43 protein-coding genes, 2 pseudogenes and 1 riboswitch are annotated in these 49,186 nt (G+C 64.7%); of the genes and pseudogenes, 18 read left to right on the top strand and 27 right to left on the bottom strand.

Annotated features, from left to right (window positions below; genetic code table 11):
- Window positions 1–368 (top strand): annotated as a pseudogene (locus GXB81_RS15845) (phage tail protein); the annotation flags it as partial.
- Window positions 369–593: 225 nt separating this feature from the next.
- On the opposite strand, the gene GXB81_RS15840 reads toward GXB81_RS15845, so the two are convergent.
- The 7 genes from GXB81_RS15840 to GXB81_RS15810 form a co-directional block, all read right to left on the bottom strand.
- On the bottom strand, window positions 594–1,310 hold the full coding sequence (locus tag GXB81_RS15840; protein ID WP_205989721.1) for a carbonic anhydrase family protein: 717 nt from the start codon (window positions 1,308–1,310) through the stop codon (window positions 594–596).
- A gap of 189 nt (window positions 1,311–1,499) precedes the next feature.
- Window positions 1,500–2,708, bottom strand: a complete 1,209-nt coding sequence (locus GXB81_RS15835) for a DUF445 domain-containing protein (protein ID WP_205989720.1) — start codon at window positions 2,706–2,708, stop codon at window positions 1,500–1,502.
- A gap of 96 nt (window positions 2,709–2,804) precedes the next feature.
- Window positions 2,805–3,662: an EcsC family protein gene (locus GXB81_RS15830; RefSeq protein WP_205989719.1), complete on the bottom strand. Its 858-nt coding sequence runs from the start codon at window positions 3,660–3,662 to the stop codon at window positions 2,805–2,807.
- Window positions 3,659–5,791 carry a heavy metal translocating P-type ATPase gene (locus GXB81_RS15825; RefSeq protein WP_205989718.1) on the bottom strand — a complete coding sequence of 711 codons (2,133 nt, stop codon included), beginning with the start codon at window positions 5,789–5,791 and terminating at the stop codon, window positions 3,659–3,661. The genes GXB81_RS15830 and GXB81_RS15825 overlap by 4 nt, the downstream gene beginning before the upstream one ends.
- 16 nt (window positions 5,792–5,807) lie before the next feature.
- The gene (locus GXB81_RS15820; RefSeq protein WP_167050117.1) at window positions 5,808–6,521 is read right to left on the bottom strand and encodes an HMA2 domain-containing protein; all 714 of its coding nucleotides are present in this window, start codon (window positions 6,519–6,521) and stop codon (window positions 5,808–5,810) included.
- Between the two features lie 93 nt (window positions 6,522–6,614).
- On the bottom strand, window positions 6,615–7,187 hold the full coding sequence (locus GXB81_RS15815) for a DUF5132 domain-containing protein (protein WP_205989717.1): 573 nt from the start codon (window positions 7,185–7,187) through the stop codon (window positions 6,615–6,617).
- A 27-nt stretch (window positions 7,188–7,214) separates the two neighbouring features.
- Window positions 7,215–8,579 carry an amidase gene (locus GXB81_RS15810; protein WP_205989716.1) on the bottom strand — a complete coding sequence of 455 codons (1,365 nt, stop codon included), beginning with the start codon at window positions 8,577–8,579 and terminating at the stop codon, window positions 7,215–7,217.
- A gap of 416 nt (window positions 8,580–8,995) precedes the next feature.
- Here GXB81_RS15810 and GXB81_RS15805 point away from each other — a divergent pair, with 416 nt between their 5' ends.
- The 3 genes from GXB81_RS15805 (at window position 8,996) to GXB81_RS15795 (ending at window position 11,334) form a co-directional block, all read left to right on the top strand.
- Window positions 8,996–9,274 carry a hypothetical protein gene (locus GXB81_RS15805; protein WP_205989715.1) on the top strand — a complete coding sequence of 93 codons (279 nt, stop codon included), beginning with the start codon at window positions 8,996–8,998 and terminating at the stop codon, window positions 9,272–9,274.
- Window positions 9,275–9,346: 72 nt separating this feature from the next.
- Window positions 9,347–9,652, top strand: coding sequence for a hypothetical protein (locus GXB81_RS15800; protein WP_205989714.1), 306 nt, complete (start codon window positions 9,347–9,349; stop codon window positions 9,650–9,652).
- A 542-nt stretch (window positions 9,653–10,194) separates the two neighbouring features.
- Complete coding sequence (locus GXB81_RS15795; RefSeq protein WP_167050121.1) at window positions 10,195–11,334, top strand: porin; 1,140 nt, start codon at window positions 10,195–10,197, stop codon at window positions 11,332–11,334.
- Window positions 11,335–11,508: 174 nt separating this feature from the next.
- On the opposite strand, the gene GXB81_RS15790 is transcribed toward GXB81_RS15795, so the two are convergent.
- Window positions 11,509–12,591 carry a porin gene (locus GXB81_RS15790; protein ID WP_205989723.1) on the bottom strand — a complete coding sequence of 361 codons (1,083 nt, stop codon included), beginning with the start codon at window positions 12,589–12,591 and terminating at the stop codon, window positions 11,509–11,511.
- A gap of 313 nt (window positions 12,592–12,904) precedes the next feature.
- Between GXB81_RS15790 and GXB81_RS15785 the strand changes: the two genes are divergently transcribed.
- Window positions 12,905–13,285: a transposase gene (locus tag GXB81_RS15785; RefSeq protein ID WP_167284907.1), complete on the top strand. Its 381-nt coding sequence runs from the start codon at window positions 12,905–12,907 to the stop codon at window positions 13,283–13,285.
- A 341-nt stretch (window positions 13,286–13,626) separates the two neighbouring features.
- Window positions 13,627–15,261, top strand: coding sequence for an acyl-CoA synthetase (locus GXB81_RS15780; protein ID WP_205989713.1), 1,635 nt, complete (start codon window positions 13,627–13,629; stop codon window positions 15,259–15,261).
- A gap of 43 nt (window positions 15,262–15,304) precedes the next feature.
- Here GXB81_RS15780 and GXB81_RS15775 read toward each other — a convergent pair whose 3' ends face one another.
- Complete coding sequence (locus tag GXB81_RS15775) at window positions 15,305–15,940, bottom strand: LysE family transporter (RefSeq protein ID WP_167284911.1); 636 nt, start codon at window positions 15,938–15,940, stop codon at window positions 15,305–15,307.
- Window positions 15,941–16,495: 555 nt separating this feature from the next.
- On the opposite strand from GXB81_RS15775, the gene GXB81_RS15770 reads away from it, so the two are divergent.
- Window positions 16,496–16,762: an H-NS family nucleoid-associated regulatory protein gene (locus GXB81_RS15770; protein ID WP_167050129.1), complete on the top strand. Its 267-nt coding sequence runs from the start codon at window positions 16,496–16,498 to the stop codon at window positions 16,760–16,762.
- 156 nt (window positions 16,763–16,918) lie between these two features.
- On the opposite strand, the gene pcaG is transcribed toward GXB81_RS15770, so the two are convergent.
- On the bottom strand, window positions 16,919–17,506 hold the full coding sequence (gene pcaG / locus GXB81_RS15765) for a protocatechuate 3,4-dioxygenase subunit alpha (RefSeq protein WP_167050131.1): 588 nt from the start codon (window positions 17,504–17,506) through the stop codon (window positions 16,919–16,921).
- A gap of 3 nt (window positions 17,507–17,509) precedes the next feature.
- On the bottom strand, window positions 17,510–18,214 hold the full coding sequence (pcaH, locus tag GXB81_RS15760; RefSeq protein ID WP_167284912.1) for a protocatechuate 3,4-dioxygenase subunit beta: 705 nt from the start codon (window positions 18,212–18,214) through the stop codon (window positions 17,510–17,512).
- 111 nt (window positions 18,215–18,325) lie between these two features.
- On the opposite strand from pcaH, the gene pcaQ reads away from it, so the two are divergent.
- Together pcaQ and GXB81_RS15750 are read left to right on the top strand one after the other, a co-directional pair.
- The gene (pcaQ, locus tag GXB81_RS15755; RefSeq protein WP_241016393.1) at window positions 18,326–19,390 is read left to right on the top strand and encodes a pca operon transcription factor PcaQ; all 1,065 of its coding nucleotides are present in this window, start codon (window positions 18,326–18,328) and stop codon (window positions 19,388–19,390) included.
- A gap of 299 nt (window positions 19,391–19,689) precedes the next feature.
- Entirely contained in the window at window positions 19,690–20,817 is a 1,128-nt protein-coding gene (locus GXB81_RS15750) for a VOC family protein (protein ID WP_205989712.1), read from the top strand.
- A gap of 90 nt (window positions 20,818–20,907) precedes the next feature.
- Here GXB81_RS15750 and GXB81_RS15745 read toward each other — a convergent pair whose 3' ends face one another.
- The 5 genes from GXB81_RS15745 to GXB81_RS15725 form a co-directional block, all read right to left on the bottom strand.
- Window positions 20,908–21,543: an XRE family transcriptional regulator gene (locus tag GXB81_RS15745; protein WP_167050137.1), complete on the bottom strand. Its 636-nt coding sequence runs from the start codon at window positions 21,541–21,543 to the stop codon at window positions 20,908–20,910.
- A gap of 238 nt (window positions 21,544–21,781) precedes the next feature.
- Entirely contained in the window at window positions 21,782–22,603 is an 822-nt protein-coding gene (locus tag GXB81_RS15740) for an isocitrate lyase/phosphoenolpyruvate mutase family protein (RefSeq protein WP_205989711.1), read from the bottom strand.
- A 426-nt stretch (window positions 22,604–23,029) separates the two neighbouring features.
- Complete coding sequence (locus GXB81_RS15735) at window positions 23,030–23,341, bottom strand: DUF4148 domain-containing protein (protein WP_167050141.1); 312 nt, start codon at window positions 23,339–23,341, stop codon at window positions 23,030–23,032.
- 194 nt (window positions 23,342–23,535) lie between these two features.
- Window positions 23,536–24,651: an aldose epimerase family protein gene (locus GXB81_RS15730; RefSeq protein WP_205989710.1), complete on the bottom strand. Its 1,116-nt coding sequence runs from the start codon at window positions 24,649–24,651 to the stop codon at window positions 23,536–23,538.
- 31 nt (window positions 24,652–24,682) lie between these two features.
- On the bottom strand, window positions 24,683–25,906 hold the full coding sequence (locus tag GXB81_RS15725) for a DNA-binding transcriptional regulator (RefSeq protein ID WP_167050145.1): 1,224 nt from the start codon (window positions 25,904–25,906) through the stop codon (window positions 24,683–24,685).
- Window positions 25,907–26,184: 278 nt separating this feature from the next.
- Here GXB81_RS15725 and xylA point away from each other — a divergent pair, with 278 nt between their 5' ends.
- The 6 genes from xylA (at window position 26,185) to GXB81_RS15695 (ending at window position 34,720) form a co-directional block, all read left to right on the top strand.
- The gene (gene xylA, locus GXB81_RS15720) at window positions 26,185–27,507 is read left to right on the top strand and encodes a xylose isomerase (protein ID WP_167050147.1); all 1,323 of its coding nucleotides are present in this window, start codon (window positions 26,185–26,187) and stop codon (window positions 27,505–27,507) included.
- Window positions 27,508–27,701: 194 nt separating this feature from the next.
- Window positions 27,702–28,730: a D-xylose ABC transporter substrate-binding protein gene (gene xylF, locus GXB81_RS15715; protein WP_205989709.1), complete on the top strand. Its 1,029-nt coding sequence runs from the start codon at window positions 27,702–27,704 to the stop codon at window positions 28,728–28,730.
- 106 nt (window positions 28,731–28,836) lie between these two features.
- Window positions 28,837–30,396, top strand: coding sequence for a D-xylose ABC transporter ATP-binding protein (gene xylG / locus GXB81_RS15710; RefSeq protein WP_205989708.1), 1,560 nt, complete (start codon window positions 28,837–28,839; stop codon window positions 30,394–30,396).
- The gene (locus GXB81_RS15705; protein WP_205989707.1) at window positions 30,393–31,592 is read left to right on the top strand and encodes a sugar ABC transporter permease; all 1,200 of its coding nucleotides are present in this window, start codon (window positions 30,393–30,395) and stop codon (window positions 31,590–31,592) included. The genes xylG and GXB81_RS15705 overlap by 4 nt, the downstream gene beginning before the upstream one ends.
- A 351-nt stretch (window positions 31,593–31,943) precedes the next feature.
- Window positions 31,944–34,214: a molybdopterin cofactor-binding domain-containing protein gene (locus GXB81_RS15700; RefSeq protein WP_205989706.1), complete on the top strand. Its 2,271-nt coding sequence runs from the start codon at window positions 31,944–31,946 to the stop codon at window positions 34,212–34,214.
- A gap of 50 nt (window positions 34,215–34,264) precedes the next feature.
- A complete protein-coding gene (locus tag GXB81_RS15695) occupies window positions 34,265–34,720 on the top strand; it encodes a (2Fe-2S)-binding protein (protein WP_205989705.1) in 456 nt (151 codons plus the stop codon).
- 44 nt (window positions 34,721–34,764) lie between these two features.
- Here GXB81_RS15695 and GXB81_RS15690 read toward each other — a convergent pair whose 3' ends face one another.
- From GXB81_RS15690 to tssI, 4 genes are read right to left on the bottom strand one after another with little or no spacing between them, the layout of a single operon-like run.
- A complete protein-coding gene (locus tag GXB81_RS15690) occupies window positions 34,765–35,013 on the bottom strand; it encodes a PAAR domain-containing protein (RefSeq protein WP_167050555.1) in 249 nt (82 codons plus the stop codon).
- A 27-nt stretch (window positions 35,014–35,040) separates the two neighbouring features.
- A complete protein-coding gene (locus GXB81_RS15685) occupies window positions 35,041–36,204 on the bottom strand; it encodes a type VI immunity family protein (RefSeq protein ID WP_241016391.1) in 1,164 nt (387 codons plus the stop codon).
- Window positions 36,185–37,456 carry a VRR-NUC domain-containing protein gene (locus GXB81_RS15680; RefSeq protein WP_205989704.1) on the bottom strand — a complete coding sequence of 424 codons (1,272 nt, stop codon included), beginning with the start codon at window positions 37,454–37,456 and terminating at the stop codon, window positions 36,185–36,187. The genes GXB81_RS15685 and GXB81_RS15680 overlap by 20 nt, the downstream gene beginning before the upstream one ends.
- A 27-nt stretch (window positions 37,457–37,483) precedes the next feature.
- Window positions 37,484–40,207, bottom strand: coding sequence for a type VI secretion system Vgr family protein (tssI, locus tag GXB81_RS15675; RefSeq protein WP_205989703.1), 2,724 nt, complete (start codon window positions 40,205–40,207; stop codon window positions 37,484–37,486).
- A 333-nt stretch (window positions 40,208–40,540) separates the two neighbouring features.
- Here tssI and GXB81_RS15670 point away from each other — a divergent pair.
- Window positions 40,541–40,788: pseudogene (locus GXB81_RS15670) on the top strand (hypothetical protein).
- 165 nt (window positions 40,789–40,953) lie between these two features.
- On the opposite strand, the gene GXB81_RS15665 reads toward GXB81_RS15670, so the two are convergent.
- From GXB81_RS15665 to GXB81_RS15640, 6 genes are all read right to left on the bottom strand, one after another.
- Window positions 40,954–42,528 (bottom strand): efflux transporter outer membrane subunit, encoded by a 1,575-nt coding sequence (locus tag GXB81_RS15665; protein WP_205989702.1) that lies wholly within the window; start codon window positions 42,526–42,528, stop codon window positions 40,954–40,956.
- Entirely contained in the window at window positions 42,525–43,514 is a 990-nt protein-coding gene (locus GXB81_RS15660; RefSeq protein WP_205989701.1) for an HlyD family secretion protein, read from the bottom strand. The genes GXB81_RS15665 and GXB81_RS15660 overlap by 4 nt, the downstream gene beginning before the upstream one ends.
- On the bottom strand, window positions 43,511–43,720 hold the full coding sequence (locus GXB81_RS15655) for a DUF1656 domain-containing protein (RefSeq protein ID WP_167050491.1): 210 nt from the start codon (window positions 43,718–43,720) through the stop codon (window positions 43,511–43,513). Before GXB81_RS15655 ends, GXB81_RS15660 begins: the two co-directional genes overlap by 4 nt.
- Window positions 43,721–43,771: 51 nt before the next feature.
- On the bottom strand, window positions 43,772–45,874 hold the full coding sequence (locus tag GXB81_RS15650) for an FUSC family protein (RefSeq protein ID WP_167050493.1): 2,103 nt from the start codon (window positions 45,872–45,874) through the stop codon (window positions 43,772–43,774).
- Window positions 45,875–45,880: 6 nt separating this feature from the next.
- The gene (locus GXB81_RS15645; protein ID WP_205989700.1) at window positions 45,881–46,606 is read right to left on the bottom strand and encodes a MarR family transcriptional regulator; all 726 of its coding nucleotides are present in this window, start codon (window positions 46,604–46,606) and stop codon (window positions 45,881–45,883) included.
- A gap of 210 nt (window positions 46,607–46,816) precedes the next feature.
- On the bottom strand, window positions 46,817–47,446 hold the full coding sequence (locus GXB81_RS15640; protein WP_167050497.1) for a histidine phosphatase family protein: 630 nt from the start codon (window positions 47,444–47,446) through the stop codon (window positions 46,817–46,819).
- A gap of 56 nt (window positions 47,447–47,502) precedes the next feature.
- Window positions 47,503–47,646, top strand: a riboswitch (cobalamin riboswitch).
- 42 nt (window positions 47,647–47,688) lie between these two features.
- On the opposite strand from GXB81_RS15640, the gene GXB81_RS15635 reads away from it, so the two are divergent.
- Both GXB81_RS15635 and GXB81_RS15630 read left to right on the top strand, forming a co-directional pair.
- The gene (locus GXB81_RS15635) at window positions 47,689–47,910 is read left to right on the top strand and encodes a CbtB-domain containing protein (protein WP_167050499.1); all 222 of its coding nucleotides are present in this window, start codon (window positions 47,689–47,691) and stop codon (window positions 47,908–47,910) included.
- A gap of 11 nt (window positions 47,911–47,921) precedes the next feature.
- The gene (locus GXB81_RS15630) at window positions 47,922–48,662 is read left to right on the top strand and encodes a CbtA family protein (RefSeq protein ID WP_167050501.1); all 741 of its coding nucleotides are present in this window, start codon (window positions 47,922–47,924) and stop codon (window positions 48,660–48,662) included.
- A 268-nt stretch (window positions 48,663–48,930) separates the two neighbouring features.
- Here GXB81_RS15630 and GXB81_RS15625 read toward each other — a convergent pair.
- On the bottom strand, window positions 48,931–49,186 hold a 256-nt coding region (locus tag GXB81_RS15625; protein WP_205989699.1), incomplete at its 5' end, for a hypothetical protein.

Genomic DNA, 49,186 nt, shown 5'->3' with positions numbered 1-49,186 from the left:
ATGCGGCCAAGGCTGCCGAAACCCGGCACGAAGCGAAGGCCGCCGGGCATGCCGCGAACGCCAGGGAGGAAGCTCTCGCGAAGAAGCGGCACGACAAGCGCGCGACCGGCCAGAAGGATGATTCCGATGCCGATCTGCTGGCCGTGCTGGTCGCTCGCACGAAGCCCGCGAACGGCAAGGACGCCGCCGTGCATACGACGAAGGCGAAGGTGCAGACCGGCAAGCCGCTGACGCTGGCGGAACAGGTCAAGGCCTGCGGCGAGCGGGGCTTCTTCGAGGATCAGCTGTGCCGCTGGCGCGTGTGCGACGGGCATTGGGGCAAGGACCCGGTGTGCCCCGAGGCGGCGCGCGTGAGTACCGAGCATTGAGCCGCGCACCTTTGAATGACGCGCTGGCGTTGTTCAGAGGTGCATGTGTGCTCGCACGGTTCAGTGCGAGCCGCGCATCATGAGCCATGCTGCTGCCGCCGTATCCGCGGGAAGCGGCGGCGCGGCATCACGTAGATCGAGCCGGTCAAGCCGGCATCGCTGCCGCGCGCCTGGAGTCTGTTCTTGCGCGCGGCGCGTTTGTCCTGCGCGCCGATCGCCCCAGACTCACAACGTATATTTCAGCAGGGGTCGGCCGTTTAGCGGCTGCGTGTCGCGCGCATTGAACGCATAGTGCTGCCGGAACGCTTCTATGTCCGCACCCGACAGCGAGACCGGTTCGTTCAGCACGTACCATTCGACGTTTTCGGATAGCGGCGGCGTCGTCAGCGAGCCGAGATAGTGGTAGTAGCAGTTCATGCAGGCCGGCACGAGCGCAGCGGCGTCGAACGAGTCGAGCGGCACGCGAACGTCGCGCTGCGCGGCGCGCACGAGCGCGGCGAATTGTTCGTTGCTGGCCCCCTCGCGATATAGCACCGCAATTACCGCAAGCCGGCCGTCCTGCGCCTTGAATACGAAGTGCCCTTCGAGCGGATGGCGTAGGCCGTCGATCGTGTGCTCGGCCGGCGCGTGGAAATGCGCCTGCATCAACCTGAAGTGACGGCCGCGAATCGTCGCGGCGCTCTTCGCCGGCACGATCTGCACGGTGTTGCCATTATCGACGACGCTCGCGCCTTCGCCCGTCACGTGCATCACGATCGCGTCGTTCTCGTCGGGCGTGCATTCGGCCAGGGTGACGTCCTCGCCGCGGATCTCGATCGGCGACTGCGATTCGCCCGATTCGAGGTGCCATTCTTTCTGATGGCGGTAGTCGAGCGGGTCGTCCTGCGATGGCGAAGTTACCTCGGCATGTTGCGCGGGAATCGGGCGGATCGGGTTTGACATGCGATTACCTCTCGGGTCGACGATGGTGCATCGGCGCGACGGCGCTGGCCGGCGCACAAGCAAAGCAGCGGCAACGACGGCGGGGTTCGGGCGCGGTTGCCGGGCCACACCCGTTTGCATCTTGTACAACCGTAAAGACAGCGCCATGACATCCCGCGGCCGGGCGGCTGCGCGCTCGACGGGCTGGCTTCACGACAGCAGACGTTCCGCCACGAAGATGCCCAATCCGACCAGTCCGCCGATCAGCGTCCCGTTGATACGGATGAATTGCAGGTCCTTGCCGACTTGCAGTTCGAGCTTGTCGATCAGCGTCGCGGTATCCCAGCGGGCGACCACGCCCGAAATAAAGCCGCCGATCTCGCTGCGGTTCGGCACGATTGCGGTGTAGACAAGCTGCTGCGCCCAGCGATTGACCAGCACGCTGACCTCGGCATGCGTATCGAGCCACTCGCCGGCTGCCGCGAGGCCACGCGCGAGGACTTGCTGCAGCACCCCCTCGCGCGCCGCCAGTTCGACCTGCAGCCTGTCGCCGGCCTCCGTGCCCAGCCATTCGAGGTAGCCGTCCAGCACCGCGCCGTCGAGCACTTCCGCCTTGATCCGCTCGCCCTCTTCGAGCAGTTGCGGGTCGTCGGCGAGACGCGTCATCAAGCCGTCGAGCATGCCGCGGTACTGCCGGCGCCAGACATGCCCGGGGTCCTCACGCGCCGCGTCGATGGTTTTTTGCAGCTCGGCGAGGAACGCGTCCGTCACCTTGTCGTCGACCCAGCCCGGCACCCAGCGCGCGCTGCTGCCGGAGACCGCGCGGCGAATGTTGTCCTGATGCGCGTCGATGAAATCCTGCGCCCGGTCCAGTGCGGTGTCGAACGTGGCCTCATGATGTCCTCGCGCCACCAGCACCGACAGCAAGCGGCCGAGCAGCGGCGCCGCGGCAATGGAATCGATGCCTTTGCGCACGAGGCCGAGACTGTAGTCGCGCACTTCGCGACTACCCAGCGAGTCGAGCAGCAAGGGAAACAGATGCTGCAAACGGTCGGCAACCTGCGCGGCATGCTCGGGAGCGCGAATCCAGCGTGCCGCCCAGCCCGCCGCGTCAATCGCTTCGAGACGGCCCGTCACTTCCGCGGGCGTCAGGAAATTGCTCGCGACAAAGGCGCCGAAACTCTCGCCGATCCGCACCTTGTGTCTCGCGATCACCGCGGTATGCGGCAGCGGTACGCCGAATGGATGACGGAACAGCGCCACGACCGCGAACCAGTCGGCGCAGGCGCCGACCATCGCCGCTTCGGTAAACGCATGGACATAGGCGAGCCAGGGCCAGTGCATCCGCGCTATCGCGATCGAAGTCGCGACGAACAGGATCAGCATCAGAAGCAGCAAGCCGCCCGCCAGCCAGCGCATGCGTCTGAGCTCGATGCGGCGCAGGTCGACCGCGAACCGCGCCGCGGTTGCGTCGGAGCCCCTCGGCGGCTTGCTGACCATTACGCCAGGCCGAAGTCAGGACGCGCGCTTCGCCGGCAACCGGGGCGCAGGCACTTGTAAGCACTGTTGATATGCATGACGAACGGTCTCGCTGTCGTAGATGCGTTCCAGACGCCTGATCGTGAAATGTCCGCGCGCGACACGGTGAAAGTGATCCGCAAAAATGACGTTCAAGGTGGCGCCGCCCACCGCGCCGAGTACCGGCACCATGCTGGCCGCCGACATATCCGCCGCCATCAGGCCAAAACGCCCGACGATTTCGCCGACCAGCTTGGCGACGATCGGCGTCGAGGCATTGACCGCTCCCCGCTCCGAAATGAGCGCGGCCACGTCGACGGTCAGTTTCGTCAACATCAGGCGCGTGGCGTAGTAACCGGCGTTCAGTTCATTGCGTCGGCCCAGCGTATCGTGCGTGCCGAGCGCGAACACCTCGAGACAGGCGAGGCGGGTCTCGAGCCGGCTCAGATCCTCGCCTTCGGCACGCGCAATCTCGGCGATGGCGCGCAGCATCAACGCGGTGGTCAACGGCAATTCCACCGGTAGCGCCATCACCCCGAAAAAGCCGCCGATGCCACCGGCCGCGCCGATCATCAGCTTGCTCATCCATGCGCTGCCCACCGCGTCGGGGCCTTCGTCCAGCGAGTTGATCGCCAGCTCCAGGCAACGGAAAATCGCCGACTGCACGACCTCGCGCATGCGCCGGTTGAGGCCGCCCGGAAAATGCTCAACCAGCGCATTGAGCGGCTGGCCGGCATAATCGGCCAGCCGCGCGGCAAAGTGCGGATGTTCGAGCCTATCCACCGCCGCGCTCAGTTCGCGCCGATGTTGTGAGGTCATGGCGTGGCCGGTCCTGGCCGGTGCGGACGGTTTCATGAGCGGCGCAACGCGGGTCGAATGCCGTTCAGGCTGGCAACGATCGCCGAGCCGTTGCTGATGACGGCCGTGATCTCGGGGCTGACCAGCCCGCCGGGCAGGGCCAGTCCCAGGGCGACCGCGTTCATCGCCGCGACGATTCCATAGTTCTGCTTGATAAGGCCCACCGCGCCACGCGAAATCTCGATGGCCTTGATGAGCTTCCACAGCGAATCTTCCATCAGCACCACGTCGGCCGACTCGTGCGTGATATCCGCGCCGTATTTCATCGCGATGCCGACATCGGCAAAGCTGAGCGCGGGCGAATCATTGATGCCGTCGCCGACCATCGCCACGACGCGCCCTTCCCGCTGCAACTGCAAGATCACCTCGGCCTTGTCGGCGGGCATCATGTTGGCTACCTGACGGGTCAGCCCGACGCGCTCGCCCACCGCGCGCGCGACCACGGCGTTGTCGCCGGTCAGCATGATCGTGTCGCGAATGCCCATGCGGTGCAGCGTCTCGACGATGTCCCGGCTCTCCGGGCGAATCCGGTCTTCGTAGGCGATCAGCCCGGCCAGCTTGCCGTCGATCGCCACGTACAGACTCGAGCAGCCGCGCGCGTCGATCGCCGTGCGCTCGGCCGCGATGTGGTCGACGCGAATTTCGTTCTGGCGCAGGAAGCGCTCGCTGCCGACATGCATGTAATAGCCGTTGACTTGGCCTTCCACGCCGAGGCCGATCCGGTATTCGGTCTCATCGCAAGGCGGCGGCAATAGCCGCAGTTCGCGGCTTTTCTCGCGCAGCGCCTCGGCCACCGGGTGCTGCAGATGCGTTTCGGCCGCCACCGCGAGTTCGAGCAGATGCTCTGACGAAATATTCGGCATGAACGACTGCATCTGCACCACATGAGGCGTGCCGACGCTCAGCGTGCCGGTCTTGTCGAATACCACGGTATCGACTTGCGCCAGCTTTTCCATATGGCCGCCACTCTTGATCACGATGCCGGCGCGCGCGGCGTGCGTCATCGACGACAGCACGGCGGTCGGTGCCGCGACGCGAATGCCGGTGCCGAAGTCGACGATCACGAGCGACAGGAAACGGTTGAAATCGCGCGACAGCAGCGCCGTGCCGATCGCGAGGCCAAGCGTCGGCATCACGAGGCGGTCGGCGAAGCGTTCCGCGTGGTTCTGCATGCGCGTGTCGCCGATCGGCGCGGAGTCGACCAGGTGCGCGATCTGACCGGCAGTGGTTTGCGCGCCGACGCGCAGCGCGCGCAGCGTCAGTTGCCCCTCGCGCAGCATCGTGGCCGCGAATACCGCTTCGCCGGCCTTGCGCGACACCGGCAAGCCTTCGCCCGTGATCGTCTTCTGATCGATCATGCCGTGGCCGTGGGTGATTTCGCCGTCGACCGGAATCATCTCCCCCGGATAGACCACCACTGAATCGTCGACCGCGAGTTCGGTCGCCGGAACGGCGACGATTTCGCCGTCGCGCACCACCCAGGCCGTCTTGCTCTGGAATTCGAGCAGCTCGGTCACGGCGCGCTTCGAGCCGGCCGCGGTCAGATCGCGAATCCAGTCGCCAAGGCGGATCAGCCAGGTAATCACGCCGCCCGTCACCATGTTGCCCTGGCCGATCGACACCGAAATCGCCAGCGTATCGAGGAAGTCGACGTTCAGACGCTGCTCGGTACGCCAGACATGCCAGGCACGCCTGAAGATCGGGAATGCGTTGTGCAGCATCAACGGGACGTTGAGCGCGAACAGCACGGGATTCGACGAGAACGCCATGGCCAGCGACAGACTCGGCAACGCCAACGGCCAGCGCGGCCGCTCCGGCACCGTCTGACTGCGCGCGGCACCGACCGCGCGCGCGCCGCCGGTCGGATCGAGGTACTGGAGCAGTTGCCCGAGATCGGCCAGGCTGAAGCCTTCGAGCATTTCGAGCAGTGCATCGACCTCGTCGAGTTTCGCGGGCTCGTAATGAATAATCAGGCTCGCGCAATCGTATTTGATGCAGGCGTCGTCGATGAAATCCTGTTGTTTGAGCCACGACAGCGCGGATTCGGCGAGCGGGGACGGTGCGCACAGCACGGGCACGTGCAGGCGCACGCGACCGGGGATCGCGTGACGGATGGAAAATTCCATGTGGCTTCCGGTTGGCTCAGCGTGCGGCCGAAGACATCGGCGCGGCCGCTGGCGCCGCGTGCCCTTCGTGTTTCAACTCGACAAAATGATTGGCGGCGAACAACGCAAGCGTCACCCACATGGGGGTCGCCGCCTCGGCACCGATTTCGGCGAAGGTCACGACGGCCAGCCCGGCCACGAGAACGATCTTCAGATCGATGGTGTTGCCGCTCAACGACTTGATCTGGTAGTCGAGCTTCCTGATCGTGTCGACCGCCACGCGCACCGTATGGGAGCGCTCGGCCAGGAACTCGGCCTCGGCTTCGATCTTCTTCGCAATCTCGCCGATTTCATCACCGGGCAGCGCGGCGTGCACCGACATGTCGTTCTGCGCACAGTAGTGATGGAAATGCGCCTGGAATTCGCGTTCCCGCTTCAGGTCGTAATGGATCACGATGCTGCCGGTATCGTGCTTGGCCTTGACCTTGGTGATGCCGGGAATCGACATGAAGACGTTCTGGAACATCTCCAGATACGCGGGATTGTGCTTCGCGCCAGGAATACGCATGCGCACGCGTCCCGGCACCTTGTGCTCGATACGGATCACGTGCTTCTTTTTCCTGGCCGGTTCGGCGGCACGGCTCTCCTGCGCCGGCGGCGTCGGTGACGCTTCCGGCCGCGGCTGCGGATCGTTCGTTACCGCAGGCGCGGCGTCATGGTGAGCGGCACCAGAGTGGGGAACTTGACTCATGAAAGATCAACGTGGGGCAGGAGAAAGGGTGCAGTCCTTCCTGCCGGTTGGAACGGCACCCAGGCAACGTGCTGGCGCTGCAAAGCGGCGGAATCAGGCTTTGGCGGGCTCGACGGCCGGCGCGATTCCGTCCGCCGCCGCGGCTTCTTCGGCGTGCACCTCAGCCGCGATATCGCTCACGTGCTCGCGCACCTCGCCGACGGCCGAACGCGCCTTGCGACCGAACTTGTAGGCCCCGCGCACCGTGCTGTTGAACAACGGCTGTACGCGCTCGCCCAGTTTCGGCAGATACTTGGGCGCCAGAACCGCGGCCGCGCCGATCAGAATGCCCGGAATCAGGGCCGCCTCGAACAGCGCGGCGCCCACGACCACCACGCCGACGGTCGCCGCCTTCGACGTGAAATCCTCGCCGTTGCGAACCGGATGGTCTTCTTCGCCGTCAACCATGCGCGCATGCCCGGACATGGTTCCTTCTTCGTCCAAGGCAGCCCCTTCGCCGAGTTTGACTTTGTACTTGCCCATGGTTCGGTGATCCTTTTCTGCAGTTGTTTGGAGAGATCCGGCCCGTCGCCCGTTTTCGGGGCGGGTTGTTCTTTTTAATCGAACCGGGTGACTTGTCCATGACCGCCTTATTTCATATTCCTCATCGATTGATTGCAAAAGCATTTGCAATGCCGACTATGTGGTTACGGATCATCGCCCCGCAGCCTCGTTCACGAACCAGCGGGCCAGCGAAAACAGCGTGGCATCCTCGCCGGCCGCGCCGATGAACTGCAGCCCGAGCGGCAGGTTCTCGTCGCGCAGCGCCGGCAGCGTCAGCGCGGGAACGCCGAGGATCGATGCCGGCACCGCGAAGCCGGGGTTGCCTGTCGACGTGAAGCCGCGTGGCGCGGCGCCGGTCGCGCCGAGCGTCACGACGCCGTCGCAGTTCGCCATCAGCTCGGCGAACGTGTCGCGCAGCCTCGCGCGGCGCGCGAGCGCAGTCGCATAGTCGTGCTGGGTCATCGCCGTGGCATTGGCGAGGCGCCGCAGCAGCGCATGGCTAATCGCGCTCGCGTTGGTCTGTGCGTAGCCTTCGAGCGGCCAGCGCGATTCCCACGCGATGATCGACAGCGTCAGTTCCAGCAGGCCGTCTGCCAGCTCCCGTTCGAATTGTTCGACCACCTCTGCCTGCGCGCGGGTGACGACTTCCACGCCGCGTTCGCGCAGCCAGGCCGCCGCGGCATCGAGCGCCGCACGCGCGCCGGGCGTCGCCGCGCTCAAGCCCGCGGTTTCGAGCAGCACGAGGCGGCGCGGCGCGCGCGCGTCCGGCAAGCTGTCGGGGCCCATGAGACCCGCATGGCCGGGATCGCCGCCGACCCGCGAGGCGATGGCGCGAGCCGCTGCCCAGACGTCGTCGAGCGTCGTGCCGAGCAGGCCGGCGGCGCTGTGGCTCAGGTGGTCGAAGCTGCCGCTGCGGTTCAGTGCGCCATAGGTCGGCTTGAAGCCGATGCAGCCGCAATAGCTGGCCGGCCGGATCGTCGAACCCACCACCTGGCTGCCGAGGGCGAGCGGCACGAAGCCCGCGCCGACCGCCGCGGCCGATCCGGCGCTCGAACCGCCGGGTGTGCGCTGCGGATCGTGAGGGTTGGCCGTGCTCGAGAACATTTCGGTGGCCGCGAATTCGGCCGTCGAGGTCTTGCCGACGATGATCGCGCCAGCCTGGCGCAACGCCTGCACGCTGGCCGCATCGCGCCGCGTCTGCGTGCCGGTCCACATCGGCGAGCCTTGGGCGGTCGGCAGGTCCGCCGTTTCGATGATGTCCTTGACGCCGATCGCGATGCCGTCGAGCGGCGACAGCGGCTTGCCGTCGAGCCAGCGTTGCGTCGAGCGCTGCGCCTCGGCGCGCGCGCGTTCGAGGGCCAGCGCGACGAACGCGCGAACCTCGTGCTCGCGGGCGTCGAGGCGCGCGAGCCCGGTTTCCAACAGCGCGAGCGGGCTCGTCGCGCCGCTCCGGAACGCGGCGGCATGGCTGACGTAGGAAGAGGGCGGCGTATAGGCGATCAGCGGGCTCTGCATCGGCGGAAGTCCTTCGATAGGCGTTTGAGAATGGACAGCGGGACGGCGGGCGCGGCACCGGGGCGGCGGATGGGGCCGCACTGCATGGATATACCATGACAATCGACGAGCCGACGAGCTTGACCGGCCTGGAAATGCCGGCTTGCGGCGCGGGCGGCTCGTGCCGCGACAAGACAGCGTGGCGACACGGCGTGACTGGCCGGCATCGGGCCTCGGACAGTGCGCCTGAGCGAAGGCGCAGCTTCCCTGCATTCCACCCGCCGACTCCATCGCCTTCTTTGGCGGGCCAGCGCACAGAGCGGCACCTTGCGTGACGATAGTCTTGTTTCAAACGGGACGAAGAATCCGTTGCCCGGAGAATGGCATGTCGTTGGTGACAGGTCGGCTTCCACACCATATCAATAACGAGAACCATCATGCGAGCTGACCATACCGCCGCCGAGACGATCCCATCCCAGCCGTTGGCGAGCACGCCGCTCGACGGCGCCGGCGAAGACATGCCGCAACGGCCGGCGCGGGCACTGACGCGAGCCGCTTTCTGTTTTGCGTGGCTTTTCGGGCTGGAGCCGTTCCTCGCGGTATCGACGGATGACGCGCGGGGCTCGCGGCTCGATCGTCACCAGGCGTTCGGCGGTGTGTCACGGAGCAGCGCGCATCATCTTCCCGAAGACGGGGGCGCGCCCTGGCACCCGTAGCGCCGACCATAAGCCGGGAGACCGTGGAATCAGGGAAACTCCGTGTGAAAACCACGGCAGTCAGGCCGTTAAATGAAGACGGGAAGGCTTATTGACGTAGGCCATCCGCTTTCAGCACGGGTTTTGTCACGCGACGGTCGGCGTCGCAATTCACCTCCGGGCAACACCCGTGCTGAAGGCTTCTTCGTGCGCGGCACGCAAGCCTTAATCGGCACGGAAAAACCGCGAACCGAAGCCAGAATCAGAAAAACCGCCGTGAAGGCGGTTTTTTATTGGCAGCCGCGTCTGAACCGGCGGAAGCCGGGAGCATTGAGCCGCGAGGCTGAGCGGGCTTGCCTGCACGCGGCACATAGCCGATACGCAGGTATCCGCATGTAATCGTGAAATAAATGGATTGCGTCACAATCCATTCGGTAATTTCGACGTCGTGGGTCTTATCGCGAATAATGACAGCATTAACTTTGCTAAGTTCCCGGAATTAAAAAATAAATTTCGCACGCCGCCCAAAACCCTCTCTTCAATCGCCTTTTATTACAAAAAATTAGTCGGCGATATTCACGAATCGTTCCGACCCGATTACGTCACGCGTATTAAAGAGCGTTGCAAACACGCAACTTCGAAGATTGAGATGTTGAAAGTTGATTTTGGCTAAGGCAACCGAACTCCTGTCATTATTTTGCAATAAACGTCGGAAAAACAACTACTTAACGCCACCTGTCCAAACATTGTTGCGAATTTTGAAAAATCCTGTTGCGCAAACTACCTGCGTCGCTATTAGGGTGTCCACCTACACTCACGCTTCGCTTGAAGGGTGCCCCGTCGATCCGAGCGTTCGGCCGACAAGGCGGCAGCAGATGCGATGCGTCCCGCTGCCGAGGCAAGTCCTGCTCCCCGTGAAAATTTTTCGAATTGGAGTTCCCATGAAAAAGAGTCTTATCGTCGTCGCGGCTGCCGCATCGGTCGCATCGGTCGCTCACGCACAAAGCAGCGTGACCCTGTATGGTGTGCTCGACGCGGGCCTGACGTACACCAGCAACGTTGCTGGCCATTCCAAGTGGGCAGCAGGTAGCGGCGGCATCAGCCAGAGCATGTTCGGCCTGCGCGGTTCGGAAGACCTGGGCAACGGTCTGAAGGCAATCTTCACGTTGGAAAGCGGCTTCGACATCAACAACGGCAAGTTCGCCAACAACAACGGCATGTTCAACCGTCAGGCATTCGTCGGCCTGTCGAGCGCGCAATTCGGTACGGTCACGCTGGGTCGCCAGTACGACGCAGTGCAGGACTACCTCGCGCCGCTGACCGCAACGGGCAGCTGGGGCGGCACGTCGTTCGCGCATCCGTTCAACAACGACAACCTGAACACCAACGGCGGTCTGTCGGTCAACAACTCGATCAAGTACTCGAGCGCTAACTACGCAGGCTTCACGTTCGGCGGCACGTACGGCTTCTCGAACCAGGCTGGCGCATTCGCGAACAACCGCCAGTACAGCCTGGGTGCTGCATACCAGTGGCAAGGCCTGCACCTCGGTGCTGCCTACGCGCAACAGAACAACCCGAACGGCAACGGCGGCGCATCGGACGGCGTGCTGGCGAACACCTCGGGCGTTCTGGAAGGCAACTTCCGTCAGCGTCAGTTCGGCGCGGCAGCTTCGTACGGCTTCGGCCCGGCGCTGGTCGGCGTGGCCTGGACGCAATCGCGCGTCGACAACCTGGTCGGCGCAGCGGACGGTCAGCGTCAAGGCTACACCAACAACTACGAAATCAACGGCAAGTACAACCTGACCCCGGCTCTCGGCCTCGGCATCGCGTACACGTTCACCGACGCACGCGGCTACGGCGTCAACGCCGACGGTAACGACATGAAGACCCGTTACCACCAGATCGGCCTGCAGGCTGACTACTCGCTGTCGCGTCGCACCGACGTCTACGCTCAGGCCGTGTACCAGCACGCAATGGGCGATGGCGGCGTGGCTTCGATCTACAGCGGCGACAACTCGGTTCCGACGTCGTCGTCGAAGAACCAGACGGCTGCTACGGTCGGCCTGCGTCACCGCTTCTAAGCTTCCGCAGAAGCCTGTAGTTTATGCAGTAGAAAAAGGTGCCGTTCGCGGCACCTTTTTTATGTGCGCGTCGCTTGCCGATCCGGCGAGTCGACGCAAAAAACCCGGTATCCGCCACAACGGATACCGGGTTTTTTTATGCCGCGAGAGGGGCCTGCGCGGGCCCCATCCGCGTCAGAAAATCGTTCGCAGACCGAGCGCGATGCCGGTCTGGTTGTTGCGGCCCGGCAGTTCGACCGATGCGGCGCCCGACACCTTGTCGAAGTCGACGGTGCCGTACACCTCGGTGCGCTTCGACAGCGCGTACTCGGCCAACGCCACGAACGTGTAGCGATAGCCGCTGCCCAGTTCGCCGTTGCCGATTGCCGCGTTCGACATATGGTCGTAGTACGCCGCGCCCGTCAGCGTGAGCGCGCGCGTGGCCTGCCACGTGACGCCGGCGAACGGGCCGTTGTCGATGCGCCCCGAGCCCTGGACGATATCGACACCCGGCACGAGCGTCTGCTGCGCGAGCGCGCTGTCGACGAAGCCCGTGTCGTCCTTCGAATGCAGATAGCCGGCGTACAGCTTCGCCGCGCTGAACGCATAAACCGCGTTGGCATTGAAGACGGTCTGCTTGCGATTGCCGTTGTCGCTGTTTTGCTGCACGCCGGCCGCGACCGACAGCGGACCCGCCACGTACGACAGCGTGAAGCCGTACATATTGCCGGCGCCGAGATGGCCCGGCACCTGGCCCGAGAAGCCGTCCTCGCCGGTCGAGGTCGAGTTCGTGCCGAACGAGTACATCGCGGCCACCGTCAGGCCCTGGAACGTGCCGCTATATTTGACCGCGTTGTCGGCGTAGAGCCCCGCGCCGAGCGCGCCCGGCAACCACGAGTTCTCGTTGTAGTTGCCGACCGTGAGCGGGTCGTAGGTATCGCCGAGCAGATCGAACAGCGGCGTCTTCTGGCGACCGAGCGTGAGCGTGCCGTACGGGCTGCTCAGGCCCACGTACGCGTTGCGGTTGAAGATGCGATGGCTGTCCGATGCCGAGCCGTCCTGCAGGTTGATGCCGCTTTCCAGATCGAAGATCGCCTTCATGCCGTGACCCAGGTCTTCCGAGCCGCGCAGACCCCAGCGGCTATTGGTGATCGCGCCGTTCGTCATGTACAGGCGGTTGTCGTTCCGGGCATTCGAGTTCGTCAGATAGCGCACGCTGACGTCGGCGACGCCGTACAGCGTGATCGAACTTTGCGCGCAAGCCTGCTCCGACGTCATGGCGAGGGCGGCTCCGCCCACGACTGCGGCGGTCTTGAGAAAGCAGAGATGTCTCACTGGTTTTCCTGCGTGTGGATGGGTGGATTTTTTCGTTTGGACACGGCGTTCGCGGGCGGGCCGCGGCGCCGGGCGCGCCGATGATAGACCACGACTCGCATTGCACCCTTCATGCGGCGGTGCAATAACTTATTGTGTTTTTTGACAATTGCACTCGCGCGATTAACAAGAATTGACCTTTGCCCAGGCTCGGTTCGAGTAGTCTCAAAAATATTCGCTATAGATATTGTTTCGCAGAGACGCTCGCATACACGTTGTGCGCGAGCGCGCCGCGCTTTTATGCATGAATATTCCTTCTTCCGAACCGCTGACGGCCTGGCCCGCCGTTCAGGAGTTAACCGACGAGCAATGGCTGCGGGTCGAGCCGCTGCTGCCTGAATCGCTGAACGAGGGGCCACGTCGCGGACGTCCGCCGATCGATCTGCGCCGCGTGCTGGATAGCGTGATGTGGGTGTTGCACACGCGCGCGCCGTGGAGCGCGATGCCCGAGCATCATGTGCCGTATCAGACCGCGCATCGCTATTATTTGCGCTGGAAAAAATCCGGTGTGCTGACCGCGATCATGTTCGCGCTGTTCAAGACGGATGCCGTTCTCGAACGGCGCGCGACACGTCGCGGCGGTGTGCGCCTGGATTAGCGCGTTCGTTTGCGCTGCGCGGACGTGTCGCGCGGCGTCTCGATATAGACTCGTGGAAAAGCCGTCGCCGGATTATTCCGGCGACGGCTTTTTCAATTCCCGCACAATGGAATGGCGGGCGTGTGAAGTCATGCTGGGGTTTCTTCGAGTGGTCGTCGCGCAAAGCCGGTGGGCGGAGCGCCATTGATCGGCAGCAAACGGCCTGGAAGCCGTACTGGCCGGGCCGGTTCGAGCACGCTACGCTGCTATTTGAATGACGGGCAGTTCACGCCGACAATAGCGAAGCCAGCTCATCAACCAGAACAATCGGCGGCGCGGCTCGCGCCTCAGGAGACGATGCAATGACGAAGCACAGGTTCGACGACGGTCTCGAGCAGCGCGAGGCCAATTATGTCCCGCTCACGCCAATCGACTTCCTCGCGCGCGCCGCGCAGGTGTATGGCGAGCGGCTCGCGATCGTCCACGGGGAGATTCGCCGCAGCTGGAGTGAGACCTACGAACGCGCGCGGCGGCTCGCGAGCGCGCTGCGCGAGGCCGGCATTGGCCGTGGCGATACGGTCGCCGCGCTGCTGCCCAACATTCCGCCGATGATCGAGGCGCACTTCGGCGTGCCGATGGCGGGCGCCGTGCTCAACACGCTCAATACGCGGCTCGACGTCGCCTCGCTGCTGTTCATGCTGCGCCACGGCGAGGCGAAGGTGCTGATCGTCGATACCGAATACGGCGAGCTCGCGCATCGCGCCGCGCTCGAATTTCCCGGGCTGCGCGTGATCAGCGTGGCCGACGCGCAGCCCGCCGACGCCGCGCAGTTTATCCGCGCGACCGACTACGAAGCGTTCCTGCAAGCGGGCGACTCGGCCTTCGAGTGGGCCCGGCCCGCCGACGAATGGGATGCGATTGCGCTCAACTACACGTCGGGCACGACCGGCGATCCGAAGGGCGTGGTCTATCACCATCGCGGCGCGTATCTGAATGCGCTCAGCAATATCCTCGAATGGGACATGCCGAAGCACGCGGTCTATCTATGGACGCTGCCGCTGTTTCACTGCAACGGCTGGTGCTTTCCGTGGACCGTCGCCGCGCGCGCGGGCGTCAACGTCTGCCTGCGCAAGTTCGATGCGAAGACCGTGTTCGAACTGATTCGCCGCGAGCGCATCACGCATTACTGCGGCGCGCCGATCGTGCAGAACGCGCTCGCCAATGCGCCGGCCGAGTGGCGCGAGGGTATCGAGCATCGCGTCTCGACGATGGTCGCGGGCGCGGCACCGCCGCCCGCGGTGATCGCGAAGATGAGGGAGATCGGCTTCGATTTGACGCACGTGTATGGCCTCACCGAAACCTATGGGCCGGCGGCCGTCTGCGCGAAGCAGGACGCGTGGGATGCGCTCGACGAAAACACGCGCGCCGATCTGACCGCGCGCCAGGGCGTGCGTTATCACCTGCAGGCGGCCGTCGCGGTGCTCGACCCGGACACGCTCGAAGCGGTGCCGGACGACGGCGAAACGCTCGGCGAGATCATGTTTCGCGGCAACATCTGCATGAAGGGCTATCTGAAGAACGAACCCGCGACCGAAGCGGCTTTTCGCGGCGGCTGGTTCCATACCGGCGATCTTGGCGTACGCACGCCCGACGGCTATATCCGCATTCGCGACCGCAGCAAGGACATCATCATCTCGGGCGGCGAGAACATTTCGAGCATCGAGGTCGAGGACACGCTGTATCGCCATCCGGCGGTATCGGTCGCGGCGGTGGTCGCGATGGCCGATCCGAAGTGGGGCGAAGTGCCGTGCGCGTTCATCGAACTGAAGGAAGGCGCGCAGGCGACCGAGGAAGACATCATCGCGCACTGCCGGCTGTTTCTGGCCGGCTACAAGTTGCCGAAGGCGGTGCGTTTCGGCGAATTGCCGAAGACGTCGACGGGGAAAATCCAGAAGTTCGAACTGCGGGCGCGCATCAAGGCGGAAGGCAAGGGCTGACGCGCGGGGCGCGCGCTACGAACGGCGCGCGCCCATGCATCGCTCAGATTCCCACCTTGTGCGCGTTCAGAATCAGGCGCAACCCGAGTGCCGTTACCGCGCTCGCGGCGATGCGGTCGATCCACGCCTTCCAGCGCAGATAGATTTCGCGCGGACGCTTGCTCGAAAAGCACAGCGCGACGATCGTGTACCAGCCGGCCTCGATCGCGAAGATCGCGGGCGGCAGCGCGAAGTAGCACCACACCGGCGGATGCTGCGGCAGCAGCGCGGCGAAGATACTGCCGTAGTAGACGGCTGTTTTCGGATTGCTGAGCTGCGTGCTGAGGCCGATCCAGAACGATTTGCGCGGATTGCCGGCGCCGCTTTGCGTGGCGTCGAAGGCGAGCGGCTTCGCGGCGCCGCGCCAGATTTTCGAGGCGAGGTAGACGAGGTAGACGCCCCCGGCGATCTTCAGGCCGACGTACAGCCATGCGACCGTCGCGAGCAGCGTATAGAGGCCGAGCAGCGCGATGCCGCTGAAGAACACGCCACCGATGCCCATGCCGAGCGCCGTCGCCAGACCGTCGCCGCGTGACAGGCCGATCGCATTGCGCGCGACGATGACGAAGCTCGGCCCGGGACTCATCGCGCCCAGCAGCAGCGCGGCGAGAATCGTGAGGACGGCGGTCGAAGCGGGCATGGTCGTGTCTCCTTTGAGGTGGTCCCGTCGCTCGAAGCGCTGGCGTGACGGGCCGAGCGGGGCGGCTTGTGAGGGCCGGGGTGTGGAGTATCGCATTGTCTGGCGGGAACGCGGCTGAAGTCATGCCCGCTGAAAGGGACATAAGGGGACATAGAGACATCAGCCGAACAATCGGCGGCAAAGGCAAGAGTCCTTTGCTACGGGCGAAATAAGCCCAATGCTAGAATGGCCTTCCATACGCCGCCGCTCCCTCGAACCCGTGAGGCGAGGCCGGGGCGTAGTTCGGGGACGCAATTCAAAGGTGTAATTCGAACCGCCCGGCGGCGAATGCGTCCGATCTCCGTGTTCCGGTTCAGGCGCTTCCATCGGCAATCAAACAGGCATGGCTGGCAGATGCGGGTTTTCACGCATCCTTGAAAAGGCTGTGCATTCGGATTACTGAGTGGATTACCCCGCGAATTGCCTTGCTTCCTCTGAATCGAACACGGGCTTCGCGTTGTTTTGCGAAATTCCCGGTTGTCTAACGCCAGCAGGCTGCTGCGATACCAATACGCTATGAAAGAGCAAGAACGGCAACAACGACTGTTCGAACACGATGAGAATGTGCGCGAGCGCATGGTCGCGTGGATTCGCCGACGCATGGACGACTACGACATCACACTCGAAGCGCTGGCCGAATCGCTCGAAGCCGACGAGAAAGCCGCCAGCGCGGTGAAGTACCGCGACGCGTTCGGCAATACGTGGGATGGTCGCGGCGATAAACCCGCCTGGCTCGCGCGCGCGATTTACGCGGGACAAAGCATCGAACATTTCCGTTGCTGAGCGCGCCACCCGGCATCGCGGCAAAAAAGCGAAAGCCAAAAAAAAGCCCGCTTAAAGGCGGGCTCAACTCTTACTACTCGGAGTTTCACGATCCAGTCGCTTGACGGATCACGTCGAGTGTAATTGAAAGCGATATGAAAGTGTGAAAAAACCGCTTCACAGATCAAAAAACACGGTTTCCTTATCGCCCTGCATGCGGATGTCGAAGCGGTAGACGTTCGCTGCACCCGGCTCGCGACGCGCGATCAGCGTGTTGCGGCGCTCGGCCGGCACCGACGCCAGCACGGCGTCCTGGCCGTTTGCCTCGGCTTCGTCTTCGAAGTAGATGCGCGTGAACGTGTGCAGCAGCATGCCGCGCATCGTCAGGATCACGTTGATGTGCGGCGCTTCGGTGGGGTTCGCGCGGCCCGGCTTCACCGTCTCGACGATAAAGCGCTTGTGCGGGTCCGTGCCCGTGCCGACGCGCGCAAAGCCGTGAAAACCGGTCTTCAGGATTTCCTCGCGCGATTCCGGATAGTGGCCGTTCGAATCGACCTGCGACATCTCGACCATCGCGTCGCCGACCGCGTTGCCGTCGCCGTCGAACACCTGGCCGACGATCGTGATGTGCTCGCCGGCCGCTTCCATGTCGGCGAGGACGTGCGTGAACAGGCTCTTGTAGTCGAAGTCGTATTGCTGCGGGCAAAGACCGTAGGCGAAGTACGGGCCAACGGTTTGCGAAGGCGTTTGCTTGAGGGTCGTCATGGCTTAGCGCTCCATCGGGGTTTCGTTCGGGCCGCGCAGCACGATGTCGAAATCGTAGCCGAGCGCATAAGCCTCTTGGGTGGTGTCGAGCGAGAACTTCGCGATCATGCGCTCACGGGCATGTTCCGGTGTGCCCTGGTAGATCGGGTCGAACGCGAGCAGCGGGTCGCCGGGGAAGTACATCTGCGTGACGAGACGCGAGCCGAAGTGGTCGCCGAACAGCGAGAAGTGGATGTGCTGCGGACGCCAGGCGTTCGGGTGATTGCCCCACGGATACGCGCCCGGCTTGATGCTCAGGAAGCGGTAGCGGCCTTCGTTGTCGGTGAGGCAGCGGCCCGCGCCGAGGAAGTTCGGGTCGAGCGGCGCGTCGTGCTGGTCGGCCTTGTGCACGTAGCGGCCGGCCGCGTTCGCCTGCCACACTTCGACGAGCGTGTTGCGCACCGGGCGGCCGCCTTCGTCGAGCACGCGGCCCGTCACGATGATGCGCTCGCCGAGCGGCTCGCCGTTGCGCACCGCGTTGCGCGTCAGATCGTGGTCGAGCGCGCCGAGGTCCTCGGTGCCGTAGACCGGCACGCGCTGGTCGCGCAGCTTTTCCTTCAGCGGGATCAGCGGGCGGGTGGGACCGCGTTTGACCGACGAACCGTACTGGGGATAGACGTAAGCGGGATGGGACGCGAACTCGCGCGGGGTGAGGGAAGAATCTTCCATGAAGTGTCTCCGTGGGAGGAATCGTGGGGGGCGACGTTGTGACAGGAACTTTATCCAAAGCCGGCGGTTATGCAAAATGACGTTTTCACCCGTTTCGTATAACCTCACGTTATGCAACGAAGCCTCGCGGATAGCCGCGTCAAATTCCGTCATCTCCAGTGCTTTCTGGCCGTCGCGCAGTTCGGCAGCGTCCAGCGGGCGGCGGACAGTCTGTCCATCACGCAGCCGGCCGTGTCGAAGACGGTCGCCGAGCTGGAGGCGATTCTCGGCGTGAAGCTGTTCGAGCGCGGCCGCCACGGCGCGGTGCCGACCCGCGAGGGACAACTCTTCATGCCGCACGCGAGCGCCTGCGTGAGCGCGCTGCGCCAGGGCGTCGACCTGCTCGCGCGCGCGGAAGGCGCGGCCGCGGCCACGCTCGAAGTCGGCGTGCTGCCGACCGTGGCCGCGGTGCTCGTGCCGCCCGTGCTGCGGCGGTTCGCGGCGCAGTGGCCGCGCGTGATCGTGCGTCTCGCGACCGGCGCGAACCCGGAGCTGCTCGAACGCCTGAAAGCGGGCTCGATCGAATTCGCGATCGGCCGTCTCGCGGACCCGGAACGGATGGTCGGCCTGAGCTTCGAGCAACTGTTCACCGAGCCGCTGATCGCGGTGGTGCGCGCCGGGCATCCGCTCGCGCAGGGGCCCGGCTTGCAGGCGGCGTCGCTGGAAGAGTTTCCGGTCGTGCTGCCGCCGTTCGGCACCTTGATCCGCCAGTCGGCGGAGAGCCTGCTCAGCGCGTGGGGCGTGCCGCCGTTGTCGGCGTTCGTCGAGGTGCTGTCGGTCTCGACGGGGCGGGCATTGGCGCTCGAAAACGGCGCGGTGTGGTTCGTGCCGCTGAGCGCGGTGGAATACGAGCTGGCGCAAGGCATGCTGGTGCGCTTGCCGCTGCCGTTCACGGGCACCAGCGAGCCGGTCGGGCTGATCCGCCGCTCGGATACGCAGCCGTCGGCCGTGGGGCGCGCGTTTATCGAGGCGGTGCGCGAGTTCGCGCGGGAGAGGATGACGGCGATTTCAGGCAAGGCCGCGGGCAAGGAGGCGGCCAGAAACGGGAGCCACGGCGCGGACAAGGCGCGGAGCAGGCGCGCGCGCAAGTCTCGCCGAAGCAGCGGGCCGGGCGATGCGGACGAGGCGCCCCAATGACCGGCCAGTTGGCGCGCAGGGTTGGCGCACTGCGGCGGGTGCAAGCGTCGGCGCCCTGAAGGGCGAGCCAGGATGAACCACAGGACGAACCAGGATGAACCATCCGGTACAAAACGAAGGTTGCGAACGCCCCGCGACCCGGTGTAAAAACACGGTGCAACAGCCGCCGCGATCCGTCCGGGTTGCGGCATGCCACGCGCGCATCATGCATGGCGCACCCCATCGCGAACAGCCGGCACGGTTGCGTCGAATTCCGACCGACCGGCTGCCGCGTCGAAAGACCGTACAAGGAGATTGTCATGCCCAGCGACTTGCCCACTCCAGAGGCCGCGCAGCGCGCCGTGTTGGCGTCTGAGCACAATCCGCTCGGCACGGCCGGCCTCGAATTCGTGGAGTTTGCCGCGCGCGATCCGCACGCGCTCGGCGAGGTTTTCACGCGGCTCGGCTTCAAGGCGATCGCGCGCCATATCAGCAAGGCCGTCACGCTGTACCGGCAGGGCGAGATGAATTTCCTCATCAACGCCGAACCCGACTCGTTTGCCGCGCGTTATGCCGAAGAGTACGGCGTCGGCATCTGCGCAATCGGGATTCGCGTGGCCAATGCGCAGCGCGCGTTCGAACGCGCAGTCGAACTCGGCGCGTGGGAGTTCGAAGGCGAGCGCCTCGGCGTGGGCGAGCTGCTGATTCCGGCGATCCAGGGCATCGGCGATTCGCATATCTATTTCGTCGACCGTTGGCGCGGGCGTGGCGGTCAGCGCGGCGGCCTCGGCGATATCTCGATCTTCGACATCGATTTCCGGCCGATCGAAATCGACACGGCGCAGGCCGATCTCAATCACGCGGGCAGCGGGCTCGTTGCGGTCGATCATCTGACGCAGACGGTCGGCGAAGGCCGCATGCAGGAATGGATCGACTTCTATCGCGATCTGCTCAACTTCCGCGAGATTCACGAACTGCATGCGAACTGGCACGTATCGGCGGAATCGCGCGTGATGGTGTCGCCGTGCGGCGCGATCCGCGTGCCGCTCTATGAAGAAGGCACGCGCCGGACCAACCTGATGCACGACTATCTGCCCGATCATCCGGGCGAGGGCGTGCAGCACATCGCGCTTGCCACCGACGACATCCTCGGGTGCGTCGAGCGCCTGCTCGCGAACGGCGTCGAATTCGTCGAGCCGCCGCCGCGTTACTACGCAGGGCTCGATGCGCGTTTGCCGGGGCACGGGCTCGACGTCGAACGGTTGCGCCGCACGCATGTGCTCGTCGATGGCGAGATCGGCGCGGACGGTGTGCCGCTGCTGTTTTTCCAGACCTTCGTGCGCCGCGGTGCTGGCGAGATCTTCTTCGAGATCGTGCAGCGCAAGGGGCATCATGGTTTCGGCGAGGGCAACCTCGCGGTGCTGGCGCAGGCGCGCGAGGGCAGCTAGTTTTTATGCGTTCATGCGCGCGCGGGCGTTGAATCGCGCGCCGCGCGAACGCCGCCTCGGGCTCGGGGCTCAGGGCGCGCCCAGCGCGCGTTATTTTTTCATCGACTCGACGGTTACCGGCGGCGTTTGCGGCAGGTCCGCGTTCGTCGCCATCCACAACACTTCCGCGTCTTCCTCGCTCGTGGACACCGCCGCATGGCCCGTGCGGCTGTCGAAGTAGAGGCTATCGCCCGCATTCAGATGCGTCGGCGCATACAACTCCGAATAGAGGCACACGCTGCCGCTAATGACGTACAGGAATTCCTCGCCTTCGTGACGGCCCCAGTCGTCGAAGGCATCGAGCGTATGTGCGGAAATGCGGATGCGAAACGGCAGCATCGCTTTGTGCGCGAGATCGGTAGCGAGTAACTCCATCTGGTAGCCGCGATACGCGTGTCGCTGGCCTTCGTTCTTACGGGTCAGCGCGCGCCGGCCGCTTGCGCTCACTTTCGGCGTGGAGCCGAACAGTTCGCCGATTTCGATCTTCAGGCCCAGGACGATTTTTTGCAGCACGTCGAAAGTGGGGGACATCAGGCCGTTTTCGACTTTGGACAGCGTCGAGCGCGATACGCCGCACAGGCGGCTCGCGGTTTCGAGCGTCAGGTCCTGCGCCTGGCGGGCGGCGCGCACGCGCCGGCCGAGGTCGGTGGTGGACGGGTCGGCGGGTTTGGTGAGGTGGGTGTCCATGAGGCTTGCGGCTCGTTCGGGTCCGCGCTTGATCGTGGCGAATGGGGTTTCCGATCATAACATTCGATGCGGCGGCCTGATTCGCCGGGCATGAACGGCGCGGCGAAAGGGGGAGCCGGCATGGGAGAGGCGCAAGGCGCGGGTGCGCTTTTCTCATCGGAAACGTTGGCCGTCGCGAGGCACAGCTTCATCTGCCCGAGCGAGTTTGTGCCGCAACACGCGCGTCGCAACTCGCGACTCACACGCCGCGATTGAACAACTCGTTGAGCTGCGAGCCGGGCGCCGCGCCCGTGAACTCGAAGCGTCCTTCGGCGAGCGCCCGGGCCGACTGCATGAAGCCGCCCCATGCCACGCGCGCGAGCCCGCCGCCGACGCTGATGCGCCGCACGCCGAGCGCCGCGACGTCCTGCACCGTAAGCGTCGACGTCGAGCCGATCAGCAGATTGACGGGCTTCGGCGCCACGGCCGCGACCACCGCCTCGATCTGCTCGCGCGTCTGGATGCCGGGTGCGTACAGACAGTCGGCGCCTGCCGCCGCGTAGGCCTTCAGGCGCGCAAGCGCGTCGTCGAGATCGGCCTGGCCGGCGAAGAAGTTTTCCGCGCGGCCGATCAGCAACGTGTCGCCGCCGGTTTCGTCGATCGCGCGTCGTGCCGCGCTGATGCGCTGCACGGCGACGTCGACGGGGAAGAGCGGCGCGGCTGCGTCGCCAGTCGAATCCTCGATAGACAGGCCCGCTACGCCGGTTGCGACCGCGAGCTTCACGCTTTCGGCGACTTCCTGCGGGTCGCGGCCGAAGCCATTTTCGAAGTCGGCGTTGACCGGCAGATCGGTCGCTTCGACGATCGTGCGCAGATGCGCGAGGACCGCCGCGCGCGGGAGCGTGTTGTCGGCGTGGCCGGTGGACCATGCGAAACCCGAGCTCGTCGTGGCCAGCGCCTTGAAGCCGAGCGTTTGCAGATAGCGCGCACTGCCCGCATCCCAGGGATTGGGCAGCACGAAACAGCCGGACGTATGCAGGGCGCGGAAAGCGGCGCGTTTTTCAGCGGCGGTGCGGGGCATGGCATTCTCTAGGCAATGAAGGAGCCGAAGCGAAGGAGCCGAGGCTCGTGGATCGTGAAAATCGGGATTCAACGCAGCGGGATTCAACACAGGTTGAGTCTATTTTCTTATCGAACGCATTGTTGATGAAATGCATCAACGTGTACCGCACACTCGACATATTGAATCGGTGATGTTCGCATTGATCAATACCTACTGTTCCCGCTTCACGAATCGCCCCGCGTAAATACAAGAAAGCGAGCCATGCCTTGGAAAAGCAGGGCTCGCTTCATATTGCGCGGAGACTGCAAAACCGTACACGCTGTACGAGTGGTGGCGCGAGACGCGAACGCCGCAAAAGCGCTACACGTGCCAAAAGTCAAAAGGCCCTGGAGCGTCTTTTCAGAACATCCGCCCGCGCGATTGCGATACGGTGTGCAGTACGCCTTACTGATCCGCGGGATTCGTCACCATCGGATGCTGCCCGCCCGATTGCGACGTTCCCGTCGCCGGCGTTCCATAGCCGGTGGTGTCGCCCTGGGCCATGGCGTTCTGCGTGGCGACGCGTGCTTCGGCTGCCTGAATATCGGCCGGATAGCTGGCGTCCGTCGATTCGGCCGGGTTGTAGCCCACCTGTTCGAGCTGCTGCAATTGCGCCTTCACTTCCGCGCGCGTGACCGGCTGCTCGGATTGCGCGAACGCCGCGAGCGGCGCGGCGATGACGGCCGCGAATACGGCGGCCTGAATCAGCGATTTCATGATGTTTTCCCTCCGACATGGTCTATCGGTACCGCGACAATCCCGGCACCCATTGACGGAGTCTAGAAAGTGGGCCGCCTTGGGGAAACCACCAGGTCGTTAATTCAGTATTGACGCAAACAACAAGTCGGCGCGTTGTAATGGGGGCGTGGTGCCGTTCGTAAGAGAAACGCGGAAATTAGCGGGACATTCGCTCAAGCGCCCTTGCGCACGTCGACACGATAAGCGGTGATTTGCCGGTAAGTGTCACCGGGCCGCACGATCGCCTGATCCTGTCCGGTCATATTGACCTGGTTCGGAAAGCCGCAGGCTTCGAGGCACAAACCCGCATGCCGTTGATAACGCACTCCGCCGCGGCCGCCGTTGCCGTTCAGTGCATTGCCGGTATAGAACTGCAAGCCGGGCTGATCGGTCGATACGGTCAGCTCGCGTCCGCTGCCCGGATCGTATGCGCATGCAACCTCGCGCACTCGCGGCGGCGTGCTTTCATTCGAGCCGTTCACGCCATTCGCGCCATTCGCGCCGCTTTCGTCCTCATCGCGCAGCACATAGCAATGATCGAAGCCGCCCGCTCGCGCAAGTTGCGCATGCGGCCAGTCGAGCCGCGCGCCGAGCGGCGCGCTCTGCCGGAAGTCGAATGCATTGCCCGCGACGTCGGCGAGCTTGCACGGAATCATCGTCGCGTCGACTTCGAAAAAACGTTCGGCGTCGATCGACAGTACATGCCCTCGAATATCGGTGCCCGCGCGCCCCGTCAGATTGAAGTACGGATGACTCGTCAGATTGAGCGGTGTCGCCGCGTCGGTGATCGCTTCGTATTCGATCGTCAGCGTGCCGTCGTCGTCGAGCGAATAGCGCACCTGCACGGTCACGTTGCCCGGAAACCCGGCGTCGCCTTCGGGCGATTCGAGGCGCATCAGCAACGCGCCGTCGTCCTCGCTCACGTCCCACAGCGCGCGATGAAAACCGACCGTGCCGCCGTGCAGCAGGTTCGTGCCTTCATTGCGGTCGAGCGTGTACTCGATGTCGTCGAGCATGAAGCGCGCGCCGGCAATACGGTTGGCCCAGCGACCGATCAGTCCGCCCATATAGGTCGTTGCCGCGACGTATTCGGCGGGCGTGTCGTGGCCGAGCAGAATATCGCCGAGACGTCCCGCGCGATCCGGCGCATGCCAGGAGACCAGCGTCGCGCCGAGGTCGCTGATGGCGACCTTCATGCCGTGCGCGTTGCGCAGCGTATAGAGCCGGACGCGATCGCCGCCGTGCAGCGTGCCCCACGGCTCGGAAGAAAGTTGTGCGATGCTGATCATGTGGTCGGTGCAAAGAAAAAATAAAAAGCGCTCAGCCCGCCGTTTGCTCCGGCTTCGAACTCGCGCGCTCCTGGTATTCGCGCGGCGTGCAGCCGAGTTCGCGCCGGAATACCGCGTACATGTATTGCAGCGACGTAAAGCCGCAGCGAATCGCGACCTCCGCGCTCGATGCGTCGCGTTTCGCGAGCAGCGACTTCGCAACGTCGAGCTTGTGGCGCAGGATTTCCTGGTGCACGGTGCATTGCCGTTCGCGCCGGAAGTACTCTTCGAGCGACGAACGCGACACGCCCACATAGTCGGCTACCTGTTCGGTGCGAATGCCCTGGCACGCGTACTGGCGAATGAAGTGCCGCGCGCGCATTACGTAGGGGCTCGCGAGCGGCTGATGCCGCGTCGATTCGAGCACGTTGATGCCGACCGGCGGCACGAGAATGCGGCGCCCCGGAAAACGCGCGCCGTGCAGCATCTGATGCAGGATGTGCGCGGCGGTGCGACCCATTTCCTCGGTGCCCTGAATCACCGAAGAAAGCGGAATGCGCGTGAGCGTACGCGTGAGAGGATCGTTGTCGATGCCGATGATCGCGACTTCCTCGGGCACCGGAATGCCCGCGATCAGGCAGGCCTGCAACAGATGGCGCGCCCGCGCATCGGTCACGGCGATGATGCCGACCGGCTTCGGCAATTGCCGCAGCCACGTCGTGAGCTGTTCGGTCGCCTGGTTCCATGACGGCGCGCTTGTCGACAGGCCGCGATAGATCTCGCTGCCGATCTGCGCGGTGCCGTGTCCGTCCGTGCTGCGCAAATGGGCGAACGCGAGTTCGCGCTGCTGCGCCCAGCGGTTTTCCTGCGCCTGCGGCAGGCTGTAGAGCGCGAAGTTTTCGAGCCCGGCGCCGATCAGATGCGTGTACGCGAGCGATACGAGCTTGCTGTTGTCGGTCGCGATATAGGGTAAGTCCGGGGGATACTGCTCCGGGTCTTCGTACGAGGAGCCCACCGCGACCACCGGCAACGGACAGCCGCGCAGCGCTTCGTACACGGCGGGGTCGTCGAAATCCGCGATGATGCCGTCGCCGTCGAAGCGCTCGATGCCCGCGAGCCGGCAGCGAAAGTCTTCTTCGAGGAACAGGTCCCACGCGACCCGCGTCGACAGCAGGTAGTTGCCGATGCCGGTGATGATCTCGCGGTCGTAGACCTTGTTCGCGTTGAACAGCAGCGCGATCCGATGGGTCGTCTGGGGGGCTTGCGGGCGGGTCATGACGGTAAGCGGCGTAGGGCTCGAATGGCCACGGCGCCTTTGTCTCCTGTGTAGTCGAGCGGGCGCCGGCGGGCCGCCCCGTTTTTTAAGCGTCCGGTTATTCTAGGCCCCGAATCGCGCCGCGGTAATCAACAAACGCGCGGGCGGTAAGAAACATCAAGCGTGCTGCGCAATTTCGCAATTGCCGACATATCGTGCAAGCGGCAGCATGGCGTCACTTTGTCGACCGGCGCGGCGCCGTCGCGCGGGTTGCGATGCGGCACAACAAGGAGACGCAGATGCCTTACTTCGAACACATTCCCGAGATCCGTTATGAAGGTCCGCACGCGGATAATCCGCTTGCGTACCGTCACTACGACAGAAACAGGAAAGTGCTCGGCAAGACGCTCGAAGAACATCTGCGCATCGCCGTATGCTACTGGCATACGTTCGTGTGGCCCGGCGTCGATATCTTCGGCCAGGGCACGTTCCATCGTCCATGGCAGCAGCCCGGCGACGCGATGGAGCGGGCCCTGCAGAAAGCCGATGCCGCATTCGAGTTCTTCTCGAAGCTCGGCACGCCGTACTACACGTTCCACGATACCGACGTCGCGCCCGAAGGCACGAGCGTCAAGGACTATAGCGAGAACTTCCTGCGCGTGTCCGACTACCTCGCGCGCAAGCAGCAGGACACCGGCATCAGGCTGCTGTGGGGCACCGCGAACCTGTTCTCGCATCCGCGCTATGCGGGGGGCGCGGCAACCAGTCCGAATCCGGAAATCTTCGCCTTCGCCGCGACCCAGGTGCGTCACGCGCTCGACGCGACGCAGCGCCTCGGCGGCGAAAACTACGTATTGTGGGGCGGCCGCGAGGGCTACGACACGCTGCTCAATACCGACCTCGTGCGCGAACGCGCGCAGCTTGCGCGTTTCCTGCACATGGTGGTCGATCACAAGCACAAGATCGGCTTCAAGGGCGCGCTGCTGATCGAGCCGAAGCCGCAGGAGCCGACCAAGCATCAATACGACTACGACGTCGCGACCGTACACGGCTTCCTGCTGCAATACGGGCTCGACAAGGAAATTCGCGTGAACATCGAGGCGAATCACGCGACGCTCGCGGGGCACTCGTTCCATCACGAGATTGCGACGGCGTTTGCGCTCGGCATTTTCGGCAGCGTCGATGCGAATCGCGGCGATCCGCAAAATGGTTGGGATACCGATCAATTCCCTAATAGCGTCGAGGAACTGACGCTCGCGTTCTACGAGATTCTGCGTCACGGCGGCTTCACGACCGGCGGCATGAACTTCGACTCGAAGGTGCGCCGGCAGAGCGTCGATGCGGCAGACCTGTTTCACGGCCATATCGGCGCGATCGACAACCTCGCGCTCGGCCTCGAACGCGCGGCGGTGCTGATCGAAAACGATCTCCTCGAACAGTTCAAGCGCCAGCGTTATGCCGGCTGGGACACGGAGTTCGGCCGCAAGATCCTGTCCGGCGACCATTCGCTGGCGACGCTCGCAACGGATACGCTGGCGCGCGATCTGAACCCGCAACACGCGAGCGGACAGCAGGAGCGCATGGAAAACATCGTCAATCAGGCGATCTATAGCGGACGTTGAAGAACGTAAGCGGCACAGCGGAACGCGCGGCAAGAAGCACTTTATGAAGCATCGGAAAAAGCCTTACACAAAGATCGCGCGGCCACGCCGATCGCGCGAAACAGGAAGCTGTGGGTTGTCGTTGATTCGGTTCTGCGGCTCGCAGCGCAGGCCGACCCATCCGGTATTCCGGTTATCACAACAAGGAGACAGAAATGAAATTCGCAATGCGTCGTCACGTACTGAGTTCGCTCCTATGTGGAGCGGTGCTCGCCAGCCTGTCGCTTGCCGCACCGCTCGCGCATGCGAGCAAGGATCATCCGGAAATCGGCTTCTGTATCGACGATCTGCGCGTCGAGCGCTGGTCGCGCGATCGCGACTATTTCGTCGCCGCGGCGGAAAAGCTCGGCGCGAAAGTGTCGGTGCAGTCGGCCGACGCGAGCGAGGAGCGGCAGATCTCGCAGATCGAAAACCTCATTTCGCGTGGTGTCGACGTAATCGTGATCGTGCCGTTCAACTCGAAGACGCTCGGCAACGTGGTCGCCGAAGCGAAGAAGGCCGGCATCAAGGTCGTGTCGTATGACCGCCTGATTCTCGATGCCGACATCGACGCCTATATCTCGTTCGACAACGAGAAGGTCGGCGAAATGCAGGCCCAGGGTGTTTATGACGTGCGGCCGAAGGGCAACTACTTCCTGCTTGGCGGCGCGCCGACCGACAACAACGCGAAGATGCTGCGCCAGGGACAACTGAAGGTGCTGCAACCGGCGATCGACAAGGGCGACATCAAGGTGGTCGGCCAGCAGTGGGTGCCGGAGTGGAGCGCATCGACGGCGCTGCGCATCATGGAAGACGCGCTGACCGCGAACAACAACAAGATCGACGCCGTCGTCGCCTCGAACGACGGCACCGCCGGCGGCGCGATCCAGGCGCTCGCCGCGCAGGGCCTCGCGGGCAAGGTACCGATCTCGGGCCAGGACGCCGACCTCGCGGCCGTCAAGCGCGTGGCGGCCGGCACGCAGACGATGACGGTCTACAAGCCGCTCAAGCTGATCGCGAGCGAAGCGGCGAAGCTGTCGGTGGCGCTTGCGAAGGGCGAGAAGCCGGGCTTCAATGCGCAATACGACAACGGCAAGAAGAAGGTCGATACGGTGCTGTTGCAGCCGACCAAGCTGACCAAGGCCAACCTCGACATCGTCGTGAAAGACGGCTTCTACACGCAGGCGCAGCTCGCGAGCCAATAAGGCGGAAGACGGGGACGGAAGACGGGCGCGGCGTGAGCGCCACGCTTCGCGGGCCACGGTGCCCGCGAGCGTGGCCGCCCGCCCACCTTGCAGCGAGGCATAGCGAATGACGCAACCTCTTCTGACGATGCGCGGCATCGTCAAAGCTTTTTCCGGCGTGAAGGCGCTCGACGGCATCGACCTGACCGTCTCGCCGGGCGAATGCGTGGGCCTGTGCGGCGAGAACGGCGCGGGCAAGTCGACGCTGATGAAAGTGCTTTCCGGCGTCTATCCGCACGGTACCTGGGATGGCGAAATACGCTGGGAAGGCGAGCCGCTGAAGGCCACGAGCATTCGCGACACCGAGCGCGCGGGCATCATCATCATTCACCAGGAGCTGATGCTGGTGCCGGAGCTCTCGGTCGCGGAGAACATTTTTCTCGGCAATGAAATCACGCTGCCCGGCGGCCGCATGAACTACGCGGCGATGTATCAGCGCGCCGACGAACTGTTGCGCGAACTCGGCATTAGCGGCATCAATGCCGCGCAGCCGGTGATGAACTACGGCGGCGGCCATCAGCAGCTGATCGAAATCGCGAAGGCGCTCAACAAGCGCGCGAAGCTGCTGATTCTCGATGAACCGTCGTCGTCGCTGACTGCCGCCGAGATCGCGATTCTGCTCGACATCGTGCGCGATCTGAAGCGGCGCGGCATTGCCTGCGTGTACATCTCGCACAAGCTCGACGAAGTCGCGGCGGTTTGCGACACGATCAGCGTGATTCGCGACGGCCGTCATGTCGCGACCGAGCCGATGCACGCGCTGACGACCGACCGCATCATCTCGCTGATGGTGGGCCGCGAGATCAGAAACCTGTTTCCGCGCGAGCCGCATCCGATCGGCGAGATGGTGTTCGAAGCGCGCCACGTGACCTGCTTCGACGTGACGAATCCGCGCCGCAAGCGTGTGGACGATGTGTCGTTCTCGTTGCGGCGCGGCGAGATTCTCGGCGTCGCGGGACTCGTCGGCGCGGGCCGCACCGAACTGATGCAGGCGATCTTCGGCGCGTACGCGGGCGGGAGCGAAGCGAGCGTCATGCTCGACGGCAAGCCTTTGAAGATTCGCGCGCCGATCGACGCGATTCGCGCCGGCATCGCGATGGTGCCCGAGGATCGCAAGCGTCACGGCATCGTGCCGGGCTTGAGCGTCGGCCATAACATCACGCTCGCGGTGTTGCAGCGTTTCGCATCGGGCGGGCGCATCGATTCCGCCGCCGAACTCGACACGATCAATACGGAAATGAGGCGGCTTTCGGTGCGCGCGGCGAATCCGATGCTGTCGATTGCGAGCCTCTCGGGCGGCAATCAGCAGAAGGCGGTGCTCACGCGCATGCTGCTGACCGATCCGAAAGTGCTGATCCTCGACGAACCGACGCGCGGCGTCGACGTCGGCGCGAAATACGAAATCTACAAGCTGATCTTTCAACTGGCGCAGCGCGGCATGTCGATCATCATGGTGTCGTCCGAATTGCCGGAAGTACTCGGCCTGAGCGACCGCGTGCTCGTGATCGGCGAAGGCGAATTGCGTGGCGACTTCGTCAACGACGGTCTCACGCAGGAAGACATACTCGGCGCCGCGATCCGTCCCGTGCATCCCTCTTCGAACTTAACCGCAGCGAGTGCCGCATGACGCCCGACGTGACTTCCCAACGCACCGACCATGCCGTGCCGCGAGGCGGATTCGGCGGCGCGCAGCGCATTCAGCAACTGTTCGCGCGCTACAAGATTCTCGCCTTGCTGATTGCCGTCGCGGTGATCTGGACGTTCTTCTCGGTGCTCACGCACGGCGCGTTCGTCACGCCGCGCAATATATCGAACCTGCTGCGGCAGATGTCGATTACCGGCATGCTCGCCTGCGGCATGGTGTTCGTCATCATCGCCGGCGAGATCGATCTGTCGGTCGGCTCGCTGCTCGGCCTGCTCGGCGGCGTCGCGGCGATTCTCGACGTGAACCGTCACTGGCCGATCGGCGTGACGATTCCCGTGGTGGTGCTGCTCGGCGTGGCGGTCGGCGTGTTCAACGGATGGTGGTCGACGTACCGGCGCGTGCCGTCGTTTATCGTCGGGCTTGGCGGCATGCTCGCGTATCGCGGCATTCTGCTCGGCGTCACGGGCGGCTCGACCATCGCACCGGTTTCGGATAGCTTCGTATTCGTCGGCCAAGGCTATCTGCCGCGGCTCGCGGGCGACACGCTCGCGATCGTCATGTTCGTGCTGCTCGCCTTCCTGACGATACGGCAGCGCGCGAACCGCCAGCGTTATCAGTTGCGGGTCGTGCCGTTCTGGCAGGACGTCGCGAAGGTGGTCGGCGCGGGCGCGATACTGGCGGGCTTCGTGGCCACGCTCGACCGCTACGGCGGCATTCCGGTGCCCGTGCTGCTGCTGCTCGCGCTGCTCGGCATCTTCACGTGGATCGCCACGCAGACCGTGTTCGGCCGCCGCATCTACGCGGTCGGTTCGAACCTCGAAGCGACGCGGCTGTCCGGCGTCAACACCGACCGCGTGAAGCTCGCGATCTTCGCGCTGATGGGGCTCATGTGCGCGTTCGCGGGCATTGTCAACACGGCGCGGCTCGCGGCCGGCTCGCCGTCGGCGGGCACGATGGGCGAGCTCGATGCGATCGCCGCGTGCTTCATCGGCGGCACCTCGATGCGCGGCGGCTCCGGCACCGTGTACGGCGCGCTGATCGGCGCGCTCGTGATGGCGAGCCTCGATAACGGCATGTCGATGCTCGACGTCGACGCGTACTGGCAGATGATCGTGAAGGGCGGCATTCTCGTGCTGGCCGTGTGGATCGATGTGGTGTCGGGTTCGAATCGCCGTTGATGAGCTTGAGTTGCAACAACGCGCATGGTGTGCCGGCGGAACCGGCGCACTGCGCGGCATACCTTGCGGCACACCGCGCGGCACGCTGTGACATGAAACTTCGTACAGCGCCCAGGCACTAGCCGCGCGCAGTTAATGAAGCACCCCACGATTTTCCCCCGCCGCCCGCATTCCTTGCACGCCCATACCGCACGGCCACCCGAGCCGCGTGCGCGCATTTAAGTCTCCCGCCGGCCGGTTCGTCTTATTACTATTCGCAAACAACGGCGCGAGCGGAGTCGGGCGTCTGCGCGCTTGCGCCGCTTTCCCGTCATCGTGCCAGCCGGTCGAGCCATGCCATCGAGCCATGCCATGTTAACGCGCAGAACCTTCCTGCTCGGCGGCGCCAGCGCGTTGGGCGGTCTGCTGCTCGGCTGGGGCGTGCTGCCGCCGCGGCAGCGCCTGACGACGTCGGCGCCATTGCCGGTGCAAGGCTCGCAGGTCGCGCTCAACGGCTGGGTCAAGATCGCCGCCGACGACAGCGTGACGATCATGATGGGCAAGAGCGAAATGGGCCAGGGCATCCACACCGGCCTCGCGATGCTGCTTGCCGAGGAACTCGACGCGGACTGGTCGCGGGTCAGCGTCGAAGCCGCGCCGATCGACCGGATCTACAACGCTGTGCAGAGCATTGTCGACGACCTGCCGTTTCGGCCTGACGACGATAGCCTCGTCAAGCGCGGCGTCGTGTGGATCACGAGCAAGGCGGTGCGCGAATTCGGCACGATGATGACGGGCGGCTCGTCGAGCATGAACGATCTGTGGACACCGATGCGCGAAGCCGGCGCATCGGCGCGCGCGATGCTGATCGGCGCGGCGGCCGAACAGTGGCAGGTGGCGCCCGGCGAATGCCGCGTGGAAAAGGGCTACGTGCTGCACGGGTCGGGCCGGAAGGCGAGCTTCGGCGCATTGGCGACGCTGGCGGCGCGGCAGCCGTTGCCGCGCAAGGTCGACTTGAAGCAGCCCGCCGATTTCAGGCTGATCGGCCAGCCCGTGCGGCGCATCGAGGCCGCGTCGAAAATCGACGGCAGCGCGCGTTTCGGCATCGACGTATTGCCGAGCGGCTTGCTGTACGCGAGCGTCGTGATGTGCCCGACGCTCGGCGGCACCGTCGCGCGGTTCGACGCAACACCCGTGCGGACCATGCCGGGCTTCGTCAAGGCGTTCGCGGTCGCGCCGTATGCGGGCGGCACCGGCGGCGTGGCCGTGATCGCGGACAACCCGTATCGCGCGATGAATGCGGTCGCCGCGCTCAAGGTGGACTGGCAGGACGGCGCGGCTGCGAAGGTGTCGAGCGCGGAGATCGATCGCCATCTGCTGGACGCGCTCGATGGTGCCGACGGCCATGTGTACTTCCAGCGCGGCAACCTCGACAACGCGATGAGCCGCGCGGCGCGTACGATCGACGCCGTGTACCACGTGCCGTATCTCGCGCATGGCGCAGTCGAGCCGCTGAACTGCACGGTGCGGGTCGCACATGGCGCGGCGACCGTGTGGGTCTCGACGCAGATGCCGGGGCTCGCGCGGCAGCACGTCGCGCGGGCGCTTGGCATCGATGCCGGGTTCGTCGACGTGCAACCGCAGTTGTTGGGCGGCGCGTTCGGGCGGCGGCTCGAACTCGATTTCATCGCGCAGGCCGCGGTCATTGCGCGCGAAGCCGAGGGCCGTCCGGTGCAAACGATCTGGTCGCGCGCGCAGGATTTCACGCACGACTTTTATCGACCCGCCTGCGCGGCGCGGCTTCGGGCCGGCTTCGACGGCGACGGCAAACTCGTTGCGTGGCACGCGAAATCGGCGGGGCAGGCGATCGTGCCGGAAGCGCTTGCGCGCTACTACGGCGTGCCGCGCATTCCGATCGACAAGACCACTTGCGAAGGCGCATTCGATCAGCCGTACGAGTGGCCGGCCGCGCGCGTGTCGCACGAGATCGTCGAATTGCCGGTGCCGGTCGGCTTTTGGCGCTCGGTCGGCCATTCGCACCAGGCGTTCTTTACCGAGAGCTTCACCGACGAAGCCGCTGTGGCGGCGAAGCAGGACCCGCTCGAATTTCGCGCGGCGCTGCTCGCGCAGCATCCGCGGCATCTTGCGGTGCTCAAGCGTGTCGGGGTGCTGTCGGGCTGGGGGCATCCGCTTGAGCCTGCTAACGACGGCGCGCGCCGTGCGCGCGGCATTGCGCTGCACGAGGCGTTCGGCAGCGTCGTCGCGCAGGTTGCCGAGGTGTCGATCGGACCGCAGAAGCAGATTCGCGTGCATCGCGTGGTGTGCGTGATCGATTGCGGCTTGCCGGTGAATCCGAACCTGATCCGTCAGCAGATGGAAGGCGGCATTGTGTTCGGTTTGTCGAGCGCGTTGCAGAACGAGATCACGATCGTCGACGGCCAGGTGCAGCAGAAGAATTTCGTGGACTTTCCGGTCGTGCGAATGAACGTGTGTCCGGCGATCGAAACCGACATCATGCCGAGCCAGCTGCATCCACAGGGCGTCGGCGAGCCGGCCGTGCCGCCGGTTGCGCCGGCGGTGGCCAACGCGGTGTTCGCGCTGACCGGGCAGCGTTTGCGCACGTTGCCGCTGAAGCTCGCGTAAGCGTGGGTTCGATCGGGCTCGGCCCTGGTTTCGCGATTCGGGAGAACAACATGGCAATACTGAATATCAACGGACGCGCGGTGAAGGTCGAGGCCGAGCCGGACATGCCGTTGCTCTGGGTGCTGCGCTGCGACCTCGGCATGACGGGCACGAAGTTCGGCTGCGGCGTGGGCATCTGCGGCGCCTGCACGATCAATCTCGACGATGCCGCGTGCTTCGCCTGTCAGACCCCGATGTCGAGCCTGCACACGCAGAAGATCACGACGATCGAAGGCCTTCAGGGACGCGAGGCGCAGGCGTTGAAGGCGGCATGGCTCGAACTCGACGTCGTGCAATGCGGCTATTGCCAGAGCGCGCAACTGATGGCGGCCTGCGCGCTGCTCAAGCACAAGCCGAATCCGAACGATGCGGATATCGATGCGGCGATGACGCCGGTGGTGTGCCGTTGCGGCACGTATCCGCGGGTGCGTGCGGCGATTCATCTGGCGGCGCGGCGGATGGGGTAGGGCGCATCGCACGGATTCGGCACGACGCCAGAATGATCGCCACGTCACCGCACGCTCGAAATCAGGCGGCAGCCGCATGTTCCACGATGACCGGCGCGAGCAAGCGGCACGCCGTTATCGATCATCGTGTCGTCGCCCTCGATGATGACGTTAGGCTGAATCTGCGGGTGTAGCGGACACTCGATCAGGTCGCCCTTGCGCGCGAGTGCTATGCCGTCGTAGTCCGCCGTTGTCGAGGCGGTGACGACTTTGCCGCCGTGGTCGGTGGTGTCGCCGAGCCGAATAAAATCCATGTCGTTGTCCTGGATCAGTTTGCTGGGTCAGTTTCTCTTCGGCGGGACGATTTCAGGCGTGCGCGGCAAGGGAGGCGCACCGGGCAGATCAAAGCGGGCTTCCCATCGCCGGGTGCCGTCGGGGTCGGCATGGTCGGCGCCCGGCACGTTGGTGTGCAGCGAGGGAGGCGCGGGATTACGCAGTACGCGTAGCACGCGATTGACGAACACGTAGGGTTCGGGAAGTCCCTCCTCAGGCGCGCCGAGGCGGGGGAAGTCGCCCGCGCGGATCAGCAGGCAGTGGCCGACCCGCTCGATGCCAATGTCAGGCCGTGCCAGTTGGGCTCGCACGGCGGCTTCCCCGCCGAGGCGGTCGACAAACAGGTCGCCAATGAGGGTGTACCAGTTCACGCCCTTGATGAACCCGTAACGCTTCACTTTTGCACCGGGAGGAAGGTCGTCGTAAATCTCCGTCGGGCGTTCCGCTGACTCGCCTGCATACGACATGGTGTTGTATTCCATATCTTGTATGAACGCGTAGCTGTCGATTTCCAGTCCGCTGAACCGTTGCGCAAGCGCCCATTCCTGCGGCATGTACTCGTGGAAACTGTACGGCAGGATGGATGAGAGTCCGCCGTAGCCGCCCCGTACCGGCAGTTGTTCGCAGACGAAGCGCAGGAACGCTTCGTAGCTCCGGACACCTTCGGGTGTGTTCACGAAATCCATCGGCATCCAGAATTTCATATGCGACAGACCCCGGTCCCGTCCTTTTTGCACGATGGCTCCGCCCGGAATCTTGTAGTCCGACGCCATGGCCCGGTTGGTCAGTGTCTCGATCTGATAGGCTGCGGCGCTATCCTCGTCGATCGCGCTGGAGCGTACGACTTCCAGCTTGACCGCTGGCGGGACTTCCAGAATTGCCTGGCGGATCGCCTCGACCCCGCGTGGTGTCTTCCGGCTGAAGCGGCCGTCCTCGCCATTCCTGCCGCTTTTCAGGTAAGGGCCAAACAGTTGCTCGAAACGGTCGAAGCAGGCGAGCAGTCCCCGGCGTACATCGGGCTTCGAGCCGCGTTCAAAGAACACCGTGCCGATCACGCCGGGGAAGATCACCAGCCCGCCGCCCCGGTTGTCGTGCTGACATAGTTCCTCGCCATAGCGGCTGAAGGCTTCCGCCGGTGTCAGCACCGTTTTTTTATGGGAAGAATTCATCATGTGATCCATTTGAAGTAAAAGAAAAATTGGGTGGGCTGGTCAGTGCCGCCATCAGCGCCGCGTCGCCCGCTGTCGCGGTGATCGCCACCAGCGCGGCCAGCGCGCCGACCAGAGCCTGCGTCAGCACGACGGGAACGAGAACCCCATCGATGACGAGGACAACCACGGCCATCCCCCCGGACATGGTGATGCACACCTGTCCCCAGTCGATCTGCCGCAGTTGCTGGACGGTCAGGTCGGTCTGCTGTCTGATCTGCTGCCATGCGGCCTTGAGTTCAGCAGTGGTGTAGCGCGACACGGCCTGGTTTGTGTCGTCGAGGTAGTGCCATTCATGGTCATGGCCAGCGGCACTCGCTTCCGTTATCCACCGGCCCTGCTCGAACAGCCACTGCGCGCTCTGACGCAGCCAGGCCTGGGTGTCGGCAGAAAGCTCGCGGACCCCTTGTGCCGCCGTATCCCACAGCGCCGCCACACCGCTCGCGGCCGAACCGGCTGCGCCCTCCAGCGCGCTCCACGGCTCGAACCATGCGGCTTGCGGGACGGGGATCTTCGAGCGGAGCCGGGCGCGCAGCAGCAGCCTGCCGGCGACCTTGCCGAGGAACCCGGCGGCAATGGCCGCCTCGACCAGCTCTTTCGCATGCTCCTCACCGCCCGAGACCTTCAGCACAGTCATGTGGTGGTTATCGCCGGCTATCCCTACATAGTCTTCTTCCTGTCCCTTTCCCCAGGTGTCTCCCGGAAACTTGACCTCGACGAGCCTCAGCAGGTTTGGCCACTGCGCCATCCCGTCGTGATCGACCGCTCCGCGACCCGGCCACCGGTTGCCCTCGTTCTCGACGATCACCACGTCCGGGCGGCGGACTTCGCCTGCAAGGCTGCCGGACAACGGAAACGGGTTCTGGCTGTGACGGCGCCCGGGGATGTCCCCATCGGTCTGACTGAGGAAAGGTATGGGCGGATATTCATTTGTGATCCACGGCCGCATATCAAACGACACCTCGGCCTTATACCGCCAGCAGAACTCATGCTTCCTCTCATCCGCGCGAATCGCCGCGCTCATTGCAATCTGCTTGAGCAGGCTCGTTCCCACCAGGCCATCCGACCTCTGTACCCGGAGTACCTCGGGCCACCACATCGCCGAGCGGATTTTTTCTTCGAGGTAACCCATCGCCTGATGCGGAAGACGGACGTATTTGGGTATGTCCTCCCGAATGGTCATGGTTGTGTCAACGGGAATCATCTGTGCTGCCATAACTTCATGGTCTCCTGTCCGGCTGTTTCATTCAGTAATGTGGTCAGAAAAAACCTCCGTCCCGCCACCCGCGAGGTGCCACGACTCGACTCTGGACTGCTGCCTCGCGGTATTGACCCGCAGTTGCACCGATTGCGATGCCGGCGCGAATGCGGGCATCGTTTCTCCCTTGTCGCTCGTCATGCCACTGAGCGCTCTCCCGGTCGGCAGATACAACCGGTAAGGATGCCGAACCATGGGCAAGCCGCTTTTCTGATCGAGCAGGACGTACCGCGCCTGATAGTCGGGCCTGAAAGTCTCGAGTGGCCGCGGTATGGAGTCGGGCCCCGTCTTGCTCCACCTCGCGCACTTTTCGAGAATCGTGCCTGTCGTGCCGTTTGTGATGCCGCTGCCGTTGATCTGGATGTACGAGCCGCGCGAGCCGATCCAGATTTCCCTCGCCGCCTCGATGACGATCTTTCCGTCGGTGCTGGTGATGATGAGGTCTTTCAGCGCGGCGAGCGCCATCTGGTCGTTCTGTGCCTGAATCTCGACCTTGCCCTTTGCCGCAAACAGCCGGATGCCGAATTGCGCCGCCACGAACGAAATGGCGCCGCGCACCGACGCAAATAGCGAACGGCCCGACACGATGCTGACGTCGCGCCCCGCCGTGACGGCATGATCGTTCTGGCTTGCCAGATGCGTGCTGTCGGCGGCCGTTGCGGCGAGACCCGACGCGCTCGCGAGTACGAGGTCCGGCCGCGTCATTTCCGGCGACGGGTAGGCCGCGCTTTTTGCGCCACCTCTGATCGCGTCGTTCCGCGCCTTCATGCCGGCGGTCACATCGCACGGGTTCATCTGCGCGTCCTGCGCCTTGTGTCGTTGCGCCAATCGCGCCATGTCCTCATGCTGCTCGCGCGCCTGCCGCAGACGCTGCACCGTTTCGCCCATGTCCTTCATGGGTGCGTCCGCGCCCACACGTGTCTCGGTCGTAATGAGCATGCCGCGATTGGCGCGTGCCACGCCATGCGCTTCAGTCGCCAGTTCGAACCCTTCGCCGCGTGCCTGGGCCCGTCCGCTGTTGCCATCGATGCGCGTATTGCTGCCGAGTACCAGCCGCGAGTTCGCATGATCGCTCGTCACCTGCACCTGGAGTTTGCCGGGCGTGTCGTCGGTCACGACGCTGTTGGCCCCGAGGCCTTCGAGGTCCCGGCTGCGCCAGCCCGTCAGCGCCTGGTTCTTCGGCAGTTCCCATGGCGGCAGCTGCGTGCGGTTCACCATGCGGCCGGATATATAGGGCTTGTCCGGGTCGCCTTCGTGGTAACTGATGGCGACCTCCTGACCCACACGCGGCAGCGCGGCAAACCCGTACTCCATGCCCTGCCAGGGCGACACCGCGCGCACCCAGCAGCTCGCCATGCTGTTGCGCTCGCTGAGCCGGTCCCAGACGAAGCGGACCTTCACCCGCGCATGAGCGTCCGGCCAGATCGCATAGTTTGTCGGTCCGGTGACGATCGCCGTTTCCGTGCCGCATTGAGGCTTCTTCTTCAGCCGGTTGCGGTAGAAACGGTTGGCCGGGTGCAGTTCGAACCGGGTGATACACCGGTAGGGGTTTTCGTTGCCGCTGGCCTCGTCGTTGTCGCGGATATCGAGCGTCAGGGCGCTCACGAGGTATTCGGCATTGGCGGTCTGATCCGGATGGCCTTCGAGGTGGAAGGTATGCCCGATAGCCAGACCGCGCAGGTTGCCCCGGCCCTGGGCCGTGAGACTGCGCACACGCAGTGCATCGGCGCGCACGTTCGCCAGGTAGCGAGCCTCGTCCTCGATGTCGTTCGGCGTTCCCGACAGTCCGCCCGAACCCGCCAGCGGTTGCGAATAGTCGCCCCAGTCGTACTGCTCGGTGTCGGCATAAGGCAGGTTGTCGTAGCGGTTCAACGGATCGGACAGCAGGATTCGGCCGAGGCGCGTCGGATCGTAGTCGGTGAGGGTAACGGTGCCCGCCGTCAGCGCGCGCGAGACCTCGAACCTGTGGATATGCTCCTCGTCGATGCGTGCGCCGTCGGGTGCCTGATACCGGATCGTGTCGTACATGTTGTGATGCGCGTGATAACTGCCGGGCGAATCACACAGGACCAGCGTCGGCCCTTCCATGAAAAACGTGATGCCCCATTCGCGCCATATCCGGCGCAGGAACGCGAAATCGCTCTCCCACATCTGCCGCACGTAGTCGCGTTTCGGCCAGCCTTGGGCCAGTCCCGGCGCGCCAAGGCGATAATCGACCGGATACGGATAGGCATCGAGCACCTGTCTCGTGATCTCGGCGATATTCATGTTCCTGAAAATGCGGCTGTCGCGGTTCAGTGTCGCGAGCCACAGCCATGGACGTATCGTCATGCGGTAGTAGGCATGACGCGGGTCCTCTCCGGCGAGTGCCATGTCCGTGATGAGGCCGGTGATCTCGCGCAAGCCGGCTCCCTTATTCGAGAGACCGCTCTCGCCCGGCAGGCCCGCAACGAAAGTCCCTTTGCCATCGAACTGGATCGACACGCTGACTTCGCGGCCCACGAGTTCGTCGGGTCTAATCATCGCGCGTGCCGCGGTAGCGCGCAGTGTCGGCGTATCGCGAGTCTTCAGTTTCACCGAGTATTCGTAGAGCTTGCCCAGCTTTTCGATGCCTTGCAGGCTCACCGGAAACACCACGGGCTCACCGTTCCACACGGGTAGGACCTTGCCCGTGAGGGCAAGTGTGCGGACCTGTTGCGGCGTGTACATCGGTTCTCTCCGGTGGTGGATAGGGCGCAGGCAGACGTATCGGCCGATCGCATGAATTCAGGTGTGTGCTCCTGAGGCAAGCGGTAGCTTCATCGAATGTATGGCCTGCGATCGTTTTCCATTTCTCGATGAAACGCAACGGCACGATGCCGAGAATTGACCGGGGATATCTGTACCGCGAATAGATTCGGTAATCCCTGAAATGCGTTGAGAAGCCACGCCCTTGTGATTTCCGCCGCGTAACGGTGCGACGCAAGTCTGTGCTGGAGAGCGCGATCCGCTAGTTGCTGAAATTGTCAGAAATCCTGAAATTTTGAAGCTCGGGAGAGCCGCGTGGCAATGCCGAATATCAATGGACAGACAGTGAGGGGCGCTGTGTCGACGAGATGTCGTTGCTATGGGTGCTGTGTTGCGACCTCGGCATGGCGGGCAGCAAGTTCTGCTGCGGCTTGGCTATCCGGGGTGCGCGCGCGTCGTGCAATGCGGATATCGATGCGGCGATGACGCCGGTGGTGTGCCGTTGCGGCACGTATCCGCGGGTGCGGGCGGCGATTCATCTGGCGGCGCGGCGGATGGGGTAGGGCGGGACAAGCCGCACCGCACCCGCCTCACTCAACTGGCGAACCGAACCTCCTCCACGATGGCGATGATCACCGTGAAGATGCCGATGCATCCCCCAAGCGTCGCCGCGCCTTGCAGGCATGCCGACATGACGTGACCGCGTAGCGAATCGCGGTGTCCGGTATTCAGGGTGCCTTGCCCGCCGAGGTTGTCGTCGCCGGCATGGCCGCCGCCTTCGCCGCGACAGGCGTCGCCTTCAGCTGCGCCGGCGTTTCGCCCGGCGTGCTCTGCCCGCCGACCTCCCAGCCACCGCCCAGCGACAGGAACAGATTGACCTGATCGACTGCCACCTGGCCCTCGGCGCCCGCGAGTTGCGACTTCGCCGCCGTCAGCGTGCGCGTCGCGTCGAGATCGGAGATGAACGACTCGCGGCCCGCGAGATACAGCCGGTGCGTTTCATCCGCCGATTGCGCGGCCGACTTCAGCGCCGCGCGCAGCGAATCGGCGCGCGCGTAGTCGGAGGCGTAGGTCGCGAGATTGGTCTCGGTTTCGCGCAGCGCGTTCAGCACCACACCGTCGAACTTCGCGAGCGCGACCTGGCTCGATGCCTCGGCTTCGCGAATGCGGCCGCGCGCGCCGTTTGTCGGGAAGGTCCAGCTAATCAGCGGACCGAAAGCCCAGCGCCCGGTCGGCGAGGTACCGATGTCTTCGAGAATGCCCGTGAAGCCCGTCGATGCGCCGATGCTCACGCTCGGATAAAGCGCCCCGGTCGCCACGCCGATACGTGCCGTCGAGGCCGCGAGCTGACGCTCGGCTTCGTGCACGTCGGGGCGGCGGCGCAGCAGCGCGGCGCCGTCGCCGATCGGAATCGGCTGGCTGAGTTGCGGCAGCCGATCGCAGGCGAGCACGGCCGGCGGCAGATCGGACGGCGCGCGCGCGAGCAGCGCCGCGAGCCGGTATTGCGCGATCTTGCGGCGCGCCGTGTAGCGCGGGATATCGGCCGCGAGGTTGTCGACCTGGGTCTGACCGCGCGTGACTTCGGTCTGATTGCCGCGGCCCGCGTCGCGCAGACGGCGCGACACGTCCACGCGCTGCTTCTGCAACGCGAGCGATTGCTGGGCGATGCGCAACTCCTCGGCCGCCGAGCATTGCTCGACGTACGAGCGCACGACGTCGGCGACCACGGTGATGCGCGCGAGGTCGCCCGCGGCTTCGACGGCTTCGGTGTCCGCCGCGGACGCTTCGACGCCGCGGCGCAGCTTGCCGAACAGATCGATTTCGTACGAGATGCTGATGCCGAGGTCGGCTTCGTTGGCGACCGGCAGTTTCTCGAAGAGCAGGTATTGCTCGGCCGATTCCTGTGCGCGTTCGACCGCTGCCGACGCCTTGCCCGAGAAGCCGCCCTGCGCCTGCGCGACGCCGAGCGCCTCGCGTGAGCGCGCGAGATTCGCGGCCGCGACGCGCAGATCGGTGTTCGACTTCAGCGCTTCGTCGATGAGGCCGTTCAGCAGCGGATCGTCGTAGAGCTTCCACCAGACCGTCGGCGTGTTGAGGGTCGAGGTCAGGGTGGGGTCGGCGCCTTCGAGCGCGCCTTTGGCGAGCGGCGCGTTGACGAGCGCCTGCTTCGGCAGCGTGTAGTCGGGGCCGACGTTGATGCAGCCGTTCAGCGCGACCGCGAGCGGCAATAGCGGCAACAGCGGGAGCCATGGCCGCAGCGGCAGGCGCGGCGCCAGCGAGGATAAGGGGCGCGCGAGTTTCATTGCGACGCGCCCGACGCAGCCGCGGCCGGCGCGGCGGAACTGGCCGCCACGGCCGAACCGGGCGCCACCGGCGCGGCCGAAGCCGCCACCGCACCCGACACCGGCTGCCTTCTGACCGGCGACAGATCGCGCACCGACACCGTCGCGGTGCGGCCCGCGATCATGCGGAAGTCGGCAGGCACTTCGTCGAGCGCGACGCGCACCGGAATGCGCTGCGCGAGCCGCACCCAGCTGAACGCCGGGTTCACGTTCGGCAGCATATTCGAGCCTTGCGTGCGGTCGCGGTCCTCGATCCCGGCGACGATGCTCTGCACGTGGCCGCGCAACGGCGTCGGCTCGCCCATCACGGTGATGTCGACCGGCTGGCCGATGTCGATGCCGCGCAGCTTGGTTTCCTCGAAGTAACCGTCGACGCGGAACGAGTGCATGTCGACCACCGCCACCACCGGGCGGCCCGCCGCGACGAATTCGCCGGCGCGCGGCGCGCGGTCGTTCAGATAGCCGTCGACCGGGCTTTTGATCGTCGAGCGTTCGAGGTTCAGCTTCGCGGTGTCGATCGCGACGTCCGCGTCGGCGAGCGCGGCCTCGCCCGCATCGACGCGCGAGCGGCTTTCCTCGAGCACTTCGGCCGCGACGAGATTGCCGAGCTGGCGATTGCGCGCGTATTCGCGGCGCGCCTGGTCGAGCGTGGCGCGGCGTTGCTGCGCGGTCGCTTCGGCCTGGCGCAGCGCGAGCGCATAGCGCGCCTGATCGATCACGAACAGCACCTGGCCTTGCTTGACCTGCTGGTTGTCCGTCACCTCGACCGACGAAATCAGCCCCGAGATATCGGGCGCGACCTGGATCACGTCGGCGCGCACGTGTCCGTCGCGGGTCCACGGCGCGAACATGTAATAGGCGACCAGCTTCCACAGCACGAGCGCGGCCACCACGACGACGATCAGGGTCAGCAGGATCTGACCGAGCGAGAACCAGGTTTTTTTCACGTTATTAGTCTGTGCGAAACGACGACGACAAGGCCCAGCACCAGCACATAGATGCCGAGATCGAAGATGGAGCGATGCCACACGAAGCGGTAAAAGCCGACGTACGCGAGCACCGTGCGGATGACGAGGTTGATCAGGTAGGCGATCAGCATCAGCACCAGCACGGACGGCACGAACACGCCGAAGATATCGATTTCACCGATCATCGCGGGAACTGGAAAAGAGTGGGAACGGGCTGCCGGAAGCGGAGGCGCGCATCATGCGGAAGCCTCCGGTTCGGTCGGCGTCGGCTTCGTGAGCGTGGCCGGAAACAGCGAAAGACGCAAGCCGACGAGCGCGTGCAGCGCGTCGCGCAACTGGCGCGCCGAGGTCGGCGAGGTTTCGGTCGGCGCGGCGGCATTCGCGAGCCCTTGCGCGGTGACGCGCGCGACCGCCGCGTCGATCGACACCATGAGGCTCTGCGGCACCGGCTCGCGGCGGCGCCGCTCGACGCAGCTCTCGTAGTAACTGCGTACGCCGTCGAGAACGTGCTCGATCGCGCCCGGCACTTCGCCGCCGAGCTTGCGCGTGGCGCGGCGCAGATCGATCGCGTTGAACGCGATGCGCAGATCGCGGAAGCTCTCGATCGACGGATGACGGTGCTCGTCGGTCGCGGCGAGGCGCGGGATCAGTTGCATCAGACGGTCGAGCATGCGTGCGGCGAGATTGCGCGGGTCTTCGATCGGCGTCGTCGACGCGGTCAGTGCGACGTCGGCCCAGTTCGAGCGCAGCAGGCGCGAAGCCGCGAATTCGGCGCCGAACGGACGCGTCACGCGGGTCCACAGATACGCGTAGAGCAGGCCGGCGAGGCCCGCGAGATTGGCGTTCACGAAGGTGAGAAAGTTAGCCTCGTAGGCGCCCTGAATGCTGATGAAGGTCGCCGTGTTCACCGCGACGAGCACCGTGACCATGTTGAACTGCGGGCGCGGAATCAGCGTGCCGACGAGGATGAACGGCCCGGCGAACAGGATCACGAGCATCGGGAAGTCGTGCACGTGCGGCAGCACCGCGAACAGATAGACGCCCGCCGCGAGCACGCTGACCGCGGTCGCGAGGAAGAAGCGGAACACCATCGGCGCGGGTTCGTCGAGCGCGGCGAAGAAGCAGCAGGCCACCGCCGCGAGCGTTACCGCGCTGGCGCCATCGTTCCAGCCCGAGCCGATCCACAGGCTGCACGCGAGAATCACCGCGAGCCCCGCGGACACGGTCGCGAACAGCATGATGCCGCGGTCGTAGAAACGCTCGGTGCCGCCGAGCCGCCAATGACGGAAGTGCGGCCGCCACGAACCTTCGTCGCGCGCGATGATGATGCGCAGCGAGCGGCAGTCCTGCCATACGTCGATGACCTGCCTCAGACGCCATAGCGCGTTCGAGAGCAGCGCGCCGTCCCAGTGCGCGAGCGCGGCCGCGGGTGGACGCAGCGCCGCGATGCGCTCGCGCAGCGCGTTGGCGGTTTCGTCCGGGTGATAGCCCTTGCTCGGCGCGGGCAGCGGCTGGTTGAACCACTTGATGACGTCTTTGAGCAGCGCGTCGAGTCCTTCGGGCCAGCTGTGCTGGCCGTTGTGGTAGAGCGCGAGCAGCGGGTCGGCGAGCGAGGACATGATCGGCAGCAGCAACTGCATGCGTCCGCGCAGTTCGTGTGCGCGCGCGAGGATGTCGGGCCGCGTGTGATCGTAGGCGAGCTGGCTCAGCAGCAGTTCCAGACCGTTGATCGTGCTCGCGAGCCGCTGCCGCGCGCCCGAAATCGCCGCGCTCGCGATGCGGCCCGACAGCGTTTCGGTCGCGTAGAACGCGGCGTCGCGAAACCATGCGTCGGTGCGCTCGATGATGGTCGGCGCGAGCCGGCTCGGAAACAGCGCACTGCCGACGATGCTCGCGCAGACGATGCCGACGAGGATTTCCTCGGTCCGGCTGACCGCGAGATCGAACACGCCGGTGGGATTCGTCACCGAAGGCAGCGCGATGATCGGCATCGTGTAGGCCGCGAGCATGAACACGTAGCTGCGCGCGGTGCGGTCCGATACCGCGAGGTAGAGCATCGTGCCGGTCCAGAGCGCGACGACCACGCTGAACAGATACGGCGATTCGACGAACGGCGGCACGAGCAGCACCGCGCCCGCCGCGCCGAGCGCAGTGCCGAGCGCGCGATAGAGTGCCTTCGAGCGGGTCGCGCCGACGAACGGGTTCGACACGATATAGACGGTGGCCATCGCCCAGTACGGCCGCGGCAACTGGAACGCGAGTCCGATGTAGAGCGCGAGCATTGCCGCGAAGAACGTCTTGACCGAGAACAGCCAGTCGCGAAAGGAAGGGTAGGCCATAGACCGTTACGCGGACCCGGCGTTGTGTGGCGCCGTTGCGCGGACGCCGCGTTTGGTGGACTTGCGTGCCTTGACCGTACCGTGCGCCTTGCCGGCGCCTGGGGCCGCGCTCTTGCCGGTCTTGCCGAGTTTGACGGCGAGGGGTTCGCGCCGCGCGGGTTCGCGTTTGAGCGGCGACGTGGTGCGCTTGGACGCGGCGCGTTCGAGCGGCGCGCGGGTGCCCGCTGCAGGTCCGGCCGTTGTGCCGCGTTGCGGCGGCTCGGGCTTCGCCGCCGCTTCGGCGTCGAGCTCGGCGCGGCCGCTGGCATCCGTCGTGAACGCATCGAGCACGCGCAGCGTGGCTTCGAGATCGTCGCGCGACAGGCCCTTGAGCGCCTGGGCGCGCAACGTGACCAGCTCCTCTTCCATCTTCGCGGTGACGGCGCGGCCTTCGTCGGTGAGCGCGACGGTTTTGGCGCGGCGGTCCTCGGGATCTTCCTCGCGGCGCATCAGACCCGCTGCGCATAACTGATCGAGCAGCCGCACGAGCGAAGGGCCTTCGATGCCGACGTGATCGGCGAGCGTAACCTGGCGCACTGCCGAACCGAGCCGGCTCGCGGTCAGAAGCGGGGTCGCGCACGCTTCGGAGACGTTGAAGGCCGCCAGCACGCCATGACTCGTGCGCCGCCACTTTCTGGCGGCGACGACCAGCGTGCTGCTGACGGTGCGGCGCAGGGTATCAAGATTCGGCATGGCAGGTATTGTATTTCCTTGATATTCGTTAGCAAACTATTGAATCGGAAATTCGCGCCGTGCCGGGAGAGTCTGCGGCGCGAATGCGACAGTCGCGTTAAACGGAGGGGGACGGGACGTGTTTCCGATGGTGTCGGATGTTGTGTCGGATGCGGCGGCGGGGCTGCCAGCAGGGGAGCGAAGCCGTATGTTTCGCATGCCGCGTTCGCGTCAGCGAGTGGCGGCTGGCCACCATGTCCAGCCGCGCCGCGAGTGGCGCAATTCGACGACCGACAGCGGAGCGATCTCGATGCGAGGAAATACCTGTGCGGATGCGCCGAGCGCATGCACGATGGCGGCTCGCAGCAGCGGCGCGTGCGTGATGGCGAGCACCGTGTGTGTTTGCGGCGATGCGGCTGGCGGTGCCGGGTTTGCCGCGTTGCATGTCGATGCCGATGTCGTGGGTCCGTCCGGTGCGTCGAGCCATGCGCCGATCCGTTGCACGAGCTGGCTGAACGATTCGCCGCCGGGCGGCGCGGTGTCGGCGTCGCGGGTCCACGCGGCGAGTTGCAAGGGCGCTTCATTGGCGAGATCCGCGAGGCGCTGGCCGCGCCAGTCGCCGTAGTCGATATCCGCTAGCGCTGCGGCGGGTGTGGCGTTCAGGCCGAGCGCCGCAGCTGTATCGCGCGCGCAGGCAGCCGGGCTCGTGAAGACGCGAGCCTCGTGCGCAAGTGCCAGACGGGCGCGCGCCGCTTGCGCTTCGGCGGTGCCGCGCGCGTCGAGCGGGTCGTCGGAAGGGAAGCGGCCGGCGCGTTGCGAGGCCGTCGCCGCGTGGCTTATCAGTAGCAGTCGCGTATCCATTCTGTGCTTTCCCGATGCTGCCGTTTGTCCACGCGAGCTTGCAAACGTGGCCGAAGCTTTCATGAAGGCCGAAGTTTAGCGCGTAGAATAAGGGCTCCGCGAAGCATGGAAGCCGGTGAGAGCCCGGCGCGGTCGCGCCACTGTAATCGGTTTGCAAGCAAGAGCCGAAAGCCAGACCTGTGCTTCGCACCATTCCTATGTCATCGACTTTCGGGGCGCGTTACCCCCAGGAGATATCCATCATGGCCGAAGCCGTTTTCGATCCCGCCGCGCAACCCGCGGCCGAGCCTACTCCGATTCCTTTGCGCGAACTGCTGCCGTGGGTGGTATTCGGCGGTTTGCTGCTGTTGCTCGCGCTTTACTTCGTTGGTGCGGAAGAGGGGGCTACCTCGCTGGTCCCCGGCATGTACGTGCATGAGTTCGTGCACGACGGCCGCCATCTGCTTGGCTTTCCCTGCCACTAACGGAGTCCGACATGGTTGGCAAATTACTGGTGCGCGGGATGCTCGCGGGCATCGTCGCGGGCTTGCTCACATTCAGCTTCGCGAGACTCGCGGGTGAGCCGCAGGTCGATCAGGCTATTTCATTCGAAGAAAAAGCGGCGGCCGCACGCGGCGAAGCTCCCGAGCCCGAACTCGTGAGCCGCGAAACGCAGGCGGGTCTCGGTCTGCTGACCGGCGTCGTGACGTATGGTGCGGCGTTCGGTGGTTTGTTCTCGCTTGTGTTTGCGTATGCCTATGGACGGGCGGGTGCATTGAGCGTGCGCGCGTTGTCCGCATGGCTCGCGCTCGGCGCCTTCATCGCGCTCGTGATCGTGCCGAATATCAAGTATCCGGCGAATCCGCCATCGGTCGGCGATCCCGAGACGATCGGCATGCGCACGGGGCTGTTCTTCCTGATGATCGCCATTTCGCTCGTGACGATGGTGTTTGCGCTGAAGGTGCGCCGCCGCGCGGTTGCGAAGCTCGGCGCGTGGAATGGCTCGATCGTGGCAGGCCTGGTGTTCGTCGCGATCATCGCGGCCGTGCAGTTGTCGATGCCGGTCATCAATGAAGTGCCCGCCGCTTTCCCGGCCGTGCTGCTGTGGAAGTTCCGCGTCGTCGCGATCGGCATGCAGGTGATCATGTGGGCGACGATCGGGTTGCTGTTTGGCGCGCTGGTCGAGCGCAGTGCATTCATGCGTACGAATGCGCGCGTAACGATGAGGTCGGCCTGAGATTGAAGGCAATGCATGACCGCGAAAGCGGTCATGCTTCGCGCGCAACGCGCAAGAATGGTTTTACTTCAATGACTTGGCGTAATTGTGGAGTGGTTATCCACAGGCTTGCGAACATTTTCTGTGGAAAAGCTCCTCAGGTCGCTTTTCGCCAATTACCTAATCTTCTAATCCATGTTCTTCGCTTCTCCCGGTGCAAATTAAATCGGATGGCTAACTAATTTGAATTCGATGCCATGGTGCTCGATTTTTAAGCTCTTCGATTTTTTTAAAAGAAATTGTGAGAAGGGTCTTGACGTGATGCGGGGCGGTCAGCATAATCTCGTTTCTCTGCTGCAGACGCAGCGACGCGAACGAAGCGGTGCCGGGTGGTTTGGGTGCTGTGAGTTTGTGGACCGATCTTTAAAAACCAACAGCCGATAAGTGTGGGCGCTTGATGCGGGGTGCGGACCTGATCTTCGGATCGGGTCGAGGCAAAAGTATCAAGAGTCTCACACAGTAAAGAGGAAGGTTTGCCTGTTGAG

The organism is Paraburkholderia sp. Ac-20336 (assembly GCF_017105025.1).
Taxonomy (GTDB): domain Bacteria; phylum Pseudomonadota; class Gammaproteobacteria; order Burkholderiales; family Burkholderiaceae; genus Paraburkholderia.
Note: the sequence above shows the minus strand (reverse complement) of the source record. Positions and strands in the feature narration are given on the sequence as shown.

Bases quoted from the DNA above. Each gene is read 5' to 3' on its own strand.
- xylG (WP_205989708.1), top strand. From the start codon at position 28,837: ATGACGCAACCTCTTCTGACGATGCGCGGCATCGTCAAAGCTTTTTCC.
- GXB81_RS15640 (WP_167050497.1), bottom strand. From the start codon at position 47,446: ATGGATACGCGACTGCTACTGATAAGCCACGCGGCGACGGCCTCGCAA.
- GXB81_RS15725 (WP_167050145.1), bottom strand. From the start codon at position 25,906: ATGACCCGCCCGCAAGCCCCCCAGACGACCCATCGGATCGCGCTGCTG.
- tssI (WP_205989703.1), bottom strand. From the start codon at position 40,207: ATGTACACGCCGCAACAGGTCCGCACACTTGCCCTCACGGGCAAGGTC.
- GXB81_RS15780 (WP_205989713.1), top strand. From the start codon at position 13,627: ATGACGAAGCACAGGTTCGACGACGGTCTCGAGCAGCGCGAGGCCAAT.
- GXB81_RS15775 (WP_167284911.1), bottom strand. From the start codon at position 15,940: ATGCCCGCTTCGACCGCCGTCCTCACGATTCTCGCCGCGCTGCTGCTG.
- GXB81_RS15800 (WP_205989714.1), top strand. From the start codon at position 9,347: ATGAAGACGGGAAGGCTTATTGACGTAGGCCATCCGCTTTCAGCACGG.
- xylA (WP_167050147.1), top strand. From the start codon at position 26,185: ATGCCTTACTTCGAACACATTCCCGAGATCCGTTATGAAGGTCCGCAC.
- GXB81_RS15750 (WP_205989712.1), top strand. From the start codon at position 19,690: ATGCCCAGCGACTTGCCCACTCCAGAGGCCGCGCAGCGCGCCGTGTTG.
- GXB81_RS15705 (WP_205989707.1), top strand. From the start codon at position 30,393: ATGACGCCCGACGTGACTTCCCAACGCACCGACCATGCCGTGCCGCGA.
- GXB81_RS15835 (WP_205989720.1), bottom strand. From the start codon at position 2,708: ATGCGCTGGCTGGCGGGCGGCTTGCTGCTTCTGATGCTGATCCTGTTC.
- GXB81_RS15830 (WP_205989719.1), bottom strand. From the start codon at position 3,662: ATGAAACCGTCCGCACCGGCCAGGACCGGCCACGCCATGACCTCACAA.
- GXB81_RS15740 (WP_205989711.1), bottom strand. From the start codon at position 22,603: ATGCCCCGCACCGCCGCTGAAAAACGCGCCGCTTTCCGCGCCCTGCAT.
- pcaG (WP_167050131.1), bottom strand. From the start codon at position 17,506: ATGACGACCCTCAAGCAAACGCCTTCGCAAACCGTTGGCCCGTACTTC.
- GXB81_RS15790 (WP_205989723.1), bottom strand. From the start codon at position 12,591: ATGACGTCGGAGCAGGCTTGCGCGCAAAGTTCGATCACGCTGTACGGC.
- GXB81_RS15840 (WP_205989721.1), bottom strand. From the start codon at position 1,310: ATGTCAAACCCGATCCGCCCGATTCCCGCGCAACATGCCGAGGTAACT.
- GXB81_RS15820 (WP_167050117.1), bottom strand. From the start codon at position 6,521: ATGAGTCAAGTTCCCCACTCTGGTGCCGCTCACCATGACGCCGCGCCT.
- GXB81_RS15810 (WP_205989716.1), bottom strand. From the start codon at position 8,579: ATGCAGAGCCCGCTGATCGCCTATACGCCGCCCTCTTCCTACGTCAGC.
- GXB81_RS15730 (WP_205989710.1), bottom strand. From the start codon at position 24,651: ATGATCAGCATCGCACAACTTTCTTCCGAGCCGTGGGGCACGCTGCAC.
- GXB81_RS15815 (WP_205989717.1), bottom strand. From the start codon at position 7,187: ATGCTTTTGCAATCAATCGATGAGGAATATGAAATAAGGCGGTCATGG.
- GXB81_RS15795 (WP_167050121.1), top strand. From the start codon at position 10,195: ATGAAAAAGAGTCTTATCGTCGTCGCGGCTGCCGCATCGGTCGCATCG.
- GXB81_RS15665 (WP_205989702.1), bottom strand. From the start codon at position 42,528: ATGAAACTCGCGCGCCCCTTATCCTCGCTGGCGCCGCGCCTGCCGCTG.
- xylF (WP_205989709.1), top strand. From the start codon at position 27,702: ATGAAATTCGCAATGCGTCGTCACGTACTGAGTTCGCTCCTATGTGGA.
- GXB81_RS15695 (WP_205989705.1), top strand. From the start codon at position 34,265: ATGGCAATACTGAATATCAACGGACGCGCGGTGAAGGTCGAGGCCGAG.
- GXB81_RS15805 (WP_205989715.1), top strand. From the start codon at position 8,996: ATGCGAGCTGACCATACCGCCGCCGAGACGATCCCATCCCAGCCGTTG.
- GXB81_RS15630 (WP_167050501.1), top strand. From the start codon at position 47,922: ATGGTTGGCAAATTACTGGTGCGCGGGATGCTCGCGGGCATCGTCGCG.
- GXB81_RS15685 (WP_241016391.1), bottom strand. From the start codon at position 36,204: ATGATGAATTCTTCCCATAAAAAAACGGTGCTGACACCGGCGGAAGCC.
- GXB81_RS15770 (WP_167050129.1), top strand. From the start codon at position 16,496: ATGAAAGAGCAAGAACGGCAACAACGACTGTTCGAACACGATGAGAAT.
- GXB81_RS15645 (WP_205989700.1), bottom strand. From the start codon at position 46,606: ATGCCGAATCTTGATACCCTGCGCCGCACCGTCAGCAGCACGCTGGTC.
- GXB81_RS15690 (WP_167050555.1), bottom strand. From the start codon at position 35,013: ATGGATTTTATTCGGCTCGGCGACACCACCGACCACGGCGGCAAAGTC.
- GXB81_RS15680 (WP_205989704.1), bottom strand. From the start codon at position 37,456: ATGGCAGCACAGATGATTCCCGTTGACACAACCATGACCATTCGGGAG.
- GXB81_RS15825 (WP_205989718.1), bottom strand. From the start codon at position 5,791: ATGGAATTTTCCATCCGTCACGCGATCCCCGGTCGCGTGCGCCTGCAC.
- GXB81_RS15635 (WP_167050499.1), top strand. From the start codon at position 47,689: ATGGCCGAAGCCGTTTTCGATCCCGCCGCGCAACCCGCGGCCGAGCCT.
- pcaH (WP_167284912.1), bottom strand. From the start codon at position 18,214: ATGGAAGATTCTTCCCTCACCCCGCGCGAGTTCGCGTCCCATCCCGCT.
- pcaQ (WP_241016393.1), top strand. From the start codon at position 18,326: ATGCAACGAAGCCTCGCGGATAGCCGCGTCAAATTCCGTCATCTCCAG.
- GXB81_RS15735 (WP_167050141.1), bottom strand. From the start codon at position 23,341: ATGAAATCGCTGATTCAGGCCGCCGTATTCGCGGCCGTCATCGCCGCG.
- GXB81_RS15650 (WP_167050493.1), bottom strand. From the start codon at position 45,874: ATGGCCTACCCTTCCTTTCGCGACTGGCTGTTCTCGGTCAAGACGTTC.
- GXB81_RS15745 (WP_167050137.1), bottom strand. From the start codon at position 21,543: ATGGACACCCACCTCACCAAACCCGCCGACCCGTCCACCACCGACCTC.
- GXB81_RS15700 (WP_205989706.1), top strand. From the start codon at position 31,944: ATGTTAACGCGCAGAACCTTCCTGCTCGGCGGCGCCAGCGCGTTGGGC.
- GXB81_RS15655 (WP_167050491.1), bottom strand. From the start codon at position 43,720: ATGATCGGTGAAATCGATATCTTCGGCGTGTTCGTGCCGTCCGTGCTG.